This window comes from Streptantibioticus silvisoli, assembly GCF_027947535.2.
In the GTDB taxonomy this organism is placed as follows: domain Bacteria; phylum Actinomycetota; class Actinomycetes; order Streptomycetales; family Streptomycetaceae; genus Streptantibioticus_C; species Streptantibioticus_C silvisoli.
On record NZ_JAAGKO020000055.1, the window covers coordinates 1 to 57671 of the forward strand.

50 protein-coding genes and 2 pseudogenes (1 of these 52 running past the window's edge) are annotated in these 57671 nt (G+C 72.6%); 35 read left to right on the forward strand and 17 right to left on the reverse strand.

The genetic code is table 11. From position 1 onward, the window contains the following. Positions 1-912 (forward strand): c-type cytochrome biogenesis protein CcsB (gene ccsB, locus POF43_RS28170; RefSeq protein ID WP_282704825.1); only part of this gene is annotated, 912 nt, incomplete at its 5' end. 145 nt (positions 913-1057) lie between these two features. Here the strand turns inward: ccsB and POF43_RS28175 are convergent. Beyond that, complete coding sequence (locus POF43_RS28175; RefSeq protein WP_271324422.1) at positions 1058-2488, reverse strand: alkaline phosphatase family protein; 1431 nt, start codon at positions 2486-2488, stop codon at positions 1058-1060. Positions 2489-2828: 340 nt separating this feature from the next. Further along, positions 2829-3671 carry a MerR family transcriptional regulator gene (locus tag POF43_RS28180; RefSeq protein WP_271317266.1) on the reverse strand — a complete coding sequence of 281 codons (843 nt, stop codon included), beginning with the start codon at positions 3669-3671 and terminating at the stop codon, positions 2829-2831. 136 nt (positions 3672-3807) lie between these two features. On the opposite strand from POF43_RS28180, the gene POF43_RS28185 reads away from it, so the two are divergent. Both POF43_RS28185 and mqnP read left to right on the forward strand, forming a co-directional pair. Continuing rightward, a complete protein-coding gene (locus POF43_RS28185; protein ID WP_271317265.1) occupies positions 3808-5259 on the forward strand; it encodes a menaquinone biosynthesis decarboxylase in 1452 nt (483 codons plus the stop codon). After that, entirely contained in the window at positions 5256-6167 is a 912-nt protein-coding gene (gene mqnP / locus POF43_RS28190; RefSeq protein ID WP_271324421.1) for a menaquinone biosynthesis prenyltransferase MqnP, read from the forward strand. The genes POF43_RS28185 and mqnP overlap by 4 nt, the downstream gene beginning before the upstream one ends. A 251-nt stretch (positions 6168-6418) precedes the next feature. Here the strand turns inward: mqnP and POF43_RS28195 are convergent, their stop codons facing one another. Then, on the reverse strand, positions 6419-7054 hold the full coding sequence (locus POF43_RS28195; protein ID WP_271312333.1) for a rhomboid family intramembrane serine protease: 636 nt from the start codon (positions 7052-7054) through the stop codon (positions 6419-6421). A 180-nt stretch (positions 7055-7234) separates the two neighbouring features. Between POF43_RS28195 and POF43_RS35390 the strand changes: the two are divergent. From POF43_RS35390 to POF43_RS28220, 6 genes and pseudogenes are all read left to right on the forward strand, one after another. Then, positions 7235-7501: pseudogene (locus tag POF43_RS35390) on the forward strand (UbiX family flavin prenyltransferase); the annotation flags it as partial. A gap of 252 nt (positions 7502-7753) precedes the next feature. Next, positions 7754-8167: pseudogene (locus tag POF43_RS35395) on the forward strand (UbiX family flavin prenyltransferase); the annotation flags it as partial. A 117-nt stretch (positions 8168-8284) separates the two neighbouring features. Then, positions 8285-8746 carry an Lrp/AsnC family transcriptional regulator gene (locus tag POF43_RS28205; protein ID WP_271312303.1) on the forward strand — a complete coding sequence of 154 codons (462 nt, stop codon included), beginning with the start codon at positions 8285-8287 and terminating at the stop codon, positions 8744-8746. A gap of 110 nt (positions 8747-8856) precedes the next feature. Beyond that, positions 8857-10020: an aminofutalosine synthase MqnE gene (gene mqnE, locus POF43_RS28210; protein ID WP_271312304.1), complete on the forward strand. Its 1164-nt coding sequence runs from the start codon at positions 8857-8859 to the stop codon at positions 10018-10020. Between the two features lie 4 nt (positions 10021-10024). Continuing rightward, complete coding sequence (locus POF43_RS28215; protein ID WP_271312305.1) at positions 10025-10552, forward strand: GNAT family N-acetyltransferase; 528 nt, start codon at positions 10025-10027, stop codon at positions 10550-10552. A 119-nt stretch (positions 10553-10671) separates the two neighbouring features. Continuing rightward, entirely contained in the window at positions 10672-10959 is a 288-nt protein-coding gene (locus POF43_RS28220) for a DUF4229 domain-containing protein (protein WP_271312306.1), read from the forward strand. A 112-nt stretch (positions 10960-11071) separates the two neighbouring features. On the opposite strand, the gene POF43_RS28225 is transcribed toward POF43_RS28220, so the two are convergent. Further along, a complete protein-coding gene (locus tag POF43_RS28225) occupies positions 11072-11275 on the reverse strand; it encodes a cold-shock protein (protein ID WP_271312307.1) in 204 nt (67 codons plus the stop codon). Positions 11276-11569: 294 nt separating this feature from the next. Here POF43_RS28225 and POF43_RS28230 point away from each other — a divergent pair, with 294 nt between their 5' ends. Next, the gene (locus tag POF43_RS28230) at positions 11570-12448 is read left to right on the forward strand and encodes a menaquinone biosynthetic enzyme MqnA/MqnD family protein (RefSeq protein WP_271312308.1); all 879 of its coding nucleotides are present in this window, start codon (positions 11570-11572) and stop codon (positions 12446-12448) included. A 180-nt stretch (positions 12449-12628) separates the two neighbouring features. Here the strand turns inward: POF43_RS28230 and POF43_RS28235 are convergent, their stop codons facing one another. Further along, a complete protein-coding gene (locus tag POF43_RS28235) occupies positions 12629-17029 on the reverse strand; it encodes a type VII secretion EssC family protein (protein ID WP_271321977.1) in 4401 nt (1466 codons plus the stop codon). Positions 17030-17419: 390 nt separating this feature from the next. On the opposite strand from POF43_RS28235, the gene POF43_RS28240 reads away from it, so the two are divergent. Then, on the forward strand, positions 17420-17716 hold the full coding sequence (locus POF43_RS28240; RefSeq protein ID WP_271312310.1) for a WXG100 family type VII secretion target: 297 nt from the start codon (positions 17420-17422) through the stop codon (positions 17714-17716). Between the two features lie 222 nt (positions 17717-17938). Here POF43_RS28240 and POF43_RS28245 read toward each other — a convergent pair whose 3' ends face one another. Beyond that, positions 17939-19492, reverse strand: coding sequence for a serine/threonine-protein kinase (locus POF43_RS28245; RefSeq protein ID WP_271312311.1), 1554 nt, complete (start codon positions 19490-19492; stop codon positions 17939-17941). Positions 19493-19662: 170 nt separating this feature from the next. On the opposite strand from POF43_RS28245, the gene mqnC reads away from it, so the two are divergent. The 6 genes from mqnC to POF43_RS28275 all read left to right on the forward strand — a co-directional run bounded on the left by mqnC (position 19663) and on the right by POF43_RS28275 (position 25236). After that, positions 19663-20862, forward strand: a complete 1200-nt coding sequence (gene mqnC, locus POF43_RS28250) for a cyclic dehypoxanthinyl futalosine synthase (protein WP_271321976.1) — start codon at positions 19663-19665, stop codon at positions 20860-20862. 7 nt (positions 20863-20869) lie between these two features. Next, entirely contained in the window at positions 20870-21289 is a 420-nt protein-coding gene (locus POF43_RS28255) for a hypothetical protein (RefSeq protein WP_271321975.1), read from the forward strand. A 31-nt stretch (positions 21290-21320) separates the two neighbouring features. Then, positions 21321-22013 (forward strand): demethylmenaquinone methyltransferase, encoded by a 693-nt coding sequence (locus tag POF43_RS28260; RefSeq protein WP_271312314.1) that lies wholly within the window; start codon positions 21321-21323, stop codon positions 22011-22013. Positions 22014-22089: 76 nt separating this feature from the next. After that, entirely contained in the window at positions 22090-23379 is a 1290-nt protein-coding gene (locus POF43_RS28265; protein WP_271312315.1) for a geranylgeranyl reductase family protein, read from the forward strand. 242 nt (positions 23380-23621) lie between these two features. Next, positions 23622-24344, forward strand: coding sequence for a DUF4232 domain-containing protein (locus tag POF43_RS28270; protein ID WP_271321974.1), 723 nt, complete (start codon positions 23622-23624; stop codon positions 24342-24344). Positions 24345-24435: 91 nt separating this feature from the next. Beyond that, entirely contained in the window at positions 24436-25236 is an 801-nt protein-coding gene (locus POF43_RS28275) for a heavy metal-binding domain-containing protein (RefSeq protein WP_271312317.1), read from the forward strand. Between the two features lie 578 nt (positions 25237-25814). On the opposite strand, the gene POF43_RS28280 is transcribed toward POF43_RS28275, so the two are convergent. Beyond that, a complete protein-coding gene (locus tag POF43_RS28280; RefSeq protein WP_308217776.1) occupies positions 25815-26471 on the reverse strand; it encodes a C40 family peptidase in 657 nt (218 codons plus the stop codon). Positions 26472-27253: 782 nt separating this feature from the next. Here POF43_RS28280 and POF43_RS28285 point away from each other — a divergent pair. Genes POF43_RS28285 through nuoN form a run of 14 tightly spaced genes read left to right on the forward strand, consistent with a single transcriptional unit; the run spans position 27254 to position 43439 of the window. Beyond that, positions 27254-27613: an NADH-quinone oxidoreductase subunit A gene (locus POF43_RS28285; protein ID WP_271312320.1), complete on the forward strand. Its 360-nt coding sequence runs from the start codon at positions 27254-27256 to the stop codon at positions 27611-27613. A 53-nt stretch (positions 27614-27666) separates the two neighbouring features. Beyond that, positions 27667-28221, forward strand: a complete 555-nt coding sequence (locus POF43_RS28290; protein WP_271312321.1) for a NuoB/complex I 20 kDa subunit family protein — start codon at positions 27667-27669, stop codon at positions 28219-28221. Next, positions 28218-28967: an NADH-quinone oxidoreductase subunit C gene (locus POF43_RS28295; RefSeq protein ID WP_271312322.1), complete on the forward strand. Its 750-nt coding sequence runs from the start codon at positions 28218-28220 to the stop codon at positions 28965-28967. The genes POF43_RS28290 and POF43_RS28295 overlap by 4 nt, the downstream gene beginning before the upstream one ends. Next, positions 28964-30295, forward strand: coding sequence for an NADH-quinone oxidoreductase subunit D (locus tag POF43_RS28300; RefSeq protein ID WP_271312323.1), 1332 nt, complete (start codon positions 28964-28966; stop codon positions 30293-30295). Before POF43_RS28295 ends, POF43_RS28300 begins: the two co-directional genes overlap by 4 nt. Before the next feature lie 32 nt (positions 30296-30327). Next, positions 30328-31140, forward strand: a complete 813-nt coding sequence (gene nuoE, locus POF43_RS28305) for an NADH-quinone oxidoreductase subunit NuoE (protein ID WP_271321979.1) — start codon at positions 30328-30330, stop codon at positions 31138-31140. Then, entirely contained in the window at positions 31137-32531 is a 1395-nt protein-coding gene (gene nuoF, locus POF43_RS28310; RefSeq protein ID WP_271312324.1) for an NADH-quinone oxidoreductase subunit NuoF, read from the forward strand. The genes nuoE and nuoF overlap by 4 nt, the downstream gene beginning before the upstream one ends. Further along, complete coding sequence (locus POF43_RS28315; RefSeq protein ID WP_271312325.1) at positions 32528-35017, forward strand: NADH-quinone oxidoreductase subunit G; 2490 nt, start codon at positions 32528-32530, stop codon at positions 35015-35017. Before nuoF ends, POF43_RS28315 begins: the two co-directional genes overlap by 4 nt. Next, a complete protein-coding gene (nuoH, locus tag POF43_RS28320) occupies positions 35014-36384 on the forward strand; it encodes an NADH-quinone oxidoreductase subunit NuoH (RefSeq protein WP_271312326.1) in 1371 nt (456 codons plus the stop codon). Before POF43_RS28315 ends, nuoH begins: the two co-directional genes overlap by 4 nt. Beyond that, on the forward strand, positions 36374-37102 hold the full coding sequence (gene nuoI / locus POF43_RS28325; protein ID WP_271312327.1) for an NADH-quinone oxidoreductase subunit NuoI: 729 nt from the start codon (positions 36374-36376) through the stop codon (positions 37100-37102). The genes nuoH and nuoI overlap by 11 nt, the downstream gene beginning before the upstream one ends. Next, positions 37099-37932, forward strand: coding sequence for an NADH-quinone oxidoreductase subunit J (locus POF43_RS28330; protein ID WP_271312328.1), 834 nt, complete (start codon positions 37099-37101; stop codon positions 37930-37932). The genes nuoI and POF43_RS28330 overlap by 4 nt, the downstream gene beginning before the upstream one ends. Beyond that, positions 37929-38228 (forward strand): NADH-quinone oxidoreductase subunit NuoK, encoded by a 300-nt coding sequence (gene nuoK, locus POF43_RS28335; protein ID WP_271312329.1) that lies wholly within the window; start codon positions 37929-37931, stop codon positions 38226-38228. The genes POF43_RS28330 and nuoK overlap by 4 nt, the downstream gene beginning before the upstream one ends. A 15-nt stretch (positions 38229-38243) precedes the next feature. Beyond that, complete coding sequence (gene nuoL, locus POF43_RS28340) at positions 38244-40139, forward strand: NADH-quinone oxidoreductase subunit L (protein ID WP_271321972.1); 1896 nt, start codon at positions 38244-38246, stop codon at positions 40137-40139. 1 nt (position 40140) lies between these two features. Further along, the gene (locus POF43_RS28345; protein ID WP_271312331.1) at positions 40141-41769 is read left to right on the forward strand and encodes an NADH-quinone oxidoreductase subunit M; all 1629 of its coding nucleotides are present in this window, start codon (positions 40141-40143) and stop codon (positions 41767-41769) included. Continuing rightward, positions 41766-43439, forward strand: coding sequence for an NADH-quinone oxidoreductase subunit NuoN (gene nuoN / locus POF43_RS28350; RefSeq protein ID WP_271312332.1), 1674 nt, complete (start codon positions 41766-41768; stop codon positions 43437-43439). Before POF43_RS28345 ends, nuoN begins: the two co-directional genes overlap by 4 nt. A gap of 79 nt (positions 43440-43518) precedes the next feature. Here the strand turns inward: nuoN and POF43_RS28355 are convergent, their stop codons facing one another. Next, positions 43519-44163 carry a class I SAM-dependent methyltransferase gene (locus POF43_RS28355; protein ID WP_271321971.1) on the reverse strand — a complete coding sequence of 215 codons (645 nt, stop codon included), beginning with the start codon at positions 44161-44163 and terminating at the stop codon, positions 43519-43521. A gap of 96 nt (positions 44164-44259) precedes the next feature. Between POF43_RS28355 and POF43_RS28360 the strand changes: the two genes are divergently transcribed. Next, positions 44260-44985 carry a helix-turn-helix domain-containing protein gene (locus tag POF43_RS28360; RefSeq protein WP_271321970.1) on the forward strand — a complete coding sequence of 242 codons (726 nt, stop codon included), beginning with the start codon at positions 44260-44262 and terminating at the stop codon, positions 44983-44985. A gap of 151 nt (positions 44986-45136) precedes the next feature. Here POF43_RS28360 and POF43_RS28365 read toward each other — a convergent pair whose 3' ends face one another. The 4 genes from POF43_RS28365 to POF43_RS28380 are packed head-to-tail and all read right to left on the reverse strand — an operon-like array spanning position 45137 to position 48241. Next, positions 45137-45874, reverse strand: coding sequence for an alpha/beta hydrolase (locus POF43_RS28365; RefSeq protein ID WP_271321969.1), 738 nt, complete (start codon positions 45872-45874; stop codon positions 45137-45139). Position 45875: 1 nt separating this feature from the next. Then, a complete protein-coding gene (locus tag POF43_RS28370) occupies positions 45876-46502 on the reverse strand; it encodes a bifunctional 4-hydroxy-2-oxoglutarate aldolase/2-dehydro-3-deoxy-phosphogluconate aldolase (protein WP_271317322.1) in 627 nt (208 codons plus the stop codon). Then, positions 46490-47233: an IclR family transcriptional regulator gene (locus tag POF43_RS35025; protein ID WP_271321968.1), complete on the reverse strand. Its 744-nt coding sequence runs from the start codon at positions 47231-47233 to the stop codon at positions 46490-46492. Before POF43_RS35025 ends, POF43_RS28370 begins: the two co-directional genes overlap by 13 nt. Positions 47234-47242: 9 nt before the next feature. Continuing rightward, entirely contained in the window at positions 47243-48241 is a 999-nt protein-coding gene (locus POF43_RS28380; RefSeq protein ID WP_271321967.1) for a sugar kinase, read from the reverse strand. A gap of 207 nt (positions 48242-48448) precedes the next feature. Here POF43_RS28380 and POF43_RS28385 point away from each other — a divergent pair, with 207 nt between their 5' ends. After that, on the forward strand, positions 48449-50017 hold the full coding sequence (locus tag POF43_RS28385) for an FAD-dependent oxidoreductase (RefSeq protein ID WP_282704827.1): 1569 nt from the start codon (positions 48449-48451) through the stop codon (positions 50015-50017). Positions 50018-50292: 275 nt separating this feature from the next. Beyond that, on the forward strand, positions 50293-51297 hold the full coding sequence (locus POF43_RS28390; RefSeq protein WP_271325309.1) for a polyprenyl synthetase family protein: 1005 nt from the start codon (positions 50293-50295) through the stop codon (positions 51295-51297). Between the two features lie 230 nt (positions 51298-51527). Here POF43_RS28390 and POF43_RS28395 read toward each other — a convergent pair whose 3' ends face one another. Further along, positions 51528-52217, reverse strand: coding sequence for an anti-sigma factor family protein (locus POF43_RS28395; protein WP_271317892.1), 690 nt, complete (start codon positions 52215-52217; stop codon positions 51528-51530). Further along, a complete protein-coding gene (locus POF43_RS28400) occupies positions 52214-52840 on the reverse strand; it encodes a sigma-70 family RNA polymerase sigma factor (protein WP_271325310.1) in 627 nt (208 codons plus the stop codon). The genes POF43_RS28395 and POF43_RS28400 overlap by 4 nt, the downstream gene beginning before the upstream one ends. Before the next feature lie 528 nt (positions 52841-53368). On the opposite strand from POF43_RS28400, the gene POF43_RS28405 reads away from it, so the two are divergent. Continuing rightward, on the forward strand, positions 53369-54622 hold the full coding sequence (locus POF43_RS28405; RefSeq protein WP_271324659.1) for a LolA family protein: 1254 nt from the start codon (positions 53369-53371) through the stop codon (positions 54620-54622). Positions 54623-54942: 320 nt separating this feature from the next. On the opposite strand, the gene POF43_RS28410 is transcribed toward POF43_RS28405, so the two are convergent. The 3 genes in view from POF43_RS28410 to POF43_RS28420 are tightly spaced (at most 57 nt apart) and all read right to left on the reverse strand, a layout consistent with a single transcriptional unit that may run on beyond the window. Next, complete coding sequence (locus POF43_RS28410) at positions 54943-56751, reverse strand: hypothetical protein (RefSeq protein WP_271324660.1); 1809 nt, start codon at positions 56749-56751, stop codon at positions 54943-54945. Then, positions 56748-57527, reverse strand: coding sequence for a nucleic acid/nucleotide deaminase domain-containing protein (locus POF43_RS28415; RefSeq protein WP_271324661.1), 780 nt, complete (start codon positions 57525-57527; stop codon positions 56748-56750). The genes POF43_RS28410 and POF43_RS28415 overlap by 4 nt, the downstream gene beginning before the upstream one ends. 57 nt (positions 57528-57584) lie before the next feature. Then, positions 57585-57671 carry the end of an SUKH-4 family immunity protein gene (locus tag POF43_RS28420; protein ID WP_271324662.1) on the reverse strand. 501 nt of this gene lie beyond the right edge of the window, so the window shows 87 of its 588 coding nt (coding positions 502-588); the start codon falls outside the window, past its right edge; it ends in the stop codon at positions 57585-57587.

Sequence of the window (57671 nt, forward strand, 5' to 3'; positions counted from 1 at the left end):
GCGGGGCGGGCCCGGGGGCGGCCCGCGGTGGGCGCCCGCCGGGCCGCCACCGCCGTGCTCACCAGCCCCAAGGTCGTCACCCGTGACGCCTCCGACGACCGCGGCGTCAAGGACGGCAAGGGCGCGGCCGGCGACGACGTCCAGGGCGAGACCTACGGCCGGATGGCGATCTCGCTGACCGTGCTGGCCTTCGCCCTGCACTTCGCCGCAGTGCTCTTCCGCGGCCTGTCCGTGCAGCGGGCGCCGTGGGGCAACATGTACGAGTTCTCCTGCACCCTCGGCCTGGTCGCCGTCGGCGCCTACCTGGTGCTGCTGGCGCTGCGCAAGAACGTGCGGTGGATCGGCCTGTTCCTGGTCACCGCGGTGCTGCTCGACCTCGGGCTCGCGGTGTCGGTGCTCTACACCTCCTCCGACCAGCTGGTCCCGGCGCTGCACTCGTACTGGCTGTGGATCCACGTCAGCTGCGCCATCATCTGCGGCGCGGTCTTCCACCTCGGCGCGCTCGCCACGATCCTCTACCTCTTCCGCGACCGCTACGAGCTCGCGCTGGCCGCCGGCAAGGCCGACGGCCGGTTCGCCTCGGTGTGGGAGCGGCTGCCGGCCGCCGCGACGCTGGACAAGTTCGCCTACCGGATCAACGCCGCGGTCTTCCCGCTGTGGACGTTCACCATCATGGCCGGTTCGATCTGGGCCGAGTCGGCGTGGGGCCGCTACTGGGGCTGGGACCCCACCGAGACCTGGTCGTTCATCACCTGGGTCGCCTACGCCTGCTACCTGCACGCCCGCGCCACCGCCGGCTGGAAGGGCCGCAAGGCCGCCTACCTGGCGCTGATCGGCTTCGCCTGCTTCCTGTTCAACTACTACGGCGTCAACGTCTTCATCGTCGGCAAGCACTCCTACGCCGGAGTCTGACCGGCCACGCGGCCCCGCCGACAGGCCGCTGCCACGCCGACGGCCGACACGCCGATACGACGGTGCCCCCGGTGCGATCACCGGGGGCACCGTGCTGTCCGGGGGACCGGGGCGCCGGGGGCGCCTGGGGCACCGGGGGCACCGGTCAGCGGCGCTTGCGGGTGCCCCGCTCCTGGTGGGGGACCGTCTGGCTGGAGCCGGGCAGCGTCGGCTTGGGGAGGTTGGCCACCTGCCACTGCGCCTGGGCCAGTTGCGCGGCGGTGTCGTCCGGCAGGCGCGGGGCCCGCGCGGCGGCGGAGTGGAAACCGAAGGCGGAGGTCAGGTCGCCGAAGGTGCGCCGCCGCCACTGGCTGATGTTGGGTTCCTGGACGCCGGTGAACTTCTCCAGGAACCGCAGCACCGAGGTGTGGTCGAACTGCTCGCCGGCCACGTAGCCGCCGACCGTCCACGGCGAGACGATGACGCACGGCACCCGGAAACCGCCGCCGACCGGCAGGCCGCCGATGAACTCGTCCGCGGTGCCGGCCTTCGGGGTGGGCGGCACGACGTGGTCGAACAGGCCGTCGTTCTCGTCGTAGTTGAGGATGAAGGCGGTCTTGGCCCACACCTTGGGGTTGGCGGCGATCGCCTCGATCTTGGACGCGACGAAGTCCGCACCGGCCGCCGGCAGGTAGTCGGGGTGCTCGGACTGCGTGGAGGTGCAGATGATCCACGAGACCGCGGGCAGTCGGTCGTTGCGGGCGTCCTCCTCGAAGGTGCCGGCCGGGGAGACCGCCATGCCCCGGTCGTAGAGCGGATCGCCGGGCTTGGCGTTCTGGAAGACGGTGAAGTTGTCCAGCATGTTGCAGCCGTAGTTGTCGGCCTCCTGGTACACCTTCCAGCTGATCCCGGCCGCCTGGAGCCGCTCGGCGTAGGTGGTCCAGCCGTAGCCGCCGGGCGGCGCCACGTTGCTGATGATCGGACCGCCGTGCTGCCCGCCGGGGTCGCAGGTGCCGGTCATCCAGTACATCCGGTTCGGCCAGGTCGGACCCATCATCGAACAGAAATAGTTGTCACAGATGGTGAAGTTCTCCGCCAGTGCGAACTGGAACGGGATGTCGTCACGGGTGTAATAGCCCATCACGTACGGCCCGTTGGCACCGTCGGCCGCCCGGTGCGCGGGCAGCCAGTTGTCCATCGCGCCGCCGTTCCACGCCGAGTGCTGCACCGACCAGGCGTGCGAGGTCGACGGGATGGCCTGGGCGCTGGTGGTGCGGGTGTCGAGGTGGAACGGCAGCGTGTAGCCGTCCGGGTTCTGCGGGTCCGGCTGGTAGAAGACGGACCGGCCGTCCGCCAGCCGCCGCGCCTGCGGGTCGCTGAAGCCGCGCACCCCGCCGAGCGTGCCGAAGTAGTGGTCGAACGAACGGTTCTCCTGCATGAGCATGACGACGTGTTCGACGTCGTCGAGCGAACCGTGCCGGGCCGGGCCGGCCGCGACCGCCTGCTGGACGGCCGGCGGCAGCAGCGACAGCGCCGCCGCGCCGCCGACCGCGCCGGCCGCCGAACCGATGAGTCTGCGCCGGGTCATCTCGGGCATGACAGGTCCCCTCCCAGGAGACGGCAGTACCGAATGCGAACACCCCGAAGGGGCCGCTGACGACTGTGCGCGCGGCCCGGGAGAGCGCGGAGGAGGACCCACGTGAATACTGCGTCAATTGCCGCGCAACAACAGGAATTCGGCTGTTGATCACGCGAAAGGGGTACACCGGGACGACCCGTAGTACCGGTGGGCCATGCGCGGACCTGACCGACCGGTGGCCCACCCGCGGACGGACCGACTTACCCGCGGAGCTGAGCGGCCGTCACCTTCCCAAGGGGCTGGCGGGGGCGGCGGAGGCGGCGGGGTCCGCGGGTGGTGCCGGGCGCCGGACGGGCCGTCAGGGCAGCAGCGGCAGCGGTCCGACCACGTCGCTGACCGGGGTGTCGGGCGAGGCGTCGCGCGGGTCGGCGAAGAAGACCTGGCGCGGCGGGCCCGCCGGCGTCTCGCCCTGTTCCGCCGCCCAGCGCGCCAGCGTGCCGAAGGCCCGCTCGCCGTGCACCGCCCCCAGCTCGGCCGCCGTCAGCCGCACGTACGCCTCGCGGTGCGCCGGGTCCTCGCGCAGCTCCAGGCCGGGAAACCGGGCGGCGATCTCCGCGGCCCGGTCGGCCGGCACCGCACGGCAGTACTCCACCGGCCCGTCGCTGTCCTGGCTGACCTCACCGTGGTAGACGAGGAACGGCGCCCCCTCGATGCCGGGCAGCCCCGGCACCGACCCGTCGCCCAGCAGCTCCGCCTGCCGCGACGACCAGCCGGCCAGTTCGCCGGCGGTCAGGTGCCGCTTGGCCGACAGCAGCACGCGGTCCGGCATCGTGCGGACCGACACGTCCATCATGGCGATCTCCTTTCCGGAGAGTTCGTCGAGCAGGAGCGCGGTCAGCTCGCGCCGCGTCGCGACGTCGGCCTCGACCTCCCGCCAGTACGCGGCCACCGCGGCCAGCGCCGCCGCCCGCCCGGCGTCGGCCGCCCGCCGGACGCGGGCCAGCGGCATGCCGATCCGGCGCAGCGCCGCGATCAGCCGCGCCCGCTCCAACTGGTCGGCGCGGTAGTACCGGTAGCCGGTGAACGGATCGGTGCGGGCCGGGACCAGCAGCCCCGACTCCGCGTAGATCCGCAGCGCCTTCGCCGACAGCCGCGAGGCCGCCGCGAACGCGCCCGGCGACATCTCCCGCGGTTCCCGCACGACGTCACTCCTCCCGCGACCGGGGCTTTCCCGGCCGCTCCACGATGCTCGGCCCGGCCCCAGGGGCGAGGTCAACCGGCGCGGCCGCCCGCCCCCGGCGCCCGGACCGGGGGACCGGTACCGGATACTGGACGGTATGGCTTACGACGATCTTCGCTCGTTCCTGAGGGCGCTGGAACGCGACGGCGACCTCAAGCGCATCAAGGCCGAGGTCGACCCGTACCTGGAGGTCGGCGAGATCACCGACCGCGTCAACAAGGCGGGCGGCCCGGCGCTGCTGTTCGAGAACGTGCGCGGCTCGGCCATGCCGCTGGCCATGAACGTCTTCGGCACCGACCGCCGCATGCTCAAGGCGCTCGGCCTCACCTCCTACGACGACATCAGCGACAAGATCGCCGGCCTGCTCAAGCCGGAGCTGCCGCACGGCTTCACCGGTGTGCGCGAGGCGTTCGGCAAGCTCGCCGGGATGACCCACGTGCCGCCGAAGAAGGTCAAGGACGCCCCTGTCCAGGAGGTCGTGCTGCGCGGTGACGACGTCGACCTCGACGCGCTGCCCGCCCTGTTCACCTGGCCCGGCGACGGCGGCTCGTTCTTCAACCTGGGCCTGACCCACACCCGGGACCCCGACAACGGCGTGCGCAACCTGGGCCTCTACCGGCTCCAGCGGCACGACCGCAACACCATCGGCATGCACTGGCAGATCCACAAGGACAGCGCCGCCCACTACCGGGCCGCCCTCCAGCGCGGCGAACGCCTGCCGGTCGCCATCGCCTTCGGCTGCCCGCCCGCCGTCAGCTACGCCGCGACCGCGCCGCTGCCCGGCGACATCGACGAGTACCTGTTCGCCGGCTTCGTGCAGGGCAAGCGGGTGGAGATGGTCGACTGCGTCACCGTGCCGCTCCAGGTGCCGGCCGCCGCCGAGGTCGTGCTGGAGGGCTGGCTGGAGCCCGGCAGGACCCTGCCGGAGGGCCCGTTCGGCGACCACACCGGCTTCTACACTCCGCAGGAACCGTTCCCGGCGCTCACCATCGACTGCGTGACCACCCGGCGGCGCCCGCTGCTCCAGTCCATCGTCGTCGGCCGCCCGCCCTCCGAGGACGGCCCGCTGGGCAAGGCTACCGAACGCTTCTTCCTGCCGCTGCTGAAGATCATCGTGCCGGACATCGTGGACTACGACCTGCCGGAGGCCGGCGGCTTCCACAACTGCGCGATCGTCTCGATCGACAAGAAGTACCCCAAGCACGCCCAGAAGGTGATGCACGCCGTCTGGGGCGCCCACATGATGTCGCTGACCAAGCTGATCATCGTGGTGGACGCCGACTGCGACGTGCACGACTACCACGAGGTCGCCTGGCGCGCGTTCGGCAACACCGACTACGCCCGCGACCTCACCGTCGTCGAAGGCCCCGTCGACCACCTCGACCACGCCTCCTACCAGCAGTTCTGGGGCGGCAAGGCGGGCATCGACGCCACCCGCAAGCTGCCCGAGGAGGGCTACACCCGCGACGGCGGCTGGCCGCAGATGATCGTCTCCGACCCGCAGACCGCCGACCGGGTCACCCGGCGCTGGAAGGAGTACGGCCTGTGAGCGCCGCCGCCGACTTCCTGCGGCCGGAACCCGCGCCCGGCCGGATCCGGGCCTTCCTGCGCCTGGTGATGATCGAGCACTCGGTCTTCGCCCTGCCGTTCGCCTACATCGCCGCCCTCACCGCGATGCGGAACCAGACCTCCTCCGTGCACTGGATGCAGCTGCTGCTGGTGACCATCGCCATGGTCGGCCTGCGCACCTTCGCCATGGCGGCCAACCGGATCATCGACCGCGAGATCGACGCCCGCAACCCCCGCACCGCCGGCCGCGAACTGGTCACCGGCACCGTCTCGGTCCGCTCCGCGTGGACCGGCGCGCTGCTCGCCCTCGTCGTCTTCCTCGGCGCCGCGGCCCTGCTCAACCCGCTCTGCCTGGCGCTCGCCCCGGTCGCCGTCGTGCCGATGGTCGTCTATCCCTACGGCAAGCGGTTCACCGACTACCCGCACGCCATCCTCGGCCTGGCGCAGGCCATGGGCCCGATCGGCGCGTGGCTCGCCGTCACCGGCACCTGGTCGTGGGACGCGGTGATCCTCGGCCTGGCCGTCGGCGTCTGGATCGGCGGCTTCGACCTGATCTTCGCCTGCCAGGACGTCGCCGCCGACCGCGCCCACGGCGTCCGCTCGGTCCCGGCCCGCTTCGGCATCACCGGCGCGCTGTACGGCGCCCGCGCCTGCCACGCGGTGACCGCCGTACTGCTGGCCTGGTACGGCGTCGCCACCGGCGCCGGTGCCCTGTGGTGGGTCGGCCTGGCCGTGGTGGCCGTCGCGTTCGTCTACGAGCACTCCATCGTCAAGCCCGGCGACCTGTCCCGGCTCAACCGGGCGTTCTTCACCGTCAACGGCGTCATCGGCATCAGCCTCTTCGCGTTCGCCCTGCTGGACCTGCTGACGCGGGGCCTGCACGGGTAGGGGCCGCTGGGCAGCGGGGAGCGGGCCCGGGCGGTCGGGGGTGGTCAGGCGGTCGGGTCGGCTCAGGCGGTCGGGTGCACGCCATCCGCTCGGCTCGGCTCAGGCGGTCGGACTCACGCGGTCCGCCCGGCTCACGCGGTCCGCCCGGCTCACGCGGTCCGCCCGGCTCGGGCGGTCGGGCTCACGCCATCCGCACAGCTCACGCGGTCCGCACGAGGCAAGCGGTTCGTCCGCTCACGCCGTCCGCCCGCTCACGCAGTCCGCTCGTCGACGCCGTCGCCGGTGCGGCGGCGCATAACGAAGGCGGCCAGCACGCCGCCGGCCAGGCCGAACAGGTGGCCCTGCCAGGAGATGCCCTCGGTGCCGGGGACCACGCCCCACAGGATGGAGCCGTAGATGACGGCCACCAGCACGCCCAGGCCGATGTCCAGCGGGCGGCGGTCCACGAAACCGCGCACCAGCAGGTAGCTGAACAGGCCGAATATCAGCCCGGAGGCGCCGGCGGTGTTGGTGTGGGCCGGGGCTATGCACCACACACCGAGCCCGCTCACCACGATGATCAGCAGCGCCACGCCGAGGAATCGCACGACGCCGGCCAGCGCGGCGAAGAACCCGAGCACCAGCAGCGGCAGCGTGTTGGCGGCGAGGTGCGCGAAGCCGAAGTGGACGAAGGCGGCCGGCACCACGTCCAGCAGCTGGCCCGGCTCGCGCGGCACGATGCCGAGGCTGTCCAGCGAACCGTGGGTGAGCACGTCCACCGCCTCCAGCACCCACAGCAGCGCCACCCAGCCGGCCATCAGCAGTCCGGCGGCCAGCGCGCGACCCGTCGTGTCGTCCTGCCCGGCCCGCCGCGCCCACTCGGTCCACCGGTCGGCCCGGCCGGACATGCCGGCGGAGTTCGCACCGTACGACGATGTGATCCGCACCGCGGTCGCCCCCTTCCCACCGAACGCCCCGCGACCTGGGGCTTCCGCCTGCCCTCACCGTAGTCAACGCGTGCGACGGTCGTACGGGTTCCGCAAAGACGTTCGCACGAAGGAGTGAAGTCGTCCCGCTAGGCTCGGCCCGTGGACTCCTCACCGTCCGGCGCCGCCGGTGCCGCCCCCCGCCGCCCCTGGATCGTCGGGGTCTCCGGTGCCTCCGGGACGCCCTACGCGGCGGCGGTGATCCGGGCGCTGCTGGCCGCCGGTGAGCCCGTCGACCTGGTCGTCAGCCGGGCCGCCCGGCTGACGTTGCTGGACGAGACCGGTCACCCGTTCCGCGACGCGCACTGGCGCGAGGACCTGCGCCGCTGGCTGGCTCGGGGCGCGAACGGCGACCCCGAGGCGTTCGGCCCCGCCGGTAAGGCGGACGCCTCCGCCGAGGCCAACCTCCCCGCCGGTGCCAACCTCCCCGCCGGTGCCAACCTCCCCGCCGAGGCCAACCTCCCCGCCGGTGCCAACCTCCCCGCCGAGGCCAACCTCTCCGCCGGAGCCGGCACCCGCACCGAAGACGCCGCCCCCGCCAGGGCCACCCCCTCCGCCGAGGTCGCCACCCCCTCCGCCGAGGCCGCCGCCGCCAGGGCCACCCCCTCCACCGAGGGCGATCTGCGTTACTGGCCCGCCGGGGATCTCGCTGCCGGGCCCTCCTCCGGGTCGTATCCGGCGCGCGGCATGATCATCGTTCCGGCGAGTACGGCGAGCGTGGCCGGGGTCGCGCTGGGACTGTCGAAGGACCTGCTCCAGCGGGCCGCGTCGGTCACCCTGAAGGAGCGGCGGCCGCTGGTCGTCGTGGTGCGCGAGACGCCGTTGAGCGGGCAGGTGCTCCGGCAGCTGGTCGCCCTCGACGCGGCCGGCGCGGTCGTCCTGCCCGCCTCCCCGGCGTTCTACGCGGGCGCGGTGAGCGCGCAGGAACTCGTCGACTTCGTGGCCGGCCGGGTGCTGGACGCGGCGGGGGTCCCGCACCGGCTGTACCGCAGGTGGGAGGGGACGCTCGGCGGCGGCCGGGACGGTCTGCGGTGAGCCGGACGGCCGCCGGCCGCGCCGAAGAACCGTTCCGGATGGTGGTACATCTCCCCGCGTGCCTTAGATTCGTCGCGTAGAACCCGGATCGCTGAAGGATTGGAAGGCGCCAGAGCAATGGACGCGGTGGACAGACAGCTCATCCAGGCGCTGCGGGAGAACGGCAGGGCGTCCTACGCCGAACTGGGCCGCCTCGTCGGGCTCTCCGGCCCGAGCGTGACCGACCGGATCAACCGGCTGGAGCAGGCCGGCGTCATCACCGGCTACCGGGCGACGGTCGCGCCGGCCGCGCTCGGCCTCGGCGTCACCGCGCTGATCGGCATCCAGCTCAGCGACGCCGCCGACCACGAGGACGTGGGCCGCCGGATGCACGACCTGGAGGAGATCGAGGACTGCTGGTTCATCGCCGGCGACGACTCCTACATGCTCAGGGTGCGGGTCGCCGACGTCGACGGCCTGGAGCACACCATCCGGCGGCTGTCCGGACTGCGCGGCGTGGCCCGTACCCGGACCACGGTGGTGCTCTCCACCAAGTGGGAGAACCGGGTCGGGGAACTGCCCGACGGTGCCCGGGCGTAGTCTCTGATCAGGCCGTTCGGCCACCGGGCGGCCGCGCGGACGACTGCGGGCCGGCCCGCGGGACGGACCGGCCGGCAACAGGACGACGAGGCCGAGGAGGCTGAACCGGCATGGACGGTGGGCTCAAGCGCGAGCTGGAGGAGAAGGTCCGCTCGGGCGAGCGGCTGTCCCGCGAGGACGGTGTCGCCCTCTACGCCTGCGACGACCTCGCCTGGCTCGGCGGCCTGGCGCACGAGGTGCGGACCCGCAAGAACGGTGACGTCGTCCACTTCAACGTCAACCGCCACCTGAACATGACCAACGTGTGCACCGCGTCGTGCGCGTACTGCTCGTTCCAGCGCAAGCCGGGCGAGAAGGACGCGTACACCATGCGCATCGAGGAGGCGGTCCGGCTGGCGAAGGCCATGGAGGCCGACAGCCTCACCGAGCTGCACATCGTCAACGGTCTGCACCCGACGCTGCCGTGGCGGTACTACCCGCGCAGCCTGCGGGCGCTGAAGGAGGCGCTGCCGAACGTCTCGCTGAAGGCGTTCACCGCCACCGAGATTCATCACTTCGAGCAGATTTCCGGGTTGACCGCCTCGGAGATCCTGGACGAGCTGATCGACGCCGGCCTGGAGTCGCTGACCGGCGGCGGCGCGGAGATCTTCGACTGGGAGGTGCGCCAGCACATCGTGGACCACCGCACCCACTGGGAGGACTGGTCCCGCATCCACCGGCTGGCGCACGAGAAGGGGCTCAAGACCCCCTGCACCATGCTCTACGGCCACATCGAGGAGCCCCGCCACCGCGTCGACCACGTGCTGCGGCTGCGGGAGTTGCAGGACGAGACCAACGGCTTCCAGGTCTTCATCCCGCTGCGCTACCAGCACGACTTCGTCGACATGAAGGACGGCAAGGTCCGCAACCGCCTCCAGGCCCGCACCACCATGGCCTCCGGCGCCGAGGCCCTGAAGACCTTCGCCGTCTCCCGGCTGCTGTTCGACAACGTGCCGCACGTCAAGGTCTTCTGGGTCATGCACGGCCTGGCCACCGCCCAGCTGGCGCTCAACCACGGCGCCGACGACATGGACGGCTCGGTCGTGGAGTACAAGATCACCCACGACGCCGACGACTTCGGCACCCCCAACAAGCTCACCCGCGACGACATCCTCGACCTCATCCGGGACGCCGGCTTCCGCCCGGTGGAGCGCAACACCCGCTACGAGACCGTCCGCGAGTACCCGGGCCCGGACGGTGAACGCCGCGAGTCGCCGCAGGCCATGCGGGTGTGAACCGGTGAGCCTGACCTTCGTCACCGACCCGGAGTTCACCCCCGCCCTGCGTGACGGCGTCGCCCGGCTGTGGAACGACGTCAACAACGCGGGCGGCGCGGTGGGCTTCGTACCGCCGACCACCGTGCGGGACGTGATGCCGCACGTCGAGCGGTACGCGGCCGAACTGTCCGCCGGCACCCTGCGACTGGTCGCCGGCCTCACCCCGGACGGCACCCCGGCCGCGGTCGCGTTCCTGGCGTACAACGAGCTGCGGCTGTCGCGGCACTGGGCCTGGCTCCAGACGGTCATGGTCTCTCCGGCCCACCAGGGCAGCGGTCACGGCGCGGCGCTGCTGCGCACCGCCGAGGCGCTGGCCCGCAAGGAGGGGCTGCGCGCGATACGGCTGTCGTGCCGCGACGGGCTGGGCCTGGAGCGGTTCTACGGCGCGCTGGGCTACCGGGAGATCGGCCGCGTCCCCGGGGCGCTGCGGGTCGGGGTGGCCGACGAGGACGACCGCGACAGCGTCGAGTTCTGGCTGGCGCTGGACTGACCACCGCGTACCACCCGCGGCACCCCCCGGCGCCGGGGGGTGCCCGGGGCGTGCTTCACTGGACGGAACGCCGTTTTAGACGAAAGAAGTGAACCGCTGTGCGCTGGAAGCCGAGTCCGATGCTCCGCTACACCTGGCTGCGCGCGGGCCTTTTCGTGGTCTGCTTCGCGGTGATCTGGGGCCTGGTCGACCTGCGGGTGCTGCCGGCCGGCCTGGGCAGCTCCAACCTGCTGTGGGTGCTGCTGCTGTCGCTGGTGATCACCGCGCCGCTCAGCTACGTGCTGCTGCGCGGGGTGCGCGACGACGCGTCGGCGCAGATCTCGCAGCGGATCGACCGCAGCCGGGCGGCCTTCGCGGCGAAGAAGGCCGACGAGGACGAGGCCGACGACGCGGCTCGCACCGGTTGACGCCGCCCGGCCCCCCCGCGGGGGGCCGGAAAGGCAGGAGCCCCGCGCGTCGCGCGGGGCTCCTTGGGTACTGCGCTCAGTACTGCGCTGGACGTGCCAGAGCGAAAGGACGTCAGCCGGTGGTGACGTTCTCCGCCTGCGGGCCCTTCGGGCCCTGGGTCACGTCGAACGTCACCTGCTGGTTCTCCTCGAGGGAGCGGAAGCCGGCGGCGTTGATCGCGGAGTAATGGACGAAGACGTCGGGGCCTCCGCCGTCCTGGGCGATGAAGCCGAAGCCCTTTTCAGCGTTGAACCACTTCACGGTTCCGGTAGCCATAAAGCCCTCCTTGGGCCACGGGTCGCCCTGCTCCAGAACCTGCAAAGAAGTCTGAAATTACGAAAGCCCGCGGCGTCACATGCTCCGCAGGCTCTGTACTGCAAGGGAAACCAAACTGCAACTTGCGTGGAGCGTAGCACGGTCGAGTGGATCGTGGAAGGGTCCAAAAAACGTCGTGTCGTCGCAGCTCAGAGCAGTGCGGACGGGTGGAACGGGACCGTCGTGGCGACCCGCCGGGGCCCTGCGGAACGGCGGCGCGCAGCGCGGGTCTAGCCTCCTGATGTGGACAATTCTGTGCCTACGGCATCCCAGGACAGCAGCCGCGCCCGCCGCCCCCGGGTCGGCCACATCCAGTTCCTCAACTGCCTGCCGCTGTACTGGGGTCTCGCCCGCACGGGTGCGCTGCTGGACGTCGAGCTGACGAAGGACACCCCGGAGAAGCTCAGCGAGCAGCTCGTGCGCGGCGATCTGGACGTCTCGCCGATCACCCTCGTGGAGTTCCTCAAGCACGCCGACCAGCTCGTCGCCCTGCCGGACATCGCCGTGGGCTGCGACGGCCCGGTGATGTCCTGCGTCATCGTCAGCCAGGTGCCGCTGGCCCGGCTGGACGGTGCCCGGGTCGCCCTCGGCTCCACCTCGCGCACCTCGGTCCGGCTGGCCCAGCTGCTGCTGGCCGAGCAGTACCACGTGGCGCCGCAGTACTACACCTGCCCGCCCGACCTCGGGCTGATGATGCGCGAGGCCGACGCCGCGGTGCTCATCGGTGACGCCGCGCTGCGCGCCGCGCTGCACGACGCCCCCCGGCTCGGCCTGGAGGTGCACGACCTGGGGCTGATGTGGAAGGAGTGGACCGGCCTGCCGTTCGTCTTCGCGCTGTGGGCCGCCCGGCGCGACTTCCTGGAACGCGACCCGGCCGCGGTGGCCGACGTGCACCGCGCGTTCCTCGCCTCGCGCGACCTGTCGCTGGAGGAGGTGGCCAAGGTCGCCGAGCAGGCGGCGCGCTGGGAGGCGTTCGACGCGGACCTGCTGCGGCGCTACTTCACCACCCTGGACTTCTCCCTCGGCGCCGACCAGCTCACCGGCATCGCCGAGTTCGCCCGCCGGGTCGGCCCCACCACCGGCTTCGCCGCCGACGTCACCGTCGAACTCCTCCAGCCGCGGACCACGGCGTAACGCGGGGTGCGGTACGGCCGGTCGACGGACGGTGCGGCCGGTCAACGTGGCGGTGCGGCCGGTCAACGGGCGGTGCGGCCGGTCCACGGGCTGATGGGCAACGGGTGCTGTCCTCCGCCGCGAACGCCGAGAGCCCGGCCGGTGGCGTCGGCCGGGCTCTTCAGCGGTGTGCGGGACGCCTCAGAGTGCCGTCAGCGGGACCTGGACGGTGCGTACCTCGCCGTCGCCGAGGTGCAGCAGGCCGCGGCCGGGCTGGACGGCGTTGCCGATCGCGGCGCGCTGGAGGCGGACGCCGATCAGGTCGGCGTCGGACATGTTCTGCGGGGACAGCAGCAGACCGCTGCGGGCCTTCTTCATCTCCACCTGCCAGCCGGAGAAGCCGCCGCACATGTCGTCGGCGTCACCGGCGATGACGACGCCGATCTGCTTGCCGTAGGACCGGCGCACCACCGAGGTCAGCACGTCGCCGGCGTCGCACTGCCGCAGGATCTCCGCGTCGTCCACCAGGACGACCGCGGGCCCCTCGACCCGGTCCAGCGCCTCGCGCATCTCGTCCTCGGAGATCTCCTCACCGGTGAAGTAGCCGACGACGCCCGGGGCGTTCTTCAGCCGCCGCAGCGGTGACTGGCGGCGCGGCGCGGCCAGTACGACCTGGGTGCCGACCGACAGCAGGGAGCGGGTCACGGTCAGCAGTGCGGTGCTGCGGCCGGAGCGCGGCGGGCCGGCGATGATGAACGCCGGCGCGGCGGACGCCAGGTCGGGGCCCATGGCCAGCAGCTGGTCGCCGCCGACCGCGGCCATCGCCCACAGCGCGGTGCCGACCGCCGCGTCGGAGGTGTCGCGCAGCGCCCACGCCTCCTCGAAGGTGATGCGGGCCGGCAGCACGTCCACCCGGAACGGGCGGCGGGCGCGCGGCACGTCGGCCCAGCGGCTGTTGGCCCACTCGCCGATGGTGGCCAGCGCCGCGGACTGCGCCTGGCCGCTGGGGTCCTCCGACAGCAGCGCCACGTGCGTCTCGACGCCGCCCTGGGCGCGGAAGCCGCGGCCCGGCGGGACCTTGGCCGGCACCTTGCGCGGGTTCAGTCCGATCATCGACAGGTCGGACTGGTCGGACAGCTGGAAGGCCATCTTGTTCTCGGTCAGCGAGGAGATGCGGCCCAGCAGTACCGTGCGGTCACCGGTGAGCACGACGTGGATGCCGACCGAGGCGCCCTCGCGCATCAGCTGGTAGACGGCGTCGGTCAGCGCGCCGGCGTTCAGCTCGCCGAGCGAGGGCATGAAGCCCTCCCAGCGGTCCAGGAACAGCACGATGTGCGGCAGCCGCTCACCCTCCGGCACCCCGAGCCGCTGCTCGTTGATGTCGGTGAAGCCGTGCTCGCCCAGCTTCGACATCCGGCGCTGCACCTCGGCGGAGAGGTTCTCGATCAGCCGGATCGCCCGGTCGCCCTCGTTGGCGCGGACCACCGCGCCGCAGTGCGGCAGCGCGGTCAGCGCCAGCAGGGCGCCGTTGCCGCAGTCCAGGCCGTACATGTGCAGGTCGGCCGGGGAGTTGGCGCGGCCCAGCGAACCGGCGATGGTGCGCAGCGCCTGCGAGCGGCCGCTGCGCGGGGCGCCGGCGATCATCAGGTGGCCGAAGGTCGGCAGTTCGATCGCCGTGGTCCGGCGGGCCTGCTGCCCCGGCAGGTCGTCGACCGCGTAGGGCGCGGGCAGCAGGCCGTCCGGCGACAGGCGGCGCGGCGGTTCCAGGTCGTCCAGCGTCATCGACTCGGTCAGCGCCGGCAGCCACGGGCTGTGCTGCGGGGGGATCGCCAGCTGCTGGTTGGCCTCGATGATGGAGTCGACCAGCACCGCGAGGTCGGTCAGCAGGTCGTCGTCGTTGGTCCGGGCGCCGGCCGGGCGTTCCGGGGCGGGCCGGCCCAGGTCCTCCCAGCCGACGGTGGCGGTGAACGGCACCGGCGCCTTGGTGGCGACCTGCCCGGGGCGGCGGCCGCCGACCCGGCCGGACTGGAACGGCAGCAGCGAGGTGGCGCCGAGCCGGACGTAGGCGCGGCCCGGGGTGGACTTGGCGATGTGCCCGGCGTCGGGGGCGTCGATGACGTCGCCGGACTCGGCGGCGTCGGTGACCCGCAGCGCGATGCGCAGGTTGGTGTTGGCGCGGATCTCCGGGGAGACCACGCCGGAGGGCCGCTGGGTGGCCAGGATCAGGTGGATGCCCAGCGAACGGCCCCGCTGCGCGACGTTGACCAGGCCGGAGACGAAGTCGGGCAGTTCACGGGCCATCGAGGCGAACTCGTCGATGACGATGAGCAGCCGGGGCATCGGCGCGAGGGACGGGTTCGTCCGCATCGCGACGATGTAGTCCTCCAGGTCCTTGGTGCCCGCCGCCGCCAGGATGTGTTCGCGGCGGCGCAGTTCGGCGCCGAGCGACTCCAGGGCCCGTTCGACCAGGTGCGTGTCGAGGTCGGTGACCATGCCGACGGTGTGCGGCAGCCGGTTGCAGTCCTTGAACGCCGAGCCGCCCTTGTAGTCGACCAGTACGAACGTCATCGCGTCCGGCCGGTTGGCGACCGCCAGCGAGGCGACGATGGTCTGGAGCAGTTCCGACTTGCCGGAGCCGGTGGTGCCGGCCACCAGGCCGTGCGGGCCGTCGCGGACCAGGTCGATGGCGAAGGCGCCGTCGAACGAGGCGCCGACGACCGCGCTGGTGGACCGGCCGCCGGCCGCCCAGCGGCCCACGATGCCCTGTGCGGTGGGCGGTTCCAGGTCGATGACGTCCAGCAGCCGGCAGGCGTCCGGCAGCGCGGCGCCGTCGTCGCCGCTGATGTCGCGGATCGGCGCGATGGCCCGCGCGACGCGTTCGCACCACTGCGGGGTGACCCGGTCCGGGCGTACCCCGGTGACCGGTTCCTGGCCGGCCATGGAGACCTGGAGCAGCCCGTAGTAGTCCTCCTCGACCAGCGCCAGGCACTCCTCCGGCAGCAGCCGCCGGTCGGCGTCGAGGCAGATGAGGTGGATGCCGACCTTGGGGCCGTCGCGCAGGATCTGGGTCAGGCCGGGCAGCGCGCGCAGCCGGCGCGAGCCGTCCAGCACGACCAGGGTGGTGGGCCCGCCCCACCGCTGGTTGGCGGCGAGCCCCGCCTCCCGGGCGGCGTCCTGGCGGGCGGTGACCTGGGCCAGCAGTTCGCTGATCCGGCGGGCCACGCTGTCGGCGTCGGTGCCGATGAGCGCCAGCGCGGACTGCCCGTCGCGGGCCCTGGCGTGCGGCAGCCAGCGCACCCAGCTCCAGCTGTCGCGGCCGCTGGGGTCGGTCAGCACGCAGACCTGGAGGTCGGCGGGGGAGTGCAGCACGGCGGCCTGCGCGACCAGCCAGCGGCCGACGGAACGCGGCAGTTCACCGCGGCCGGCGATGCCCAGCACGCCGTGCACCGGTATCGGCACGGCGACCGGCACGTCGGGCAGGTCGCGCGGCGCGGTGCGCTTGTGCTCCTCCTGCATGGGGTCGGAGACCTCGACCTCGGAGCGCTGGTGGCCGGTGCCCACCCGCAGCAGCGCGTAGTCGCCGTCGGCCCGCCGCCGCTCCCACAACCGGCCGCTGGGGCCGGTGGCGATGACCAGCACCTCCGCCGGGTCGGGGGCGCCCTCGCGGCGGGAGCCGGTCTCGGCGGCGGCGGCCTTGCGGGCCTGCCGCTCGATCGAGTCCTTCTGCTTCTCGTAGTCGGCCAGCGACTGGCGGAACGACTTCTTGCCGTGCTTGCGGTCGTTGAAGTAGTTGGCGACCATCGTCATGGGGCTGAGCACCGCCATGAACAGGAACGACGACTCGTGCATCATCGTCGCCATCGCCACCGAGCCGACCAGCGGGACGCCGGCCATCACCCACGGCAGCGGGCGGGCCTCGCCCTGCTTGGGCTTCGACGGCAGGGTGAACTGGGTGGGCCGCGGCGGCGGTGTGATGCGCGGCGGCCGGTTGTAGTCCAGGCCGGTGCCGTCCTCGGACGGCTTGAGGGCGGCGTCGGGGAAGACCGGGTGCTGGAGTTCCAGCAGCGACTGGCCGGCCGCGATGACGCTGCGCCGCCGCCAGGGCGACCGGGCCACCAGCGGCTTGCCGTCCATGGTCATGGTGCCGCCGGCGCCGGGCTTGGCGGTGACGGTGCCGTCGAGGGCGACCTCCACCTCGACCGCGGACTGCGCCAGCGTCGGGTCGGCCAGCCGGATCCACGCCTCCGGACCGCTGCCGATGACGGCGACGCCGGGGCCGAGGCGGTAGACGCCGCCGGCGTCCGGTCCGCCGACCACCCGGACCTCGACGGTGCCCTGCGCCTCGGGCGGCGGGCAGCCGCCGGGCGCGGCGAGCGAGACCAGCGAGCCGTCGCGCAGCGGCGAGGCGTCCAGGCTCACCTCGGGGTCGATCCGGAAACCGTTGACGTGCAGTCCCGGTGGTCCCGCCGGGTCGCCGGCGCGGCCGAGGCGGCGCGCTATCTCGGCGGCCAGCGACCCGACCGGCGCCGCCGGATCGGCGTCCACCAGCATGTCGGTCCGGTCATCGACGGCCGGGTCGATGACGGAGAGCTGGAGTTCCACGGCCTGTCCCCCTGGCGCTGGATGTCGTCACGCGCGACCGCACACCCCCCGCGGCCCCCCGCACAGCGATCGGTCATGTCCACGATCGCTTTTCCCTCGGCACCATGATGCCTCAGCCGCCGGACCAGGGCCCAGGCGGAGGGGGGTCTTCCGGCGTGTGGAACCGGTGAAGACCACCCGGCCGGCGTTTGGTTGACGTGCGGCCGGCCGCGTTACGGTTTTCCCGGCCGGTTTATCGCGTTGACGCGCGGCCGCTTTTGCCTGACGGTGATCCTGACGGTGAATCGGAACCAGGGGTGCGGCTGGCGCGTCATCGCCTTTAAACTGTGCGATCGCAGGACAGGAGCCACGGGGGACGGCCCTGAGGCGAGCTTCGAAAGGTGGGCCGAAATGGGCTCTAACGTCAACGTTACGTACCAGGACATGCGCGACGCGGCGTCCAAGCTGCGTGCCGGTCAGCACGACATCCAGGGCAAGCTGAGCGACCTTCAGAAGTACGTGAACCAGCTGGTCAACGGCGGTTATGTGACCGACCGCTCCTCGAAGCAGTTCGACCAGTCGTACTCGGAGTTCAACAGCGGCGCCAACAAGACCGTCGAGGGCATCGACGGTATGGCGAAGTTCCTGGAGCAGGCCGCGCAGACCTTCCAGCAGGCCGACGAGCAGCTGGCCAAGGGCATCGGCTGATCCGGGAATCCTCCCGGGTGCCACCGCGCGCCATCCCGCAAGCGCCGCCGCGATCTTCACCGCGGCGGCGCTTCGCCGTATTCGGATGATCACCGCTTCGGATGATCACCACTTCATGTGATCGCCGCGATATCCCGCGGTGAACGGCGGCCGGCCGGTGAAGCTTTGGTGCGGAATTCCGGCCGGCCGCCGACCGCGTCGGCGGTGATATTCGACGCCGCGTCAGTTCTTCACGGTGGGGCAGGCCGGCGGCGCGGCCGCGTACAGGTAACCGCCGTTCTTGCCCGGCAGCACCGAGGCGACGACGAAGCAGACGCCGGGCTGTTCGGAGGCGCTGTCGGTGAAGGTCGAGGAGGTGGCCGACATCGGCTTCTGCTGGATCGTCACCTCCTTGCCGTCCTTCTCCGACACCACCGCGATCGTCGCGCTGCCCGGCTGCTGCGGCGGGGTCCAGCCGACCTGGACGCCGGAGGTGTTCTTGACCGCCTTCGCCCCGTGCGGCAGCAGGCCCGGCAGCTGGCTCTTGGATACCTGCTTGAAGCCGGCCGGCAACGTGACGGACGCCGCGGGCTTCGGCTTGTCGTGGCGCATGAACAGCGTCATCGCGGTCGCGCCGCCGGCGAACACCACCAGGGCCGCGCCGCCGGCTATCAGCATCCTGCGGTGCCGGCGCTTGGCGTCCACCTCCGCCTCGCGGCCCAGCCGTTCGGCCTCCGCCTGCTCCTCCGGCGTGACGTCGTCGGCCGGGTCCCAGCCCGGCAGCATCGGCTCCGGCGCCGGCTCCGGGTCCAGCGCCGGAACGCGCCCGGCGTACGCGGGCGGCAGCACCAGCCGCAGTTCGCGGTGCACCTCGGTCAGCGGCGGCCGGCCCTCGGGGTTGACCGACATCATGCGGCGGATCACGTCGAACAGGCCCGGCGGCACGTCGTGCCGGTCGGGGTGCGGCAGTTCGCCGCGCAGCACCTCGCTGTACAGCGCCGACCAGCTGGTCGAGCCCGCGTCCGCGTAGGCCGGCAGCCCGTTGAGCAGCGCGTAGAGCGTGGCGCCGAGCCCGTAGACGTCGGCGGACGGGCCGGGGTTCTCCCAGCCGAACATCTCGCGGGCGGCGTACATCGGGTCGAAGACCGCGCCGACCTGCGGTGCGGAGCGCTGGACGACGCGGGCCACGCCGTGGTCGGTCAGCAGCGCGTCGCCGGACTCGTCGAACAGCACGTTGGACGGCCGTACGTCGAGGTGCAGCACGCCGCGCCGGTGCGCGGAGGCCAGCGACAGCGCCAGCCGGACGCCGATGACGACGACCTCGTCGACCGGGAAGCGCCCGGAGTTCGACAGCTTGTTCTGCGCGTTGCCGCCCCGGCAGAACTGCGTGACCAGGAACGGGTGGTGGTCGGTGGTGAAACCGGCGTCCTCCACCAGCGCCGAGCACGGGTGCCGGGACGCGGCCCCCGCCGACAGCAGTTCGGCGTGCGCGGCCAGCCGGGCGTTCTCGTCGGGCACCGTCAGGTGCAGCATCTTCAGCGCCACCTCGGCGCCGGTCTCCTCGTCACGGCACAGCACCACCGTGCTGTGCCGCCCCGATCCGATCCGGCGCAGCATGCGGTACCCGTCGGGCAGCCGGCCGGGCAGCGGTTCCGCCTCGTGGCCCGGTCCGCCGTACGTGCCGTTGCCGGTCTCGGCCTGCTCCACCCAGGATCCGATGTCCGGCTGCCGCAGGTTCTTCTCGGTGCTGACGGTCCCGTCCCCGGCCGCTTCGCCCCGACCCCGTGTGCGGTCCACTGGCCCCTCCCCCACCTGCGTTCTCCCTTGACGTCCCAACGTACCGCCTCATGACCGTGACATGCCGAGTACAAGATGGCGACGGTGTGAGGGCACCGCGACAATCCGGGCAAGGACGTGGCGGGTAGGCTGAACCGGTCCGACGACCAACCCCCGGAAGGGACGCAGCGGTGACCGAGCAAGCCCGCCTCCAGACCGTGCTGGACCGTGCCGCCGCCGGGGGCCGGGTCACCCCGCAAGAGGCGCTCGACCTGTACCGTTCGGCGCCGCTGCACGCGCTGGGCGTGGCGGCCGACGCGATCCGCCGCCGCCGGTACGCCGGTACCGAGCACATCGCGACGTACATCATCGAGCGCAACATCAACTACACCAACGTGTGCGTCACGGCGTGCAAGTTCTGCGCCTTCTACGCCGCGCCGAAGGACACCGCCAAGGGCTGGACCCGCGACCTCGAGGACATCCTGCGCCGCTGCGCGGAGACCGTCGAGCTGGGCGGCACCCAGATCATGTTCCAGGGCGGCCACCACCCCGACTACGGCGTGGAGTACTACGAGAAGCACTTCTCCGCGATCAAGGAGGCGTTCCCGCAGCTGGTCATCCACTCGCTCGGCGCCTCCGAGGTCGAGCACATGGCCCGCATCTCCAAGGTGAGCGTCGAGGAGGCCATCAGCCGCATCCACGCCGCCGGCCTCGACTCGTTCGCCGGCGCCGGCGCGGAACTGCTGCCCGCCCGGCCCCGCAAGGCCATCGCGCCGCTGAAGGAGTCCGGCGAGCGCTGGCTGGAGATCATGGAGACCGCGCACCGGCTGGGTGTGGAGTCGACCTCCACCATGCTGATGGGCACCGGTGAGACCAACGCCGAGCGCATCGAGCACCTGCGGATGATCCGCGACACCCAGGACCGCTCCGGCGGCTTCCGGGCGTTCATCCCGTACACCTACCAGCCGGAGAACAACCACCTCAAGGGCCGGACCCACGCCACGTCGCTGGAGTACCTGCGGATGATCGCGATCGCCCGCATCTTCCTCGACAACGTCGCCCACATCCAGGGCTCCTGGCTGACCACCGGCAAGGAGATCGGCCAGCTGTCGCTGCACTACGGCGCCGACGACCTCGGCTCGATCATGCTGGAGGAGAACGTCGTGTCCTCCGCCGGCGCCAAGCACCGCTCCAACCGCATGGAGATCATCAACCTCATCCGTACCGCCGGCCGGGTCCCGGCGCAGCGTGCCACCACCTACGAACACCTCGTCGTGCACGACGACCCGGCCGCGGACCCGGTCGACGACCACGTGGTCTCGCACCTGTCGTCCACCGCGATCGAGGGTGGCACCGCGCACCCCGAGCTGAAGCTGCTGAGCGCCAACTGACGCGCGGATGCTGACGATTCACACCGGCACGTCCGGCGCGGCCGCGGTCGTGGTCAGCGGCGCCCTGGTCGAGGCGACCGGCACACCGGCGGAGCTGACGCGGCGGTTCCCCACCGCCCGGGTGCGGCAGTGGCCCGGCGAGCTGGGCGCCGGCCGCGTGCACGACGGCCCGCTGCCCGACGCCCCCAGCCCCCGCGAACGCGTGCACGCCCTGCTGCGGCTCGGGGTGACCGCGGTGACGCCGGGCACGCTGGCCGACCCGCTGCTGCGGTCCGCCGCCGCCCGCGTCGGCCTGACCACCGCGCCCGCCGGCACCCGCACCGCGGTGCCTGCCGCCGGCGGTCGCGCGGACCTCGCCGTCTTCGACGCGGACGGCGTCTGCCTGGCCACCGTGCTGGCCGGCCGGCTGGTGTACCGCAGGGCCTGAACCGCCGTGGCCGCCTGCAAGAATGGACCCCGTGACCCGAGCATCCCTGGACAAGCAGCCGCATGAAGTCGCCGCGATGTTCGACGGTGTCGCCAAGCGCTACGACGTGACCAACGACGTGCTCTCCCTCGGACGCACCCGGGCCTGGCGCCGGGCGGTGGCCCGCGCGGTGGACGCCCGGCCGGGGGAGCGGGTGCTGGACCTGGCGGCCGGCACCGCGACCTCCTCGCTGCCGTTCGCCGAGGCCGGCGCGCTCGTCGTGCCGTGCGACTTCTCCCTCGGCATGCTGCGCGAGGGCAAGAAGCGCCACCCCGCGCTGCCGCTGACCGCCGGCGACGCCACCCGGCTGCCGTTCCGCGACGACGCCTTCGACGCGGTCACCATCTCCTTCGGCCTGCGCAACGTGACGGACACCGCCGCCGCGCTCGCCGAGATGCGCCGGGTGACCCGGCCCGGTGGCCGGATCGTGGTCTGCGAGTTCAGCCACCCGGTGTGGCGGCCGTTCCGCACCGTCTACACCGAGTACCTGATGCGCGCGCTGCCGCCGGTGGCCACCGCGGTCAGCTCCAACCCCGACGCGTACGTCTACCTCGCCGAGTCCATCCGCGCCTGGCCCGACCAGCGGGGGCTGGCGGAGCTGATGCGGCGGGCCGGCTGGCAGCGGCCCGCGTGGCGCGACCTGACCGGCGGGGTCGTCGCGCTGCACCGCGCGGTCAAGCCGTGACGACCGCCCGCCGGACCCGACCCGCCGCCCTGTGGACGGCCGCCCGCGCGCGGCCCGAACGACTGGAGACCCGACCGTGACCGAGACGACCGCCGCCTCCGAGCACAGCGCCGACGTGATCGTCGTCGGAGCCGGACCGGCCGGCTCCGCGACCGCGTACCACCTGGCCCGGTCGGGTCTGGACGTGCTGCTGCTGGAGAAGACCGCGTTCCCGCGCGAGAAGGTGTGCGGCGACGGCCTGACCCCGCGCGCCGTCAAGGAGCTCGTCGGCATGGGGATCGACATCTCCGAGGAGGCCGGCTGGCTGCGCAACAAGGGCCTGCGCATCATCGGCGGCGGCCTGCGCCTGGAGATGGACTGGCCGGAGCTGGCGACGTTCCCCGACTACGGCCTGGTGCGCAAGCGCGACGACTTCGACGAGCAGCTGGCCCGCAACGCGGAGAAGGCCGGCGCCCGGATGTACGAGCGGTGCAACGTCGGCGCCCCGGTCATAGACCCGCGCACCGGCCGGATCACCGGGGTGACCGCCAAGCTCGGCGAGGACAAGACCCCGGTCACCTTCCACGCCCCGCTGGTGGTCGCCGCCGACGGCAACTCCACCCGGCTGTCCATCGGCATGGGCCTGCACCGCCGCGAGGACCGGCCGATGGGCGTCGCGGTGCGCACCTACTTCACCTCGCCCCGGCACGACGACGACTACCTGGAGTCCTGGCTGGAGCTGTGGGACCGGCGCGGCGGCCAGGACCGGCTGCTGCCCGGCTACGGCTGGATCTTCGGCATGGGCGACGGCACCTCCAACGTCGGCCTGGGGGTGCTCAACACCTCCGCCGACTTCAAGGAGATCGACTGGCGCGAGATCCTCAAGGCCTGGTGCGCCTCGATGCCGGAGGACTGGGGCTACACCCCGGACAACATGACCGGCCCGATCCGCGGCGCCGCGCTGCCGATGGCCTTCAACCGCAAGCCGCACTACACCCGCGGCCTGCTGCTGGTCGGCGACGCCGCCGGCATGGTCAACCCGTTCAACGGCGAGGGCATCGCCTACGCCATGGAGTCCGGCCGGATCGCCGCCGACGTCATCGTCCAGGCGGTGGCCCGCGCCAATCCGGCGCAGCGCGAGCTCGCCCTGCGCCGCTACCCCAAGGTGCTGTCCGACACCTACGGCGGCTACTACACGCTGGGCCGCGCGTTCGTCCGGCTGATCGGCAACCCCACGGTCATGAAGCTCGCCGCCCAGCGCGGGCTGACGCACCCGCTGCTGATGCGCTTCACCCTGAAGCTGCTCGCCAACCTCACCGACCCCACCGGTGGCGACGCGATGGACCGGGTCATCAACGCGTTGACGAAGGTCGCCCCGCGCTCCTGACGGACGCGGGCCATCCGGGAGGTCCGGGCCGGCATTGCCGCGGCCCGGACACAGCCGGTGAACCCCTTCGGACCTGCGGTGACGCTGTTGCACCGATGCCGTGGGGATTGTCGTGGGCACGATCGGGGTGTGCCACAGCCGCGTAACAGGGGGTTATGAAGACGGTTGGGAGCGGGCAAGGTCGGAGAGCAGAAGGGTGCAGGCGAAGACTCCGGCCCCCACGACCTACGGAGGAATCCGCGATGGCAAGCAAGTCCACCCGCATGGTGATCCCGGCAGCCGTCCTGGCGGCGGCGGCCCTGGCCCTCACCGGATGCTCGTCGAACCCGTCGAACAACGCCGCAGGCTCCGGCGACACCTCGGCCGCCTCGGCGCCGTCGGCCACCACCGGCGGTGACAGCACCACCGACTCCGGCGCCGCACCGTCCTCGGCCGGCGGCGGATCGACCGCGGCCGGCAACGCCGCCACCACCGGGAGCGGCACCAGCACCGGCGCCGGCACGGGTACCGGCACCAGCGGTGCGAAGACGCAGGCCGGCCCCGCGGCGGCCGGCAAGCCCTGCACCAGCTCCCAGCTGACCGTCGCGCAGAAGGACGGCAGCGTCGGCGCCGGCCAGTTCTACGCGAAGATCGTCTTCACCAACACCGCCGCGACCTCGTGCACCCTCGACGGCTACCCGGGCCTGTCCTACGTCAAGGCGGCCGGCGTGCAGTCCGGCAACCCGGCCCAGCGCACCGGCCAGAGCCACCACACCGTCACGCTGTCCCCGCACGGCACCGCCAGCGCCGTCATGCACGACAGCAACGGCATGGGCGGCTACAGCGCCAGCCAGTGCGACCTGACCTCGGTCCAGGGCCTGCGGGTCTACCCGCCGAACCAGAAGGCGGCGCTGTTCATCCCGGTGCGCACCCAGCACTGCGCCGGCACCAGCATCCACCCGCTGACCATAGGGCCCGTCGCCTGACCCGGACGGACCTGTCCCGGGGGCGCCGTGACCGCCCCCGGGCAGCGGTCGTACGATCCGGTCATATGACCTCGGGGGAAGGACGTACGACATGACGACTCCGGCGTACCAGCAGCTGCCCGACGTGGCACGCGGACGGCTGGACAACTCGCGGGCCGGCCGGCCCTGCTTCACCTCGGACCTGTCGGTGAACGAGTTCGTCCTGGTCAGCCAGGCCGGCTTCGAACCGCTCGGCCTGGTGATGGGCTCCAGCGTCTACCACGTCGGCGTGCAGCAGGCCGGCTGGAAGACCAGTCAGGAACTGGGAGTGCTCTCCCAGGCGATGTACAACGTGCGCGAGCTGGCGATGAGCCGCATGGAGGCCGAGGCCGCCCAGCTCGGCGCGGACGGTGTCATCGGCGTGACGCTCAAGCCGATGAACTACCAGTTCTTCTCCGACGTGCTTGAGTACGTCAGCGTCGGCACCGCGGTGCGCGCCACCGACAACCAGTCCTACCGCTGCCCGGACGGCCGCCCGTTCACCACACCGATGTCCGGCCAGGACTTCTGGACGCTGTGGGAGCACGGCTGGCTGCCGCGCCGCATGGTGCTCGGCAACTGCGTCTACCACGTCGCCCACCAGACGCTGCGCCAGACGCTCGCCCAGGTCGGCCAGAACGCCGAGATGCCGCAGTTCACCCAGGCGCTCTACGACGCCCGGGAACTGGCGATGGCCCGGATGCAGTACGAGGGCCAGCAGCTCGGCGCCGACGGCATCGTCGGCACCAACGTCAGCGACCACCGCTTCTGGGGCGAGCACGCCGTCGAATTCTTCGCGCTGGGCACCGCCGTCAACCGCGTGCGCCCGGACGCCAACCCGGTCCGCCCGAGCATGACGATGCCGCTGCGCTGACCGCCGGGACGCCGGGTCGCCGGGCGCGGCCGGGTGCGGTCGGCGGTGCGAGCGCCTCCGGCGTGGTCTGCGGCGCCGTCCGGCGTGGTCCGCGGTGCGGAACGCCTCCGGCGGCACCCCGTCAGCGGAGGGACCACTTCGCTCCCCGGTCCCGCCCCGGCGTCACCCGTGCGATGACCACGCTGCCGTGCACGCGGCGCGCGACAAGTGCGCGGTGCCGTACCGGTCGTCGACGTGCCGGAAGAAAGTCGTCCGCCTTTCCCGCGTCCGTGCGGAACGTCCGGCGTGAATGGGCGTGAATGCCGACCCCGCGCGCGGGACGCCGTGAACCGGAGCGGCCGCCCGGCCGCCCCTCCCTGGGGACGGCCGGACGGCCGGACAACCGGACGGCTTTGGCGACCGGTTCGGTGCGGGCGTCGACCGGAGCGGTGCGGTCACCGTCGCGCCGGGCGGTCCGTCGCGCCGGGTAAGCGGAAACCCGGTGGGCGCCCACCGCCTGTTCGACCCCCGCGGTGCGGTCACTGTCGCGCCGGGCGGTCCGTCGCGCCGGGAACGCCGGAACCCGGCGGGTGCCGGATTCAGGCCACCCGTACCGCGCCCGTGGGCTCGTCGTAGCTCAGCGGGTGCTCCACGACGCCGCTGGACGGGTTCTGCGCGCCGATGAAGTTGCCGCCGCCGATGTAGATGGCGACGTGGTACGCGCTGCCGGCGCCGCCCCAGTACAGGATGTCGCCGGGCTGGAGGTCGCTGAGGGAGACCTGGGTGCCGGCGGTGGACTGGTCCTCGGAGACCCGGGGCAGGTCGACGCCGATGGTCCGGTACGCGGCCTGCACCAGGCCCGAACAGTCGTACGCGTCGGGGCCGGTGGCGCCCATGACGTAGGACTTGCCGACCTGCGCCTGCACGAAGGAGACCACGGCGGCGACGCTGCCGCTCACCGCGGACGAGGCACTGGAGGCGGTCGAGTGCGTCGAAGTGGCGTCGGCGGCCAGCGACATGGGCCGGGCGGCGGCCTTCTCCGCGGCGGCCTTCTTGGCACGGGCCTTGGCGCGAGCGGCGGCTGCGGCCTTCTTCCGGTCGGCCTGCTTGTGGTGCAGGGCGGACTTCAACGCGGCCTCGGTGGCCTGCGCCTGGGACGCCTGGAGCTGGTAGTCGACGGCCACCTGGGCGGTGGCGTCGGCGGCCCGCAGCTGGGACAGGCTGAGGGTCTGGGTGATCTCGTTCAGCGGGTTCACGTTGGACGGAGTGGCGGAGGCCGGTGCGGCGGCACCGGAGCTGAGTATGGCCGCGCCGACGACGCCGGTGGCAACTCCCGCCCGTTTCACCCAATGTGACTCGGTATGTCGGGCGTGCCGCCGTCTGCCTGCGGGGGTATCGGAGAGCGGGATCCGGTTCTGCGTTGGGGACATGGCAGACATGGCTATCAGGAATTCTGCGATCCGTACAAGAAAAGTAATGTGCGCCACACTTGTCGGCTCCTCAGTCCTATGTCCGCATGTGGATCTTGCGCCCGGCGGTCAAATCGCCCATATCGGCGGCGAGTCGGGGTTTGCTTGTGCGCGCGTTCACAAGCGTGGCCGGAAGTCGGTTGTCCGTGGTCCGCACGGGGTGGTCCGGCCGTCACCGGACCGTTATCGAAAGAGACCCCGCATGGTGCTTGATCGCGCCATACCACAAAGATCATGTCCGCCACCAATTTTGTGTTCCGCGGATTGGTTGATAAAGAAGCGACCCCTTCGACCTGCGGCTTCCGGGCGCGATGTGGCTGCACGTGATCACACATGTGCGCTACGTGTGAACTTTTCGCCTCATCCGACTTCATGATCCATCGTCGGGTGGTGGAGATCACAAAGGTGATCGTGTACGCGTGTCGCAGATCACAGAGATGGAGGCATAGGATGCTGCCCGGTCCGGGCTTGTGAAGTGCCTCACATAGCCGTGATCTTGCTGAGGTCCGCCTGTGAGTCCGGAGCCGGTCCGACATGTCAGTCAACGCCGACTGGAAGGAGCGGGAACGGTGAACGCCTACGCGCCCATCCTGGTGCTCGGGGGTCTCGGAGCGGGCTTCGCGATCTTCTCCGTGATCACGGCTTCGCTCACCGGGCCGAAGCGCTACAACCGCGCCAAGCTCGAAGCCTACGAGTGCGGAATCGAGCCGACACCGCAGCCGGCCGGCGGTGGTCGCTTCCCCATCAAGTACTACCTGACGGCGATGCTCTTCATCGTCTTCGACATCGAGATCGTCTTCCTCTACCCCTGGGCGGTCAGCTTCGACGCCCTCGGGCTGTTCGGGCTCGTCGAGATGCTGCTCTTCGTCCTCACCGTCTTCGTCGCCTACGCCTACGTCTGGCGGCGCGGGGGCCTGGAATGGGACTGAGCGTCCGAGCGACAATGGGCATGAATCCGGGCATTTGAGACAGGGGCTACGAAATGGGTATCGAGGAGAAGCTGCCCAGCGGCTTTCTGCTCACGACGGTGGAGCAGGCAGCGGGCTGGGTGCGCAAGGCGTCGGTGTTCCCGGCGACCTTCGGCCTGGCCTGCTGCGCCATCGAGATGATGACCACCGGCGCCGGCCGCTACGACATGGCGCGCTTCGGCATGGAGGTCTTCCGGGGCTCGCCGCGGCAGGCCGACCTGATGATCGTCGCCGGACGGGTCAGCCAGAAGATGGCACCGGTGCTGCGCCAGGTCTACGACCAGATGCCGAACCCGAAGTGGGTCATCTCGATGGGCGTCTGCGCCTCCTCGGGCGGCATGTTCAACAACTACGCGATCGTGCAGGGCGTTGACCACATCGTCCCGGTCGACATCTACCTGCCCGGCTGCCCGCCGCGCCCCGAGATGCTGCTCGACGCGATCTTGAAGCTGCACAGCAAGATCCAGGGCGAGAAGCTCGGCGTCAACCGCGAACAGGCCGCCCGCGAGGCGGAGGAAGCCGCGCTCAAGGCGGTCCCCACCATCGAGATGAAGGGGCTGCTGCGGTGACCACTCCCGAGGACAGCGGGGAAGGCGGCGTCAACCCGGACCGCGACGCGGCCTCCGACAACCTCCCCGGCCAGCGCGACGCGGGCGGCGAGGTCATCGGCACCCGCACCGGCATGTTCGGCGCCGACCACGGCGGCGACACCTCCGGGTACGGCGGCCTGGTCCGTACCGTCCGGCTGCCGGGACCGGCCAACCGGCCCTACGGCGGCTGGTTCGACGAGGTCGCCGACGAGTTGGAGGGCGCCCTGGAGGAACAGGGCCTGCTGCCGGAGAACGCGATCGAGAAGACCGTCGTCGACCGCGGCGAGATCACCTTCCACATCGCCCGCGAACACCTGGTACGGGTCGCCCGCACGCTGCGCGACGACCCGGCGCTGCGGTTCGAGCTGTGCACCGGCGTCAGCGGCGTGCACTACACCGGTGACAAGGGCCGCGAGCTGCACGCCGTCTACCACCTGCGGTCGCTCACCCACGGCCGGCTGATCCGGCTGGAGGTCTCCGCGCCGGACGCCGACCCGCACATCCCCTCGCTCGTCCCGGTCTACCCGACCAACGACTGGCACGAGCGCGAGACGTACGACTTCTTCGGCCTCGTCTTCGACGGCCATCCCGGGCTGACCCGGATCATGATGCCGGACGACTGGCAGGGCCACCCGCAGCGCAAGGACTACCCGCTCGGCGGCATCCCCGTCGAGTACAAGGGCGCCCAGATCCCGGCACCCGACCAGCGGAGGTCGTACTCATGAGCTACGCGTCCCCCCAGGCCGCCGAAGAGCGCGACACCACCGAGGGGCGGGTCTTCACCGTCACCGGCGGTGACTGGGACGAACTCGCCGAGACCGCCGGCAAGGCCGACGACGAGCGCATCGTCGTCAACATGGGTCCCCAGCACCCGTCCACCCACGGAGTGCTGCGGCTCATCCTGGAGATCGACGGCGAGACGGTCACCGAGGCCCGCTGCGGCATCGGCTACCTGCACACCGGCATCGAGAAGAACATGGAATTCCGCACGTGGACCCAGGGGACCACGTTCGTGACCCGCATGGACTACCTCACGCCGCTGTTCAACGAGACCGCCTACTGCCTCGCGGTGGAGAAACTCCTCGGCATCACCGACCAGATCCCGGAACGGGCCGACGTCATCCGCGTGCTGATGATGGAGCTGAACCGGATCTCCTCGCACCTGGTGGCCATCGCCACCGGCGGCATGGAACTCGGCGCCACCACGATCATGATCTACGGCTTCCGGGACCGCGAACTGATCCTGGACGTCTTCGAGGCCATCACCGGCCTGCGGATGAACCACGCCTACATCAGGCCCGGCGGCCTCGCCCAGGACCTGCCGCCCGGCGCGGTCGACCAGATCCGCGAGCTGGTGCGGACCTTCCACAAGAACCTGCCGGAGTACGACAAGCTCGCCACCGGCAACCCGGTGTTCAAGGGCCGCATGTGCGACGTCGGCTACCTCGACCTCACCGGCTGCATGGCCCTCGGCGCCACCGGCCCGATCCTGCGCGCCGCCGGCCTGCCGCACGACCTGCGCAAGTCCGACCCCTACTGCGGATACGACACCTACGACTTCGACGTCCCCACCGCCGACACCTGCGACTCCTACGGGCGGTTCCTGGTGCGGCTGGAGGAGATGCGGCAGTCGCTGCGCATCGTCGAGCAGTGCCTGGACCGGCTGGAGCCCGGCCCGGTCATGGTCGCCGACAAGAAGATCGCCTGGCCCGCGCAGCTCGCCCACGGCCCGGACGGCATGGGCAACTCGCTGGACCACATCAAGAAGATCATGGGCACCTCGATGGAGGCCCTCATCCACCACTTCAAGCTGGTCACCGAGGGCTTCCGCGTCCCGCCCGGCCAGGCCTACTCCGCCGTGGAGTCCGCCAAGGGCGAGCTGGGCGTCCACGTGGTCAGCGACGGCGGCACCCGGCCGCAGCGGGTGCACTTCCGCGACCCGTCCTTCACCAACCTCCAGACCATGGCGGCGATGTGCGAGGGCGGCCAGATCGCCGACGTCATCGTCGCGGTGGCCTCCATCGACCCCGTGATGGGAGGCGTCGACCGGTGACCCACACCCCCGACACCGCGGTCGGCATCGGCATGCCCGCCATGCCGGCCCCCGACTACCCGGCCGACGTACGGGCCCGGCTCGACGCCGACGCCGCCGAGCTCGTCGCCCGCTACCCCGACTCCCGGTCCGCCCTGCTGCCGCTGCTGCACCTGGTGCAGGCCGAGGAGGGCCACGTCACGGCGACCGGCATGCGGTTCTGCGCCCAGACCCTGGGCCTGACCGGCGCCGAGGTCTCCGCCGTCGCGACGTTCTACACCATGTACCGCCGCAAGCCCTCCGGCGACTACCAGGTCGGCGTCTGCACCAACACGCTGTGCGCGGTGCTGGGCGGCGACGCCATCCTCGACGCCCTGCACGAACACCTCGGCGTCGGCGACGACGGCACCACCGAGGACGGCAAGGTCACGGTGGAGCACATCGAGTGCAACGCGGCCTGCGACTTCGCGCCCGTGGTGATGGTCAACTGGGAGTTCTTCGACAACCAGACCCCCGAATCGGCGAAACGGCTGGTGGACGACCTGCGGGCCGGCCGCCCCGTCGAGCCGACCCGCGGCGCCCCGCTGTGCACGTACCGGGAGACGGCCAGAATCCTCGCCGGGTTCCCCGACCCGCGCCCCGGAGCCGTCGAGGCGTCCGGCGGGGCCGGCCCCGCGTCGCTGATCGGCCTGCGGCTGGCCAAGGGCGAGGCCGGCGCCGGCCGCGTCGTCGCCCCGCGCACCGCGGACCACCCGGCCGGCGAACGGCCGCCGGAACACCTCAGCGCGCACGACGCACCGCAGAAGACCTCGGCCTCCGACCCGGAACACCCGGCCGGACCGGTCTCCGAGGAGGGGGAGGGATGAGCGTGGTGACCGAATCCACCGAACCGGCCGAACCGGACGGCCCCTCGGGCCCCGGCGGCCCGCAGACCAGCCCGGAGAAGCTGCTCTCCCCGGTGCTGTCCGCCTTCTGGGACGAACCGGAGTCGTGGACCCTGGAGACCTACCAGCGGCACGACGGCTACCAGGGCATGCGCACCGCACTGGCCATGCCGCCCGACGACGTCATCGCGCTGGTCAAGGACTCCGGCCTGCGCGGCCGCGGCGGCGCCGGCTTCCCCACCGGCATGAAGTGGCAGTTCATCCCGCAGGGCGACGGCAAACCGCACTACCTCGTGGTCAACGCCGACGAGTCCGAACCCGGGACGTGCAAGGACATCCCGCTGCTGTTCGCCAACCCGCACTCCCTCATCGAGGGCATGATCATCGCCTGCCACGCGATCCGCTCCAGCCACGCCTTCATCTACCTGCGCGGCGAGGTCGTCCCGGTGCTGCGGCGGCTGCACCACGCGGTCGCCGAGGCCTACGCGGCCGGCTACCTCGGCAAGGACATCGCCGGCAGCGGCTTCGACCTCGACATCACCGTGCACGCCGGGGCCGGCGCGTACATCTGCGGTGAGGAGACCGCGCTGCTCGACTCGCTGGAGGGCCGCCGCGGCCAGCCCCGGCTGCGCCCGCCGTTCCCCGCGGTCGCCGGCCTGTACGCCTGCCCGACGGTGGTCAACAACGTCGAGTCGATCGCCTCGGTGCCGGCCATCCTGCACCGCGGCAAGGACTGGTTCCGCTCGATGGGCAGCGAGAAGTCGCCCGGCTTCACCCTCTACTCGCTGTCCGGCCACGTCACCAACCCCGGCCAGTACGAGGCGCCGCTCGGCGTCACCCTGCGCCAGCTGCTCGACGTCAGCGGCGGCATGCGCACCGGGCACCGGCTGAAGTTCTGGACCCCGGGCGGCTCGTCCACCCCGATGTTCACCGAGGAGCACCTCGACGTCCCCCTCGACTACGAGGGCGTCGGCGCGGCCGGCTCCATGCTCGGCACCAAGGCGCTCCAGTGCTTCGACGAGACCACCTGCGTGGTGCGCGCCGTCACCCGCTGGACCGAGTTCTACGCCCACGAGTCGTGCGGCAAGTGCACCCCGTGCCGGGAGGGCACCTACTGGCTGGTCCAGCTGCTGCGCGGCATCGAGGCCGGCAAGGGCACCGCCGAGGACATCACGAAGCTGGAGGACATCGCCGACACCATCAACGGCAAGTCGTTCTGCGCGCTCGGCGACGGCGCCGCCAGCCCCATCTTCTCCTCGCTGAAGTACTTCCGCGACGAGTACGAGGCCCACGTCACCGGCGGGGGCTGCCCCTTCGACCCCGCCCTGTCCACCGTGTGGGCCGACCAGTCCCCCCAGGAGGTGAACGCGTGACCGTCACGACTTCGACCCCCTCAGGGAACGGGGAGGCGGCGGTGCCGCCGGAAGACCTCGTCACCGTCACCATCGACGGTGTCGAACTGTCGGTGCCCAAGGGCACCCTGGTCATCCGGGCCGCCGAGATGATCGGGGTGGAGATCCCCCGGTTCTGCGACCACCCGCTGCTCGACCCGGTCGGCGCCTGCCGCCAGTGCATCGTCGAGGTCGAGGGCCAGCGCAAGCCGATGGCCTCGTGCACCATCACCTGCACCGACGGCATGGTCGTCGCCACCCACCTCACCTCACCGGTCGCCGAGAAGGCGCAGCGCGGGGTGATGGAACTGCTGCTGATCAACCACCCGCTGGACTGCCCGGTCTGCGACAAGGGCGGCGAGTGCCCGCTGCAGAACCAGGCGATGAGCACCGGCCAGGCCGACACCCGCTTCGAGGGCGTCAAACGCACCTACGCCAAGCCGGTGCCGATCTCCACCCAGGTGCTGCTGGACCGGGAACGCTGCGTGCTGTGCGCCCGCTGTACCCGCTTCTCCAGCCAGATCGCCGGCGACCCGATGATCGAACTGCTGGAACGCGGCGCGCTGGAACAGGTCGGCACCGGCGAAGGCGAACCGTTCCAGTCCTACTTCTCCGGCAACACCATCCAGATCTGCCCGGTCGGCGCGCTGACCTCGGCCGCCTACCGGTTCCGCTCCCGGCCGTTCGACCTGGTCTCCAGCCCCAGCGTCTGCGAGCACTGCGCCGGCGGCTGCGCGACCCGCACCGACCACCGGCGCGGCAAGGTCATGCGCCGGCTGGCCGCCGAGGACCCACAGGTCAACGAGGAGTGGCTGTGCGACAAGGGCCGCTTCGCCTTCCGGCACACCCAGAGCGCCGACCGGTTCACCCACCCGCTGGTGCGCGACGCCGAAACCGGTGAACTGCGCGCCGCCAGTTGGCCGGAGGCGCTGGACGTCGCCGCCCGGGGCCTGGCCGCCGCCCGCGGCCGCGCCGGTGTGCTGACCGGCGGCCGGCTCACCGTCGAGGACGCCTACGCCTACGCCAAGTTCGCCCGGGTCGCCCTCGACACCAACGACGTCGACTTCCGCGCCCGCCTCCACAGCGCCGAGGAGGCCGACTTCCTGGCCGCCGCGGTGGCCGGCCGCGGCGTCGACCTGGACGGCACCGGCCTGACCCACACCGCGCTGGAGCAGGCGCCGGCCGTGCTGCTGGCCGGCCTGGAGACGGAGGAGGAGGCCCCCGGCGTCTTCCTGCGGCTGCGCAAGGGGCACCGCAAGCACGGCCTGAAGCTGTGGTCGGTCACCAGCCACGCCACCCCGGGCCTGACCAAGGCCGGCGGTGTCCTGCTGCCGGCCGCCCCCGGCACCGAACCGGAGTGGCTGGACGCGCTCGCCGCCCGCGAGGGACTCGACGAGGCCGGCGACCGGGCCGCCGAGGCGTTGCGGGCGCCCGGCGCGGTGATCCTGGTCGGTGAACGGCTCGCCGGGGTGCCCGGCGGGCTGACCGCCGCCCTGCGGTTCGCCGCCGCCACCGGCGCCCGGCTCGGCTGGATCCCGCGCCGGGCCGGCGACCGCGGCGCGGTCGAGGCCGGCGCGCTGCCCGGCCTGCTGCCCGGCGGCCGCCCGCTGACCGACCCGGCGGCCCGCGACGAGGTCGCCGACGTCTGGCGGGTCGCCACGCTGCCCTCCGGTTTCGGCCGCGACACCGGCCAGATGCTGGCCGCCGCGGCCGACGGCTCGCTCGCCGCCCTGGTGGTGGCCGGCGTCGACCCCGCCGACCTGCCCGACCCGGTCCGCACCCGCGAGGCGCTGGAACGGGTCACCTTCCTGGTCAGCCTGGAGCAGCGGCCCACCGAGGTCACCGGGTACGCCGACGTGGTGCTGCCGGTCGCCGCGGTCACCGAGAAGGCCGGCACCTTCCTCAACTGGGAGGGCCGCGCCCGGCTGTTCGAGGCCGCGCTCAAACCGGACCAGATGACCGCCCGCCACCTGCGCTCCGACGCGCGGGTGCTGGACATGGTCGCCGACGCGATGGACCTGCACCTCGGTCTGCCCGACGTGCGCTCCGCCCGCGCCGAACTGAACCGGCTGGGCACCTGGAGCGGGCAGCGCCCCGGCGCCCCGGCCGAGACCGGCGGTCACCTGCCGGCCCCACGCCCCGGCGAGGCGGTGCTGGCCGCCCACCGCATGCTGCTGGACGAGGGCAGCCTCCAGCGGGGCGACGCCGCGCTGGACGGCACCCGCCACCCGGCACCCGTCCGGCTGTCGCCCGCCACCGCGGCCGAGGTCGGCGTCAAGGACGGCGACCCGGTGGCCGTCACCGGCCCGGCCGGCACGCTCACCCTGCCTCTGGAGGTCACCGACATGCCCGACCGGGTGGTGTGGCTCCCGCTCAACTCCACCGCCGGCGGCGCTTACCGGGGACTCGGTGCGGTCCCCGGGCAAGCCGTCACGATCGGCGCCGCACCCGCGGAGGTGACCCAGTGATCACCACAGCCGCCGAGAACCTCTCGCTCTTCGGACGCGACCCGTGGTGGCTGATCGTCGTCAAGGCCGTGTTCTGCTTCGCGTTCGCGATGCTGACCGTGCTGTTCTCCATCGTGTGGGAACGCAAGGTCGTCGCCTGGATGCAGCTGCGCATCGGCCCGAACCGGCACGGCCCCTGGGGCATGCTCCAGTCGCTCGCCGACGGCGTCAAGCTGATGCTGAAGGAGGACGTGGTCGTCAAGGGCGCCGACAAGGTCGTCTACATCCTGGCGCCGATCGTCGCCGCCATCCCGGCGTTCATGGCCTTCGCGGTCATCCCGTTCGGCCCGGCCGACAACGAGATCTCCGTCTTCGGCACCCGCACCCCCATGCAGCTGACCGACCTGCCGGTGGGCGTGCTGTTCATCCTGGCCACCGCCTCGGTCGGCATCTACGGCATCGTGCTGGCCGGCTGGTCGTCGGGCTCCACGTACCCGCTGCTCGGCGGCCTGCGCTCCACCGCGCAGATGATCAGCTACGAGATCGCGATGGGCCTGTCGTTCGCCGCGGTCTTCCTCTACTCGCACTCCATGTCCACCTCGCAGATCGTCGCGAGCCAGCAGGACAAGTGGTACGTGCTGCTGCTGCCGGTCAGCTTCATCGTCTACGTGGTGGCGATGGTCGGCGAGACCAACCGGGCGCCGTTCGACCTGCCCGAGGCGGAGGGTGAACTCGTCGGCGGCTTCAACACCGAGTACTCCTCCATCAAGTTCGCGATGTTCATGCTGGCCGAGTACGTCAACATGGTCACCGTCTCCGCCGTCGCCACCACGCTCTTCCTGGGCGGCTGGCGCGCCCCCTGGCCGATCACCACGTTCTGGGACGGCGCCAACCACGGCTGGTGGCCGCTGCTGTGGTTCACCGTGAAGATCCAGCTGTCGCTGTTCTTCTTCATCTGGCTGCGCGGCACGCTGCCGCGCATGCGCTACGACCAGTTCATGAAGCTGGGCTGGAAGGTCCTCATCCCGGTCTCCATGGTCTGGCTGATGCTGGTCGCCGCCGTCCGCGCGCTGCGCAACGACAACTACGACTTCGGCCGCATCGCCCTGTACGTCGGCGGCGCCGTCCTGGTGGTGCTGCTGCTGTCGCTGGTGGTCGACGTCTTCCGCGACCGCGGCCGCAAACGCGCCGACGCGGAGGCCGACGCCGAGGCCGACCGCAAGCCGTTCGACCCGATGGCCGGCGGCTACCCCGTGCCACCGCTGCCGGGGCAGACGCTGCCACCGGTGCCGCGCCGCAGGCCGCGCGGGGAACGGCAGTTGGTGCCGGTGAACGGCGAGAACGGGACCGGGACCACGAACGGTGAGGAGACCGGCGATGACCACTGACTCGCCCCGGGATCGCGACCGGGAGAAGAAAGGCACCGGCGGTGACGGCCGCGACAGCCGGGCCGGCCGGGACAAGGACCCGCGCACCTCGTTCGAGAACCCGGTCGCCGGGTTCGGCGTGACGTTCTCGGCGATGTTCAAAAAGCGGCTGACCGAGCAGTACCCGGAGTACAAGAAGCCGACCGCACCCCGCTTCCACGGCCGCCACCAGCTCAACCGGCACCCGGACGGGCTGGAGAAGTGCATCGGCTGCGAACTGTGCGCCTGGGCCTGCCCGGCCGACGCCATCTACGTCGAGGGCGCCGACAACACCGACGAGGAGCGCTACTCGCCCGGTGAGCGCTACGGCCGCGTCTACCAGATCAACTACGCGCGCTGCATCCTGTGCGGCCTGTGCATCGAGGCGTGCCCCACCCGGGCACTGACGATGACCAACGACTACGAACTCGCCGACAGCACCCGCGCGTCGCTCATCTACACCAAGGACGAGCTGCTGGCCGGCCTGACCGAGGAGATGGTCGACTCACCGCACGCCATCTTCCCCGGCGCCGACGAGAGCCACTACTACCAGGGCCTGATCACCGGGGCCGCCCCCGGCACGGTCCGCCAGGTCGCCGTCGGCAAGGGCGAGAAGCGCGCCGACGCGGTGACCGAGGACGAGGTGGCCGCGGCCGGGCAGCCGGACACCACCGCTCACCCGGGAGGGGCCACCCGATGACGACATCCACCGGCGAGGCCGTGCAGTTCTGGGTCCTCGCGATCGTGGCGGTACTCGGCGCGCTGGGCACCGTCACCATGCGCAAGGCGGTGCACAGCGCGCTGTGCCTGGCCGGCACGATGATCGTGCTGGCCGTCTTCTACCTGGCGCAGGGCGCCTACTTCCTGGGCATCGTGCAGATCGTCGTCTACACCGGCGCGGTCATGATGCTCTTCCTGTTCGTCGTCATGCTGGTCGGCATCACCGCCGCCGACTCGCTGAAGGAGACGATCCGCGGCCAGCGGGTCGCCACCGTGGTGACCGGCGTGGGCTTCGGCGTGCTGCTGATCGCCGGCCTGGCCAACGCCCACCTGTCGGCCTTCACCGGCCTGGGCGCCGCCAACTCCGGCGGCAACGTCGAGGGCTTGGCGGCGCTGATCTTCACCAAGTACGTGTGGGCGTTCGAGATCACCGGTGCCCTGCTGATCACCGCCGCGATCGGCGCGATGGTGCTCACCCACCGCGAGCGCACCGAACGCGCCGCCACCCAGCGGGAGATGGCCGAACAGCGGGTCCGCTCCGGCGTCCAGCTCCCGCCGCTGCCCGCGCCCGGCGTCTACGCCCGGCACAACGCGGTCGACATCCCCGGCCTGCTGCCCGACGGCACCCCCTCCGAACTGACCGTCAACGCCACGCTGCGCTCCCGCGGTCAGGTGCGCGACCTCAGCGGCGAGCCGCTGACCCGGGTGCGCGAGCTGGAGGACGGCGCCGACGACTACCTGGACCAGGACCGGCCGGTGCGCCGGGACACCTCCGCAGCCAACGGGTCTTCCGAGGGAGCCGCCCAGTGAACCCGGTCTACTACCTGTACCTCGCGGCGCTGTTGTTCACCATCGGCGCCGCCGGCGTGCTGGTCCGCAAGAACGCGATCATCGTCTTCATGTGCGTGGAGCTGATGCTCAACGCCTGCAACCTGGCCTTCGTCACCTTCTCCCGGCTGCACGGCAACCTCGACGGCCAGATCATCGCGTTCTTCACGATGGTCGTCGCGGCCGCCGAGGTGGTGGTGGGGCTGGCGATCATCGTGACGTTCTTCCGCTCCCGCCACTCGGCCTCGGTCGATGACGCCGATCTGATGAAGCTGTAGACAGGAGCAGTTGACGTGGATCACCTCATCGGAGCCCTGGTCGGGGCACCCCTGCTCGGCGCGGCCGTCCTGTTGCTGGGCGGCCGCCGGCTGGACCGGATCGGCCACTGGGTCGGCACGCTGCTGGCGGCCGTCTCCTTCGCGCTCGGCGTCGCGCTCTTCGCCGACATGCTCAGCAAGGACACCGGCCGGCGGACCTTCACCTCGCACCTGTTCACCTGGGTGCCGGTCGACTCCTTCCGGGCCGACGTCGGCTTCCAGCTGGACCAGTTGTCGATGACCTTCGTGCTGCTGATCACCGGTGTGGGCACGCTGATCCACATCTACTCGATCGGCTACATGGCCCATGACGAGCGCCGCCGCCGGTTCTTCGGTTACCTCAACCTCTTCCTCGCCGCCATGCTCCTGCTGGTGCTGGCGAACAACTACCTGCTGCTGTACGTCGGCTGGGAGGGCGTGGGTCTGGCGTCCTACCTGCTGATCGGCTTCTGGCAGCACAAGCCGTCGGCGGCGACCGCGGCGAAGAAGGCGTTCATCGTCAACCGCGTCGGTGACGTCGGGCTGTCGATCGCCATCATGCTGCTGTTCACCACCTTCAACAGCTTCAGCTTCAGCCCGGTGTTCGGCGCGGTGCGGGACGCCTCCGGCGGCCGGCTGACCGCGATCGGGCTGCTGCTGCTACTGGCGGCCTGCGGCAAGTCGGCGCAGGTGCCGCTCCAGTCCTGGCTGGGCGACGCCATGGAGGGCCCGACCCCGGTCTCGGCCCTCATCCACGCGGCGACCATGGTCACCGCCGGCGTCTACCTGGTGACCCGCTCCGGTGCGATCTTCAACGCCTCGGCCACCGCGCAGCTCGCGGTGTGCGTGGTCGGCGCGGTCACGCTGATCTTCGGTGCGATCGTCGGTTGCGCCAAGGACGACATCAAGAAGGCGCTGGCCGGCTCGACCATGTCGCAGATCGGCTACATGATGCTGGCCGCCGGCCTCGGCCCGGTCGGCTACGTCTTCGCGATCATGCACCTGGTCACGCACGGCTTCTTCAAGGCCGGACTCTTCCTCGGCGCGGGTTCCGTGATGCACGGGATGAACGACGAGGTCGACATGCGGAAGTTCGGCGGGCTGCGCGGCTACATGCCGGTCACCTTCATCACCTTCGGCCTGGGCTACCTGGCGATCATCGGGTTCCCGGGCCTGTCCGGCTTCTGGACCAAGGACAAGATCATCGAGGCGGCGTTCGCCAAGGGCGGCGGCGAGGGCTGGGTGCTCGGCGTGGTCGCGCTGATCGGCGCCGGCGTCACCGCGTTCTACATGACACGGGTCATGCTGATGACGTTCTTCGGCGAGAAGCGCTGGCAGCCGGACGCACAGGGCCACCAGCCGCACCCGCACGAGTCGCCCAAGTCGATGACCGTCCCGATGATCATCCTGGCGTTCGGCTCGGTCTTCGCCGGCGGGCTGTTCAGCCTCAACTCCTCGTTCCTGCACTGGCTGGAGCCGGTCACCGGTTACAGCGAGGGCCACTCGCCGCTGACCGCCTGGCAGGTGTCGGTGGCCACCTTCGTCGTCCTGGTCGTCGGCGCCGGCCTGGCCTGGCAGCAGTACGGCAGGAAGCCGGTGCCGGCCGTGGCGCCACGCGGTTCGGTGCTGACCCGGGCCGCCCGCCGCGACCTGCTCCAGGACGACTTCAACCACGTGGTGCTGGTCCGCGGCGGCGAACACCTCACCCGCACCCTGGTCCACCTCGACCACTCCCTGGTGGACGGCGCGGTCAACGGCACGGCGGCCGGCGTCGGCGGGGTCTCGGCCCGGCTGCGCAAGGTGCAGAACGGCTTCGTGCGCTCCTACGCGGTCTCCATGCTCGGCGGTGCGGCGGTGCTGGTCGCCGCGACCCTGCTGATGAGGGGTATCTGACATGTCCGGTTTCACGTTCCCCCTCCTCACCGTCACCGCGGCGGTGCCGGCGATCGGCGCCATCGCCACCGCCGCGGTCCCGGCCGCCCGGCGCACCGCCGCCAAATGGCTGGCGCTGGCGTTCTCGGTGGCCACCCTGGCGCTCGCCGCCGTGGTCACCGGCCGCTTCTCGCCCGGCGGCGCCCGCTACCAGCTGACCGAGTCGCACGCCTGGATCCGCGACTTCGGGGTCCGCTACGAACTCGGCGTCGACGGCATCGCGGTGGTGCTCATCCTGCTCACCGCGGTGCTGGTGCCGTTCGTCATGCTGGCCGGCTGGCACGACGCCGACCCGCTCGAAGGGCCGGTGCCCAACCGCCGCTGGCGGCCCACCAACGGGTTCTTCGCGCTGATCCTGGCGGTCGAGGCGATGGTGGTGATCTCCTTCGAGGCCACCGACGTCTTCCTGTTCTACATCTTCTTCGAGGCGATGCTCGTCCCGATGTACTTCCTCATCGGCGGCTTCGGCGACCGGGCCGGCGCCACGGGTGACGACGCGGAGGAGCAGGACGCCCGGCAACGCACCTACGCGGCGGTGAAGTTCCTGCTGTACAACCTGGTCGGCGGCCTGATCATGCTGGCCGCGGTCATCGGCCTGTACGCGGTCACCGCCCGCCAGCTGGGCACCGGCACCTTCTCGCTGCCGGAGATCCTGCGGGCCCGCGCGGACGGCCGGCTGCACTTCTCCACCTCCTCGGAGCGGTGGATCTTCCTCGGCTTCTTCTTCGCGTTCGCCGTCAAGGCGCCGCTGTGGCCGCTGCACACCTGGCTGCCCAACGCGATGACCGAGGCCACCGCGCCGGTCGCCGTGCTGATCACCGCGGTCGTCGACAAGGTCGGCACCTTCGCGATGCTGCGCTACTGCCTCCAGCTGTTCCCCGAGGCGTCGAAGTGGGCCACGCCGGTGATCGCCGTGCTGGCGGTGATCGGCATCCTGTACGGCGCGCTGCTCGCGGTCGGCCAGCGCGACATCAAGCGGCTGATCGCCTACGCCTCCATCTCGCACTTCGGCTTCATCATCCTGGGCATCTTCGCGATGACCTCCCAGGCCCAGTCCGGCGCCACGCTCTACATGGTCAACCACGGCATCTCCACCGCCGCGCTGCTGCTGGTGGCCGGCTTCCTCATCACCCGCCGCGGCTCGCGGCGCATCGCGGACTTCGGCGGCGTGCAGAAGGTCGCCCCGGTGCTGGCCGGCACGTTCCTGATCGGCGGCCTGGCCACGCTGTCGCTGCCGGGGCTGGCGCCGTTCGTCAGCGAGTTCCTGGTGCTGGTCGGCACCTTCACCCGCTACCCGGTGCTGGGCATCCTGGCCACCGTCGGCATCGTGCTGGCCGCGCTGTACGTGCTGGTGCTCTACCAGCGCACCATGACCGGCCCGGTCAAGGCCGGCATCGAGGGCATGAAGGACCTCAAGGTCCGTGAACTCCTCGTCGTCGCCCCGCTGATCGCGCTGCTGCTCTTCCTCGGGGTCTATCCCAAGCCGCTCACCGACGTGATCAACCCGGCCGTCAAGGACACCCTGTCCGACGTCCACCGCACCGACCCCGCGCCGCAGATCAACGCCGTCGCGAAGGAGACCGCCAAGTGAGCGCCACGGCAGTTGTCCACAGCCTGTTGACAAGCGCGGCGGCCACGCCGGCGGCCGACCGCATCCCGACCCCGCACATCGAGTACGCCCAGCTGTCCCCGGTGCTGATCGTGCTCGGCACCGCGACCGTCGGTGTGCTGGCCGAGGCGTTCCTGCCGCGCCGGTCCCGCTACTGGGCCCAACTGGGCATCACCGTCGTCGGGCTGGCCGCCGCGTTCGCCGCGATCATCGCGCTGGCGGCCGACGGCTACGCCACCACCCGCGCGCACATCGCGGCGATGGGCGCGGTCGCGGTGGACGGGCCCGCGCTGTTCCTCCAGGGCACCATCGTGCTGATCGCGCTGGTCGCGGCGTTCACCTTCGCCGAACGCCGCCTGGACCCGGTCGCGCACGGCAACCGGGTCGACTCGTTCGCCGCGCAGGGCTCGGCGGTGCCCGGCAGCCCGCAGGAGATGAAGGCGGTCCGGGCCGGCTTCACCACCACCGAGGTCTTCCCGCTGCTGCTGTTCGCGGTCGGCGGCATGATGATCTTCCCGGCGGCCAACGACCTGCTGACGCTCTTCGTGTCGCTGGAGGTCTTCTCCCTCCCGCTGTACCTGCTGTGCGCGCTGGCCCGCCGCCGCCGGCTGATGTCGCAGGAGGCGGCGGTGAAGTACTTCCTGCTCGGCGCCTTCTCCTCCGCCTTCCTGCTGTTCGGCATCGCCCTGCTCTACGGCTACGCCGGCACCGTCGCGTACACCGGCACCGCCACCGCGCCCGGCATCGCCCAGGTCATCGACGGCTCCGCCAACCTCACCCCGGCGCTGGCCAACTCCACCGGCAACGACGCGCTGCTGCTGATCGGCGGTGCCATGGTGATCATGGGCCTGCTGTTCAAGGTCGGCGCGGTGCCGTTCCACCAGTGGACCCCCGACGTCTACCAGGGCGCACCGACCCCGGTCACCGGCTTCATGGCCGCCGCCACCAAGGTCGCCGCGTTCGGCGCGCTGCTGCGGCTGCTGTACGTGGTGCTGCCCGGGATGCGCTGGGACTGGCGGCCGGTGATGTGGGGCGTGGCGATCGTCACCATGGTCATCGGCGCGATCGTCGCCGTCACCCAGACCGACGTCAAACGGCTGCTGGCGTACTCCTCGATCGCGCACGCCGGCTTCCTGCTGGCCGGCGTCATCGCCGTCTCGCCCAGCGGTGTCTCCTCGGTGCTGTTCTACCTGGTCGCCTACTCCTTCGTGACGCTCGGCGGCTTCGCCGTGGTCACCCTGGTGCGCGACGCGGGCGGCGAGGCGACCCACCTGTCGAAGTGGGCCGGCCTGGGCCGCCGTTCACCCCTGGTGGCCGCGGTCTTCGCGGTCTTCCTGCTGTCCTTCGCCGGCATCCCGCTGACCGCCGGATTCGCCGGTAAGTTCGCTGTCTTCCAGGCCGCGGCCCAGGCCGGCGCGGTCCCGCTGGTCGTCATCGGCGTCATCGCCTCGGCCATCGCGGCGTTCTTCTACATCCGCGTCATCGTCATGATGTTCTTCTCCGAACCCCAGCCCGACGGCCCCACCGTCGCGATCCCGTCGCCCCTCACCTCCAGCGCGATCGCCATCGGCGTCGTCGTCACGCTGGTGCTGGGTGTCGCCCCGCAGTACTTCCTGGACCTGGCGGGCAAGGCGGGCGTCTTCGTGCGCTGAGGACGCCTTCGGCGTGCCGGCCGCGCCTTCACCGGCCGGCGTACGCCCCGCGGGACCTCAGCCCGGCGCCCCCGGCCCCTCAACGCCTGCGCAGCTTCACCGTGTTGTCGCGGCGGTGGCCCGGTGTGCCGTCCGGTGCGGTCTGGAGGCGGTCGTGCTCCTCGGCGCGCAGGATCTGCCAGGCGTCCTCGGGCAGCCGCAGGGCGTCGAGCACCTCGGCGGGGGTGGGCAGTTCGATGGCGGGGTGGTCGTGGTGGCCCTCCTCGGCCGGCTGCCAGTGCGGGGGACCGGAGTGGCCGGTGACCAGCAGGACCCCGCCGGGCGCCAGGGCGGCGGCCGCGGTGCGCAGGATGTCCTCGCGCGGCATGGCGAGGTAGGAGTGCAGGAACTGCGCCGACACCAGGTCGAACTCGCCGGCCGGGAAGGACCGCGCCAGGTCGTGCCGCTGCCAGTCGACGCGGTCGGCGACCCCGGCGTCCGCCGCGTGCCGCGCCGCGCGTTCCAGCGCCACCGCGGAGATGTCGACCCCGGTCACCCGCCAGCCGTGCGCCGCGAGCCAGATCGCGTCGTCGCCCTCCCCGCAGCCGAGGTCCAGCGCCCGCCCCGGCGGCAGCCCCTCGGCCTCGCGGACCAGCTCAGCGTTCGGGGCGCCGCTCCAGATCCGCTCGCTCTCCCGGTACCGCGCGTCCCAGAACGCCGCGCCGTCGGTGATCTCCTCGCTCAACGTGTGCTCCCTGCGTCGTCGTCCGCTGCTGACGCCGATGCTCGTCCGGGCCCGGTCCGTTTGACAAAACTTCTTGCCGGAGCGGCAAATGGAACCATGGACGCAGCCCCCGAGCCCCGCCGCCGCTCGTCGCCCGCCGACCACGCCCCACCCGGCGCGAACCCCGCCGACCGCACCGACCATCGCACCGGTGACCGGGCTGACCATCGCACCGGTGACGGGACCGCCGACCCCTCCGACGACCTCACCGGTGTGCTGACCGCCGTCGGGCCGCGGTTGCGGGCGTTGCGCAAGGCGCGCGGTGTGACGCTGGCGCAGCTCGGGGAGTCGACCGGGATCAGCGTGAGCACCCTGTCGCGGCTGGAGGCGGGGCAGCGCAAGCCGACGCTGGAGCTGTTGCTGCCGCTGGCCCGCGCGCACCGCGTCGCCCTCGACGAACTCGTCGGCGCCCCGGCCACCGGCGACCCGCGGGTGCACGCCAAGCCCTTCACCCGGTACGGCCAGACGTTCGTCCCGCTGACCCGGCGGCTGGACGGGCTGGCCGCCTACAAGCAGATCCTCCCCGGCAACGCGTCCGGCGCCACCCCCGACCTCGAACAGCGCGTCCACGAGGGCTACGACTGGATCTACGTGCTGGCCGGCCGGCTGCGGCTGCTGCTGGGCGACCACGACCTGATCCTCACCCCGGGCCAGGCCGCCGAGTTCGACACCCGCACCCCGCACGTCTACGTCGCGGCCGGCCCCGAACCCGTCGAGCTGCTCACCCTCTTCGGCCCGCAGGGCGAACGCATCCACGTACGGGCGAAGCCGAAGGACCGCTGACCCACCACACCGTGCGCCGCGACCGCTCCAGCCCCAGCCCCCGCATCCGGTGAGCCGCGACCGCTCCAGCCCCCGCACCCGGTGCGCCGCGGCCGCCCCAGCCCCCGCATCCGGTGAGCCGCGACCGCCCCCGTCCGGTGAGGCGTCCCCGTCACCCCGGCAGCAGCGCGTCCGCGAACGCCCTTACCGCTGACGGGTGTTGGCTGAACCACAGGCCCAGCTGGTGCGGGGCGTCCTGGACGGTGTGGTGGGTCAGGCGGGAGCGGGTGGTGAGGGCGGCGGTGACCTGTTCGGTGACGGCGGGCGGGATGACGTCGTCCCGCGCGGGCAGCGCGAGCAGCGCCCGGCCGGTGAAGGCGCGGTAGGCGTCCAGCGCGGTGGAGTCCCGCCAGGTGTCGGGGGTGCGGATGATGCCGGTGAACCCGGCGCCGAAGCGCACCGGCCAGGCCGCGCGGGCGTAGACCGCGGGGGCGCACAGGGCGAGCGCGGTGACCCGGTCGCCGTAGTGCGTGACGAGGTCGGCCACCGTCTGGCCGCTCATGCTCCAGCCGAGGAGCGTCAACGGCGCGTCGGCGGGCACGAGCCGGCCGATGACGCCGCACGCCTGCCGGAACCGGCGCTCCAGCGACAGCTCCGCCAGCTCGCCGGTGCTGTCGCCGTGCCCGGAGAAGTCGAACGCCACCACCCGCACGCCCCGGCCCGCCAGCTCCCGCGCCAGCGGCAGCAACCGCTCCGTGCGGCCCGTCCCGGCGCCGTGCAGGAGTACCGCGACCGGGCCCGCCACCTCGTCCCCGGCCGGCCGGGCGGTCGCGCACGCCAGCCGTTCACCGTCGACGTCGACAACCTGCCGCCCGGTGTCGACGACGTACCGGTGCAATTCCTCCGGCACCTCAGCCCGCCAGCAGTTTCGCCACCGCGGGCAGCGCCGCCGGGTCGGCCAGCGCGGAGCCGAGGGCGACCACGTCGGCGCCGGCGGCCAGGAAGGCGGCCGCGTTGCCGGGGTCGATGCCGCCGGTGGCGACGTAGCGCAGCTGCGGGAACGGGCCGCGCATGGCGCCGAACCAGCCGGTGCCCAGCACGGTGGCCGGGAACGCCTTGACCCAGGTCAGGCCGAGGCCGGCGGCCAGCTGGAGTTCGGTGCCGGTGGCGACGCCCGGCAGGTGCGGCATCCCGGCGGCGTGGCTGGCGGCGACGACCTCGGCGGAAAGCCCCGGCGCGACGGTGAAGGCGGCTCCGGCCGCGTGGGCGGTGGCGGCCAGCCCGGGGTCGGTCACCGTGCCGGCGCCGACCGGGCGGCCGTCGGCGCGGCCGGCCTCGACGGTGGCGCGCAGCGCGGCCACCGCGGTGTCGGACTGGATCGTCACCTCGACGATCTTGATGCCCAACGACCAAGCGGTACGGGCGAGTTCAACGGTGCGGTCGACGTCGTAGCCGCGCAGGATCGCCATCAGGGGCACGTCGGCGAAGGCGTCGGCGAACCAGGTGTTGCCGGTGAGCGGGCCGGTCACGGTTTCCATCCGAGCTCCTTGGAGATCGCGCTCGCCGCCTCGCCGAGGGCGGGCAGGAGCTGGTGCAGTTCGGGCAGCCCGGCACGGGCCTTGAGCGCGGTGACCGAGACCGCGGCGGTGACCTCGCCGGAGGCGTCGCGGATCGGCATGGCGACGCAGTTGACGTAGTCCTCGAACTCGCCGTCGTCGACCGCCCAGCCGCGGGCGCGGACGTCGGCCAGCTGGGCGAGGTAGGCGTCGCGGTCGGTGAGGGTGGTGCCGGTGTGCGGTTCGAACCGGCAGCCGCGCAGCAGCCGTTCGGTGGTCGCGGGGGAGCGGAAGGCCAGGATCGCCTTGGCGACGCCCGCCGCGTGCAGGGCCACCGGCAGGCCGACCTGCGAGTACAGCCGCACCGAGCGCGGCGGCTCCAGCTTGTCCGCGTAGATGACGCGGTCGCCTTCGAGCACGGCCAGGTGCACGGTGTGGGTGGACCGTTCGCACAGCCGGGCCAGGTGCGGCCGGGCGACGTGGCTGAGGTCGAACTGCTCCAGCGCCAGCTGGGCCAGCCCCGCCAGCCGGTAGCCGACGCCGTACCGGCCGTCCGCGTGCCGCCGGGTCAGCGCGCTCTCGGTGAGCGTCTCCAGCAGGCGCAGCGCCGTGGAGCGGTGCACGTCGAGGTGGCGGGCCACGTCGGCCGGATTGCGCGGCTCCTGGCTGACGAACTCCAGGATCTCGATGGCCCGGGCCACGGTCTGCGACACGGCGGCCCCCTACCGGTCCGCGGTGGGAACGAAGTCGGCCGTGCCGGCCAGCGAGCGGGCCGCCAGCCGGTGTCCGAGGCGGAGCCGCCCGGCGGACCCCTCGCCGTCGAGCAGCCCGGCCAGGTAGCCGGCGGCGAACGCGTCCCCGGCGCCGACCGCCTCGACGACCTCGATCGGGTGCGCGGCGGCGAACACCGCGCCGCCGGGCAGCGCGTCGTGGAAGTCGGTGGCGCCGACCGCGCCGTCCTTGACCACCAGGTGGGCCGGCTCCGGCAGCAGGGCCCGGACGTCCTCGGCGGTGGCCGTGCCCCACAGCGTCTGCGCCTCGTCCCGGCCGACGAACACCACGTCGGCGCGGCGGGCCAGCTCCAGCAGCACGGGCGCGGCGGTCCCGGCGGACCACAGTCCGGGGCGGTGGTTGACGTCGAACGACACCAGCGGCCCGGCGCCGGTCCCGGCCTCGCCGGTCCCACGGTCCGCTGTCGCCGGCCCCGTCCCGCTCGTCGCCCCCGCGGCAGCCCCGGCAGCCCCGGCAGGGCTCCGGCCTGCGAACCGGTCCAGCACCTCCCGCACCAGCGCGCGGCAGGAGTCGGACAGGGCGGCGGTGATGCCGCTGAGGTGGATCACCCGGGTGCCGTCCGGTGCGACGCCGGCCAGGTCGGCGGGGGACAGGCGGGAGGCGGCGGAGCCGGCGCGGTAGTAGTGCACGGCGGTGCCGTCCGGGCCGGGGTCCTTGAAGTAGACGCCGGTCGGCGCGCCGGGGTCGAGGGTCACCCGGGAGGTGTCGACGCCGTGCCGTTCCAGGGCGGCGAGCACCCGGCGGCCGAGCGGGTCGTCGCCGAGCCGGCTGACCCACGCGGTGCTGTGGCCCAGTTCCCGCAGGTAGAGCGCGACGGTGGACTCCGCGCCGCCGGCCTCGACCCGGAACAGCTCCGCCGTTTCCAGCGGTTCGGGCCGCACGGGGGTCACCAGTGCCATCGTCTCGCCGATCGCGACGACCTCGGCCACCTGTCCTCCTCCGGTTGGCGGGCGGTTGCGGGTCATGCTCTCACACCCTCCGCAACGCTGTTGCACCATGTGCAACGCGCGACGGAACCGGGCGGAATGCGGGCGGCGTCGCGCCCGTAACGGACAGATGACTGCAACTTCCGCCAACGACAGCCAATCGGGTCAAAACGGTTGCCCGGGCGGGGCGGCCCACCGTAACGTCCCTGCATGAAGCCTGTGGTGGTGATCGGCGCCGGCCCCTACGGGCTGTCGACCGCCGCGCATCTGACCGGACTCGGTGTGCCGGTGCGCGTCTTCGGCGTGCCGATGGCGGGGTGGAGCGAGGCCATGCCGGCCGGCACCATCCTGTGCTCGCCGCCCGCCGACTCCTCCATCGCCGCCCCCGAACCCGGCCACACCCTCCAGGACTTCAACGACGCGATGGGCGAACGGCGGCTGCTCGGCCCCCGCGACCTGGTGACGTTGGACACGTTTGTCCGTTACGGCCGCTGGTACGCCGACCGCCTGGTGCCCGCCGTCGAAGGCGTCCGTGTCGCCGATGTCACCCCGCTCGCCGACCGCCGTGACGTGGCCGGATTCCGCCTGCGGCTGGAGAGCGGCGAGGAGTTCACCGCGCCGGCCGTCGTGGTCGCCACCGGCCTGACCGGCGCCGCCCACCTGCCGCACGAGCTGCGCGGACTCGCCCCGGCCGGCCCCTCGCCCGGCGGACCCGTCTCGCACTCCTCGCAGCACACCGTCTTCCACCGGTTCGCCGGCCGGCACGTCGCCGTCGTCGGCGCCGGGCAGTCCGCCCTGGAGAGCGCCGCGCTGCTCACCGACGCCGGCGCCACCGTCACGCTGCTCGCCCGCCGGCCGGGCTCCGCCGGCTTCGGCCCGCCCCCGCCGCACCGCGGCCCGCCCCGGCCGGGACCCGCCCTCCTGCACCGGCTGCCCGCCGCGCTCCGCCGCGCCCTGGACCGCCCGCCGCCCGGCCCGCGCGGCGCCTGGTGGCTGCGGGACCGCTTCACCGGCGCGGTCACCGTCCTCGACGGCCACCGGGTCGCCGCCGCGGGCCGGACGACGGGCGACCACGCCGCCGCGGAAGGCGTCCGCACCGAGGGCGTGCGCACCGAGGGCGTCCGCACCGAGGGCGTCCGCACCGAGGGCGTGCGCACCGAGGGCGTCCGCACCGAGGGCGTGCGCACCGAGGGCGTGCGCGCCGGAGACCTCCCCGCCGGAGACGCCCGCACCGAGGGCGCCCGCACCGGTGACCTCCCCGCCGGAGACGTCCGCACCGGCGGCGCGGCCGTCGGCACCCCCGTCGGCAGCGTCGCCATCGGCACCCCCGTCGACAGCTCCGCGGTCGTCAGCGCCGTCTCCGGTGCCGTGCCGGGTGCCGTGCCAGGTGCCGTCTCCGGTGCCGTCCCCGGTGCCGTCTCCGGCGGCGCGGTGGCCCGGGGCGGCGGCCTCGCCACCGGCTCCCGCGTCCTGCTGCTGACCGGCGGGCCGGCCGGGCCCGGGGAGCTGGTCGCCGACCACGTGCTGGCCGCCACCGGTTACCGCTTCGACCTCGACGCGCTGGACTTCCTGGCCGTCGCGCTGCGCGCCCGGCTGACCAGGGACGGCGGCGCTCCCCGGCTGGACCAGTGGTTCCGCAGCTCGCTGCCGGGGCTGTTCTTCGCCGGTCCGGTGGCCGCCAGCGCGTTCGGCGGCGCGCTGCGCACCGTGCGCGGCACCGGGTTCGCCGCCCCGCGGGTGGCCCGCGCGATCGCCGCCGCGGTGGGTCCCGGGCGCTGACCGGCGGGGTCCCCGGCGAAATCCGGGCGCCGACCGGCGGATCCCCGGTGGGTTCCGGGGCGCTGACCGGCGAGCTTCCCGGCGGGCTCGCCGGAGGGGGCCGCGGCGGGTGACCGGGCCGGGCCCGGAGTGCGTCGTGGCGGGTGAACGGGCCGGCCCCGGAGTGCGTATCGGTGCAGGCACAGCGAACCGGCCATCTGTGAACGAGCACGGACCGGATACGCTCTAACAGTGGCACTGAGGCCACGACCGAATCAGCGACAGGAGTTCCCCTCGTGACCGTCGTCGGGCCCTTCGGGCTGAGTGTGCGCGACCAGGTCCTTGACACCGACATCCGCTCCGGTCTGGCGGACGTCGAGGAGGGCCTGCTGGAGGCCACCAAGAGCGACGTCCCGTTCATCAACGGCGCGTCCCAGCACCTGGTCCGCGCCGGCGGCAAGCGCTTCAGGCCCCTGCTGACCCTGGTGGCGGCCCAGTTCGGCGACCCGCACGCCCCCGGCGTCGTACCGTCCGCCGTCGTCGTGGAACTCACCCACCTCGCCACCCTCTACCACGACGACGTCATGGACGAGGCCGACGTACGGCGCGGGGTGGCCAGCGCGAACGCCCGGTGGGACAACTCGGTCGCCGTCCTGACCGGCGACTTCCTGTTCGCCCGCGCCTCCCGGGTGGTCGCCGACCTCGGCCCCGAGGCGGTACGCATCCAGGCCGAGGCGTTCGAACGGCTGGTCACCGGCCAGATCCTGGAGACGGTCGGGCCCGCCGCCGACCGCGACCCGATCGACCACTACTTCGACGTCATCTCCGGCAAGACCGGCGCCCTCTTCGGCGTCTCCGGACGCTTCGGCGCCCTGCTGGCCGGCGCGGACGAGGCGGTCGTCGACATCCTCACCCAGTACGGCGAGCGCATCGGCACCGCCTTCCAGCTCGCCGACGACGTCCTCGACATCGCCAGCGACAGCCAGGAGTCCGGCAAGACCCCCGGTACCGACCTGCGCGAGGGCATCCCCACCCTGCCGGTGCTGCACCTGAGGTCGGGCCGGTTCGACTCGCCCGAGGACCAGCGGCTGCGCGACCTGCTCGACGGCGACCTGACCGACGACGCCAAGCACGCCGAGGCCCTCGGCCTGCTGCGCGCCCACCCCGCGCTGGAGCAGGCCCGCCGCGACACCGTCCGGTACGCGGACACCGCCCGCGAACTGCTCGGCCCGCTGCGCGACTGCCCGGCGAAGATGGCGCTGGAGGCCCTCTGCGACGCGGTCGTCCACCGCGCCGGCTGACGGCCCCGCCCCGGCGTCGTCACGGGACGCAGGTCCGGCGTCGCACGGGAGTCCCGGCGGCATACGGGATCGCCGGTGTCGTGCGTGACGGTCCCGGCGGCAGCCGTCCGGTGTCGTACGTGACGTGAACGGCCCGCCCCCTGTCACAGGAGGCGGGCCGTCCCCGTTACCGGGCCTGCCCGGGTTACCGGAGCGGCCGGAGCAGCCGGAGCCCGGCGCGCGTCAGCGGCTCACTCCTTGACGCTCACCAGCGTGCGGCCGTCCAGTGTGCGGACGTCGAAGTGGTCGATCTGGCCGCGGGAGAAGCCGGTGCCGCCCCAGACGGTCAGCGGCTTCGGCATGCCCGGCATCCCGTACCCCGCGTCGGGCACCGCCCAGGTCGTCGCGGTCTGCGAGGCGCCGGTGGAGGAGACCGCGACGAGCTTGCAGCTCAGCGGCCCGTGGACGCCGGACAGGGTGAGGCCCAGGTCGGTGCCCCAGCTCTCGTCGGTCATGGTGACCTTCGCCCGCACCCCGGCCGGCGCGGTGCCGGACGCGGTGGCGGACACCGCCGTGGAACCGTTCGACGAGGAGGTGGCCAGCGCGGTGACCACGGGACCGGCGATGATCAGCGCGACCGCGGCGGCCACCAGGTAGAGCCGGCGGTGCCGCGTCGTACGGCGGGTGTCGCGTACGTCGGCCAGCAGCCGGTCCAGCAGTTGGGGCTCCGGCGGCGCCAGCAGCGCGTCGGCCCGCTGCCCGGGCGGCAGGTCGGCGGCGAACTCCGCCAGCGCGGCCTCGACGTCCATCAGCGATTCGAGTTCGGCGCCGCACGGATCGCAGACCGCCAGGTGCTCCTCGAAGGCGGTGGCGTCGTCGTCGTTCAGAGCGCCCAGCACGTAGGCGCCGACGTCAAGGTGTCGCTCGCACGGCGGCGTCACGACGTCACCCCCCGCTCCTCCAGCGCGATCTTCAGCGACCGCAGCGCGTAGAACGCCCGGGACCGGACCGTCCCGGCCGGGATGCCCAGCTCCTCCGCCGCCTCGTTGACCGTGCGGCCCCCGAAGTAGGTGGCGACCAGCACCTCGCGGTGCGCGTCGGTCAAGTCTGTCATGGCGTCGGAGATGGTCATCAGCCGCAGCGTACGGTCCATCTCGTCCGCCGCGGGCATCGATTCCAGCGGGGTGGCGTCCACCTCCTTGGGGCGGGCGCTGCGGTTGCGGTGCCCGTCGATCACGATGCGGCGGGCCACGGTCACCAGCCAGGGGCGCAGCGAACCGGTGGAGCGGTTGAGCTGCTCGGTGTTGCGCCAGGCGCGCACCAGCGTCTCCTGCACCACGTCCTCCGCCCGGTGCCGGTCCCCGGCGACCAGCCGCAGCACGTAGCCGAACAGCGGTCCGGCGTGTTCGTGGTACAGCGCGCGCATCAGCTCCTCGTCCGGCTGCGCGGCGCGGCCGCCGGGCCCGTCGGGCCGGTCCGGCCGGTCGGCCCCGGGGGACCGGGCGGGGCCGCGGGCCCGGCCCTGAAGGGTCTGGTCGTCGGTCACCCCCGAATACTTGCGCATTAAACCTTCAGGGTCGAGGCGGTCGTCCGAAATCAGCGCGATCCTCCCCACCCCTCCGCGAGATCGAGCCACGGGCCGCCGCCGCGGGCACTCCCCGGGCCCACGCCGGCGACACCCCAAGCCCGCGACACCCCGGGCCGGCGACACCCCGGGCCAGCAACACCCCACGCCGGTGACACTCCACGCCGGTGACACTCCACGCCCGCGACACCCCACGCGGCAACACCCCACGCCCGCGACACCCCGGGCCGGACCCGCCCCGCGCCGGCCCCCCGTCGACCCGCCCGAGGCCCGACCCCGGGCGCGCGCCGCAAGGCCCGGCCCCGCCCCCGCCCCGCGCCGGAAGCACCCCTGAGACGCCCCCGAGACGCCCCCGGGGTCGTGTCATACCAGGGACGTACCTCCGATTGGAACCACGGGTTGACGCGGGAACGTCAAGAGTTTGATGGGATCGGGTAAGCGGCATCCAGCAGGGCCCGGGTGACAAAGAGGACCGGGTCGCAACGGCCGCCGACGACGGAGGTAGTCATGCCAGGGATCCAACCGCCGCGTCCGGAGGACGACTTCGGAGGCTACGCGGCGTTCGACGGCGAGGACGAACGGCGCCGCCGCAACCGCAAGGTGGCCCGGTACGCCGTGCCGGTCGCGATCGCCGGACTCGCCGCCGCGACCATCGGCCTCGGCACCGCTCTCGCCACCACGGGTGGCGGCCCCTCGCTGCCCAAGCTCACCCCCGCGCAGCTGATCGCGAAGATGGCCTCGGCCAGGGCCGAGACGGTCTCCGGCTCGGTGCGCGTGAACGCCGACCTGGGCCTGCCCGCGGGCCTGCTCGGCTCCGGCGCGGCCGGCACGCTGGGCGGCGGCTCCGGCCCCGCGTCCCACCTGACCGAGCTGCTTTCCGGCACCCACACGCTGCGCGTCGCCGCCGACGGTCCCACCCGCGAGCGGCTGTCGCTCGGTGACGCCGGTTCCCAGTACAGCGTCGTGCGCGACGGCTCCCAGCTGTGGACCTACGACAGCGCCGACCACTCCGTCCAGCACACCACCGGCCTGTCCACCACCGGGCACGGCGCCCCCGCCACGGTGCCGGCCACCCCGGCCGACGCCGCGAGCCAGGTGCTGAAGGCGCTCGTCCCGACCACGGCCGTCACGGTCGACGGCAGCGCGGAGGTGGCCGGTCAGGCCGCCTACGAGCTGGTGCTCACGCCCAAGCAGTCCGGTAGCACGGTCGGTTCGGTCCGGGTCGCGGTGGACGCGGCGAACGGCGTGCCGCTCAGCTTCACCGTGCTGCCCGCGGGCGGTGGCGGCCCGATCGTCGACATCGCCTGGACCCAGGTCGACTTCGCCCGCCCGGCCGCGAGCGAGTTCGACTTCACCGTCCCCAAGGGCGCCCACGTCACGCAGGCCAAGCCCGGCGCCGACCACGCCCGCACCGGCCAGGTGATACCCGGTATGCCGGGTGCCTTCGCCGGCGGCAAGGGATCGGCGGCCCACGGCAAGCAGGCCGGCACGGTCATCGGCAAGGGCTGGACGTCGGTCGCGGAACTGCGCGTCCCGGCGGCCGCGTTGAACGGCAAGGCGCCGAAGAACGGCAAGAGCACCGGCGGTCAGAGCCCGAACGCGCTGCTCGGCACGCTGGGCAAGCCGGTCAAGGGCGCCTTCGGCTCCGGCACGGTCATCAGCACCCGCCTGGTCAACGTCCTGGTCACCGACAACGGCGGTGTCTACGCCGGTGCGGTCACCCCGTCCGCCCTGGTGAAGGCGGCCGACGCGGCGAAGTGAGGGCCGCTGTCGCGGTGACGTCCGCGATCGCGGTGACGGCCGTGGCGTAGGTGCTGCTGGTCACCCGTGCGGGCTGCTCCGCGGTGGACGTTTGACGTTCGGCGGGGTGGTGTCCGCGGTCGGGGTGCGGCGGGTCGCCCGTGCGGGCGACCGGCCGCCACCGGCCGGCGCGGCGGGGTGACGCCGAGGCCGGCCGTGCGGTGGGGCGACGTCCCCGAGCCGCGCGGCCGGCCGGTGCCGCCGGGAGCGGACGCGGCGAACCGGCGCCGCCCACGGCCGAGTTCCCCCGCCCTCGCGCGGCGGGGGAACTCACCCCCCACTCACCCCCACAGACGCGGCAGGTCCAGCGCGAGCGTCACGGTGCCGTGCTCGCCGGCGACGACCAGTTTCCGCCCGCCGCTGAAGGCCAGCGCCCGGCAGCGTGACAGCAGCGGCACCGCCCGTACGCGGCCGGTCGGTAGGTGCCACACGTGCAGCCGCAGGTCGCTCCAGGCCACTGCCAGCACCGGACCGTCGTCGTCTGCGGCGGCACACAGTGCGGTCACCACGGAACGCCGGCGCTCCACCGGCTCCGCCATCGGCGCCGACGGTGCCGCCCACAACCGGACCGTGCCGTCCAGTGCCCCGCTGACCACCAGGGTGTGCCGCCCGTCGCGATCGCGTGCACCCGACACGGCAGTGACCGGCGCCTCGTGAAGGGTCGTCGACAGCGGCTCGTGCCCCCCGCCCGAGGTCTCCCAGACGTGGACCTCACCCCGGGCATCGCCCACGATGAGGACACCGCCATCAGCGCGTTGGCCCAGGGCGGTCGGCCGTGCGCGATCGCCGGCGACCCCTGCGGACCCGTGCCACGCCGCGATCCGTGCCATCGTGTCCGCGGTCGCATCGGTCTTGTCGCCGGCCGCGACAAGTGTTCCGTCACCGGTGAGCAGCAGCGCTGCCGGCCCGGCGCACGCCACGAGGCCGTCGGCGGTCGTGGCCACCGGCGTCGCGAGGTAACCGGCCCGCTCGCCGGCCGACAGGTCCAGGATGCTGACGCCGGCCGCCGGCTCCGCGGCGAACGCCCGTCCCGGAGCATCGGGCAGCGGGGCCAGAGCTGTCGCCAGCAGATCGCGCCGGACCCGCACCGCCCGCTGCGGCAGGTCCGCGACCAGCGGCGCCAGCCGGTCGGCCAGGCCGGTGTCCACGCCGAGGGCGGCCTCGTGCAGCAGAGCCGCACGAGAGCCCGGGGCAAGCGTCGCGTCGGTGAGTTGGGGTGCCGCCACCTGCCATGCCGCGCGCACCCCGGCCGGCACCGGGACGCGTTCGTCGGCCAGCCACGCGGTCACGGCCACCGCCGGGCCGTGCACCAGGAACCAGGGATCGGCGAGCAACCGCCGCACTGCTTCACCGCCGCCCGGGACACGCGGGGCGACATCCAGCACCTGCGCCCACACGGCCTGCGACACCTGGGCCCAGGCCGTCGGACGGGCCGGCCCGGCGACGATCCTCGCGAGCAGCGCCTCCGCCCCGGCCACCGCGTCGTCACGTGTCGAGTCGATGCCCTCTTCTCCCGCGCCGGTACCGCCGTCGGCGCCGTACGCGACGCTGCCGAGGTCCAGGTGTTCGGTGTTGGGCAGACCGGTCAGCAGGGTGCTCTCGCCGACCTCCACCACGGCCCGGACAAAGGGCAGTTCCAGCAGCGGTGTCAGCAACTCCGCAGCCAGCGTGCGAGGGAGAGCCGCCGGGCGGTCGGCCGGACCGCGCCCGGCAAGGTGCAGGTCGGGGATGACCAGCAGCAAAGGCCGTTCGTCGGCGCTCAGTTGATCAAGCAGGCGGTCCGGGGACAGCGGGCCGTAGCCGAGTTGCCTGGCCAGCTCCCAGGCGAAGGTGTCAGTGAACAGCCCGGCCGCCGGGACCAGCGCGTGCACGGTCGTCGCCCGGTGCGAGGCGGACCCGGTGGCCAGCCAGGCCAGCAGACGGCTCTTGCCCGTGCCGCGCCCGCCGCCCACCAGCACCACCCGGGACCGCCCGCCGCTGCTCCCACTCGCGGCCCACGCCGCCAGGGCGGGCCCGTGCCGTTCGGTGACGCCCTCCGGCGCGGGCCACCGCGTCAGGTCGGGCGCCCCGGCCGCCGCCGGTCCGTTCATCCGGCCGCCGCCTGCTCCATCCGCCGCAGACCGTCGGCCCGCGATTCCGCCGTCTCGCCGTAGGGGTACACGTGCGTCATCTCCGCGTGCGGAAGAACCTCCGCCAGCCACATCGAGCAGTAGTGCCCCGGCATGAAGCACGGTTCCAGGTCGGTGTGGACGCGCAGAACACGCTCCGGCGGGACGCCGGCCGCCCGCAGTGCCTGCCACAGCCGCTCTTCGGGATGCTCGGCAATCCCCCCGGAACGGGTGAGGATCTGCTTGTCGCCCCGGGCGTCCACGATCTCGAACGCCGCGTAGCACTCGACGCTCGCGGTGTCCCTGAGGTCGTCGAGCACCCGCGGCCACCAGCGCTCGCGGTCCGCGAACGCCGCCGGGTCGACGGCCCGCAACCGCTCCGACAGGGCGTCGAACGCCTGGGACGCCCACCGGGGCCGGTCAGTGGTGAGAAGGGACCGCAGCGCGGCGTGCAACTCCCGCAGGCACGAGGCGAACGCCGCCGCCGAGGTGTTCACGAAGCGCTCCGGCTCCTCGTAGTCCAGTAGCACCGCGAGTACCGGACCACCGGGTTGCGCGCACAGCTCGAAACCGCCGTCCGTCCCGAACCGGGTCCACGTCCCGCTGCCGGGGCCCGCGACCTTGCGCCCGTTCACCGCCGCGTATCCCGCCAGCGTTGCCGGATCCGCGTCCTCGGTGGAGAAGTACGGCCCCACCCGCCGCGGCACACCGATACCTCCGACCAGCCGCTCGTTCTCTGCGTCGTTGTGTTCACTCACCGGGCGATGCTCCCTTTGGCTGTCGCGTGGGACGGGTCTTTCCACTACGTGGGCGGGTCAGTACTCGCCGCCGACGATGTAGTCGAGGATTCCGTGCCAATGGCAGTCCGGATTCTCCATCGCGACCGGGTCGACCGATCGCAT

Coding starts and splice junctions, on each gene's coding strand:
- POF43_RS28175 (WP_271324422.1), bottom strand. CDS start 2,488: ATGCCCGAGATGACCCGGCGCAGACTCATCGGTTCGGCGGCCGGCGCG.
- POF43_RS28185 (WP_271317265.1), top strand. CDS start 3,808: ATGGCTTACGACGATCTTCGCTCGTTCCTGAGGGCGCTGGAACGCGAC.
- POF43_RS28195 (WP_271312333.1), bottom strand. CDS start 7,054: ATGTCCGGCCGGGCCGACCGGTGGACCGAGTGGGCGCGGCGGGCCGGG.
- POF43_RS28205 (WP_271312303.1), top strand. CDS start 8,285: ATGGACGCGGTGGACAGACAGCTCATCCAGGCGCTGCGGGAGAACGGC.
- mqnE (WP_271312304.1), top strand. CDS start 8,857: ATGGACGGTGGGCTCAAGCGCGAGCTGGAGGAGAAGGTCCGCTCGGGC.
- POF43_RS28220 (WP_271312306.1), top strand. CDS start 10,672: ATGCTCCGCTACACCTGGCTGCGCGCGGGCCTTTTCGTGGTCTGCTTC.
- POF43_RS28225 (WP_271312307.1), bottom strand. CDS start 11,275: ATGGCTACCGGAACCGTGAAGTGGTTCAACGCTGAAAAGGGCTTCGGC.
- POF43_RS28240 (WP_271312310.1), top strand. CDS start 17,420: ATGGGCTCTAACGTCAACGTTACGTACCAGGACATGCGCGACGCGGCG.
- POF43_RS28255 (WP_271321975.1), top strand. CDS start 20,870: ATGCTGACGATTCACACCGGCACGTCCGGCGCGGCCGCGGTCGTGGTC.
- POF43_RS28270 (WP_271321974.1), top strand. CDS start 23,622: ATGGCAAGCAAGTCCACCCGCATGGTGATCCCGGCAGCCGTCCTGGCG.
- POF43_RS28275 (WP_271312317.1), top strand. CDS start 24,436: ATGACGACTCCGGCGTACCAGCAGCTGCCCGACGTGGCACGCGGACGG.
- POF43_RS28290 (WP_271312321.1), top strand. CDS start 27,667: ATGGGTATCGAGGAGAAGCTGCCCAGCGGCTTTCTGCTCACGACGGTG.
- POF43_RS28300 (WP_271312323.1), top strand. CDS start 28,964: ATGAGCTACGCGTCCCCCCAGGCCGCCGAAGAGCGCGACACCACCGAG.
- nuoE (WP_271321979.1), top strand. CDS start 30,328: ATGCCCGCCATGCCGGCCCCCGACTACCCGGCCGACGTACGGGCCCGG.
- nuoF (WP_271312324.1), top strand. CDS start 31,137: ATGAGCGTGGTGACCGAATCCACCGAACCGGCCGAACCGGACGGCCCC.
- nuoI (WP_271312327.1), top strand. CDS start 36,374: ATGACCACTGACTCGCCCCGGGATCGCGACCGGGAGAAGAAAGGCACC.
- POF43_RS28330 (WP_271312328.1), top strand. CDS start 37,099: ATGACGACATCCACCGGCGAGGCCGTGCAGTTCTGGGTCCTCGCGATC.
- POF43_RS28345 (WP_271312331.1), top strand. CDS start 40,141: ATGTCCGGTTTCACGTTCCCCCTCCTCACCGTCACCGCGGCGGTGCCG.
- POF43_RS28360 (WP_271321970.1), top strand. CDS start 44,260: ATGGACGCAGCCCCCGAGCCCCGCCGCCGCTCGTCGCCCGCCGACCAC.
- POF43_RS28370 (WP_271317322.1), bottom strand. CDS start 46,502: ATGGAAACCGTGACCGGCCCGCTCACCGGCAACACCTGGTTCGCCGAC.
- POF43_RS28385 (WP_282704827.1), top strand. CDS start 48,449: ATGAAGCCTGTGGTGGTGATCGGCGCCGGCCCCTACGGGCTGTCGACC.
- POF43_RS28400 (WP_271325310.1), bottom strand. CDS start 52,840: ATGCGCAAGTATTCGGGGGTGACCGACGACCAGACCCTTCAGGGCCGG.
- POF43_RS28405 (WP_271324659.1), top strand. CDS start 53,369: ATGCCAGGGATCCAACCGCCGCGTCCGGAGGACGACTTCGGAGGCTAC.
- POF43_RS28410 (WP_271324660.1), bottom strand. CDS start 56,751: ATGAACGGACCGGCGGCGGCCGGGGCGCCCGACCTGACGCGGTGGCCC.